Annotated in this window: 49 protein-coding genes and 1 riboswitch (2 of these 50 cut by a window edge); of the genes, 21 read left to right on the forward strand and 28 right to left on the reverse strand. The window is 55.2% G+C overall.

What is annotated here, in order from left to right; all coding sequences use genetic code 11:
* The 20 genes from lpxC to leuO form a co-directional block, all read right to left on the reverse strand.
* Positions 1-913 carry the 5' portion of a UDP-3-O-acyl-N-acetylglucosamine deacetylase gene (gene lpxC, locus VF709_RS10455; RefSeq protein ID WP_013095578.1) on the reverse strand. It extends 5 nt beyond the left edge of the window, so only the first 913 of its 918 coding nucleotides appear in the window; the start codon lies at positions 911-913; its stop codon lies off the left edge, out of view.
* Positions 914-1,014: 101 nt separating this feature from the next.
* A complete protein-coding gene (gene ftsZ, locus VF709_RS10460) occupies positions 1,015-2,166 on the reverse strand; it encodes a cell division protein FtsZ (RefSeq protein ID WP_008501978.1) in 1,152 nt (383 codons plus the stop codon).
* 63 nt (positions 2,167-2,229) lie between these two features.
* On the reverse strand, positions 2,230-3,486 hold the full coding sequence (gene ftsA / locus VF709_RS10465; RefSeq protein ID WP_006173845.1) for a cell division protein FtsA: 1,257 nt from the start codon (positions 3,484-3,486) through the stop codon (positions 2,230-2,232).
* Positions 3,483-4,325 carry a cell division protein FtsQ gene (gene ftsQ / locus VF709_RS10470; protein WP_013095577.1) on the reverse strand — a complete coding sequence of 281 codons (843 nt, stop codon included), beginning with the start codon at positions 4,323-4,325 and terminating at the stop codon, positions 3,483-3,485. The genes ftsA and ftsQ overlap by 4 nt, the downstream gene beginning before the upstream one ends.
* 1 nt (position 4,326) lies before the next feature.
* Positions 4,327-5,247: a D-alanine--D-alanine ligase gene (locus tag VF709_RS10475; RefSeq protein ID WP_038981206.1), complete on the reverse strand. Its 921-nt coding sequence runs from the start codon at positions 5,245-5,247 to the stop codon at positions 4,327-4,329.
* Positions 5,240-6,715, reverse strand: coding sequence for a UDP-N-acetylmuramate--L-alanine ligase (gene murC, locus VF709_RS10480; RefSeq protein ID WP_013095575.1), 1,476 nt, complete (start codon positions 6,713-6,715; stop codon positions 5,240-5,242). The genes VF709_RS10475 and murC overlap by 8 nt, the downstream gene beginning before the upstream one ends.
* 58 nt (positions 6,716-6,773) lie before the next feature.
* Positions 6,774-7,838 carry an undecaprenyldiphospho-muramoylpentapeptide beta-N-acetylglucosaminyltransferase gene (gene murG / locus VF709_RS10485; RefSeq protein ID WP_013095574.1) on the reverse strand — a complete coding sequence of 355 codons (1,065 nt, stop codon included), beginning with the start codon at positions 7,836-7,838 and terminating at the stop codon, positions 6,774-6,776.
* Positions 7,835-9,079 (reverse strand): cell division protein FtsW, encoded by a 1,245-nt coding sequence (gene ftsW, locus VF709_RS10490; protein WP_013095573.1) that lies wholly within the window; start codon positions 9,077-9,079, stop codon positions 7,835-7,837. The genes murG and ftsW overlap by 4 nt, the downstream gene beginning before the upstream one ends.
* On the reverse strand, positions 9,079-10,395 hold the full coding sequence (murD, locus tag VF709_RS10495; RefSeq protein WP_023620010.1) for a UDP-N-acetylmuramoyl-L-alanine--D-glutamate ligase: 1,317 nt from the start codon (positions 10,393-10,395) through the stop codon (positions 9,079-9,081). The genes ftsW and murD overlap by 1 nt, the downstream gene beginning before the upstream one ends.
* 2 nt (positions 10,396-10,397) lie before the next feature.
* Positions 10,398-11,480 carry a phospho-N-acetylmuramoyl-pentapeptide-transferase gene (gene mraY / locus VF709_RS10500; RefSeq protein WP_149896545.1) on the reverse strand — a complete coding sequence of 361 codons (1,083 nt, stop codon included), beginning with the start codon at positions 11,478-11,480 and terminating at the stop codon, positions 10,398-10,400.
* On the reverse strand, positions 11,474-12,832 hold the full coding sequence (gene murF / locus VF709_RS10505) for a UDP-N-acetylmuramoyl-tripeptide--D-alanyl-D-alanine ligase (RefSeq protein WP_047352030.1): 1,359 nt from the start codon (positions 12,830-12,832) through the stop codon (positions 11,474-11,476). Before murF ends, mraY begins: the two co-directional genes overlap by 7 nt.
* Complete coding sequence (gene murE / locus VF709_RS10510) at positions 12,829-14,316, reverse strand: UDP-N-acetylmuramoyl-L-alanyl-D-glutamate--2,6-diaminopimelate ligase (RefSeq protein ID WP_149896544.1); 1,488 nt, start codon at positions 14,314-14,316, stop codon at positions 12,829-12,831. The genes murF and murE overlap by 4 nt, the downstream gene beginning before the upstream one ends.
* Positions 14,303-16,069: a peptidoglycan glycosyltransferase FtsI gene (locus VF709_RS10515; RefSeq protein WP_023620014.1), complete on the reverse strand. Its 1,767-nt coding sequence runs from the start codon at positions 16,067-16,069 to the stop codon at positions 14,303-14,305. Before VF709_RS10515 ends, murE begins: the two co-directional genes overlap by 14 nt.
* Before the next feature lie 15 nt (positions 16,070-16,084).
* Positions 16,085-16,450, reverse strand: coding sequence for a cell division protein FtsL (gene ftsL, locus VF709_RS10520; RefSeq protein ID WP_008501989.1), 366 nt, complete (start codon positions 16,448-16,450; stop codon positions 16,085-16,087).
* Positions 16,447-17,388 carry a 16S rRNA (cytosine(1402)-N(4))-methyltransferase RsmH gene (gene rsmH, locus VF709_RS10525; protein WP_013095568.1) on the reverse strand — a complete coding sequence of 314 codons (942 nt, stop codon included), beginning with the start codon at positions 17,386-17,388 and terminating at the stop codon, positions 16,447-16,449. The genes ftsL and rsmH overlap by 4 nt, the downstream gene beginning before the upstream one ends.
* Before the next feature lie 2 nt (positions 17,389-17,390).
* Complete coding sequence (mraZ, locus tag VF709_RS10530; RefSeq protein ID WP_040022076.1) at positions 17,391-17,849, reverse strand: division/cell wall cluster transcriptional repressor MraZ; 459 nt, start codon at positions 17,847-17,849, stop codon at positions 17,391-17,393.
* A gap of 605 nt (positions 17,850-18,454) precedes the next feature.
* A complete protein-coding gene (cra, locus tag VF709_RS10535; RefSeq protein WP_013095565.1) occupies positions 18,455-19,459 on the reverse strand; it encodes a catabolite repressor/activator in 1,005 nt (334 codons plus the stop codon).
* Positions 19,460-19,638: 179 nt separating this feature from the next.
* Positions 19,639-20,130: an acetolactate synthase small subunit gene (gene ilvN / locus VF709_RS10540; RefSeq protein ID WP_008501994.1), complete on the reverse strand. Its 492-nt coding sequence runs from the start codon at positions 20,128-20,130 to the stop codon at positions 19,639-19,641.
* Position 20,131: 1 nt separating this feature from the next.
* Positions 20,132-21,856, reverse strand: coding sequence for an acetolactate synthase 3 large subunit (gene ilvI / locus VF709_RS10545; RefSeq protein WP_149896543.1), 1,725 nt, complete (start codon positions 21,854-21,856; stop codon positions 20,132-20,134).
* A gap of 379 nt (positions 21,857-22,235) precedes the next feature.
* Positions 22,236-23,180, reverse strand: a complete 945-nt coding sequence (leuO, locus tag VF709_RS10550; protein WP_013095563.1) for a transcriptional regulator LeuO — start codon at positions 23,178-23,180, stop codon at positions 22,236-22,238.
* 636 nt (positions 23,181-23,816) lie between these two features.
* On the opposite strand from leuO, the gene leuL reads away from it, so the two are divergent.
* The 5 genes from leuL (at position 23,817) to leuD (ending at position 28,676) form a co-directional block, all read left to right on the forward strand.
* Positions 23,817-23,903 (forward strand): leu operon leader peptide, encoded by an 87-nt coding sequence (gene leuL / locus VF709_RS10555; RefSeq protein WP_071830037.1) that lies wholly within the window; start codon positions 23,817-23,819, stop codon positions 23,901-23,903.
* Positions 23,904-23,994: 91 nt separating this feature from the next.
* Positions 23,995-25,566 (forward strand): 2-isopropylmalate synthase, encoded by a 1,572-nt coding sequence (leuA, locus tag VF709_RS10560; RefSeq protein WP_013095562.1) that lies wholly within the window; start codon positions 23,995-23,997, stop codon positions 25,564-25,566.
* On the forward strand, positions 25,566-26,657 hold the full coding sequence (gene leuB / locus VF709_RS10565) for a 3-isopropylmalate dehydrogenase (RefSeq protein ID WP_013095561.1): 1,092 nt from the start codon (positions 25,566-25,568) through the stop codon (positions 26,655-26,657). Before leuA ends, leuB begins: the two co-directional genes overlap by 1 nt.
* A gap of 2 nt (positions 26,658-26,659) precedes the next feature.
* A complete protein-coding gene (gene leuC, locus VF709_RS10570) occupies positions 26,660-28,060 on the forward strand; it encodes a 3-isopropylmalate dehydratase large subunit (protein WP_013095560.1) in 1,401 nt (466 codons plus the stop codon).
* Between the two features lie 10 nt (positions 28,061-28,070).
* Positions 28,071-28,676: a 3-isopropylmalate dehydratase small subunit gene (leuD, locus tag VF709_RS10575; protein WP_023620018.1), complete on the forward strand. Its 606-nt coding sequence runs from the start codon at positions 28,071-28,073 to the stop codon at positions 28,674-28,676.
* A gap of 91 nt (positions 28,677-28,767) precedes the next feature.
* Here the strand turns inward: leuD and VF709_RS10580 are convergent, their stop codons facing one another.
* The 3 genes from VF709_RS10580 to sgrT all read right to left on the reverse strand — a co-directional run bounded on the left by VF709_RS10580 (position 28,768) and on the right by sgrT (position 30,589).
* Positions 28,768-28,920 (reverse strand): Hok/Gef family protein, encoded by a 153-nt coding sequence (locus VF709_RS10580; RefSeq protein WP_010427008.1) that lies wholly within the window; start codon positions 28,918-28,920, stop codon positions 28,768-28,770.
* Between the two features lie 216 nt (positions 28,921-29,136).
* Positions 29,137-30,315 carry a sugar efflux transporter gene (locus VF709_RS10585; RefSeq protein WP_149896542.1) on the reverse strand — a complete coding sequence of 393 codons (1,179 nt, stop codon included), beginning with the start codon at positions 30,313-30,315 and terminating at the stop codon, positions 29,137-29,139.
* A 121-nt stretch (positions 30,316-30,436) separates the two neighbouring features.
* A complete protein-coding gene (sgrT, locus tag VF709_RS10590) occupies positions 30,437-30,589 on the reverse strand; it encodes a glucose uptake inhibitor SgrT (RefSeq protein ID WP_013095557.1) in 153 nt (50 codons plus the stop codon).
* An 88-nt stretch (positions 30,590-30,677) separates the two neighbouring features.
* On the opposite strand from sgrT, the gene sgrR reads away from it, so the two are divergent.
* The 4 genes from sgrR to thiQ all read left to right on the forward strand — a co-directional run bounded on the left by sgrR (position 30,678) and on the right by thiQ (position 35,756).
* Positions 30,678-32,333 carry an HTH-type transcriptional regulator SgrR gene (sgrR, locus tag VF709_RS10595; protein WP_038981191.1) on the forward strand — a complete coding sequence of 552 codons (1,656 nt, stop codon included), beginning with the start codon at positions 30,678-30,680 and terminating at the stop codon, positions 32,331-32,333.
* 36 nt (positions 32,334-32,369) lie between these two features.
* Positions 32,370-32,470, forward strand: a riboswitch (TPP riboswitch).
* Positions 32,471-32,501: 31 nt separating this feature from the next.
* Complete coding sequence (gene thiB, locus VF709_RS10600) at positions 32,502-33,485, forward strand: thiamine ABC transporter substrate binding subunit (RefSeq protein ID WP_058683664.1); 984 nt, start codon at positions 32,502-32,504, stop codon at positions 33,483-33,485.
* Positions 33,461-35,071: a thiamine/thiamine pyrophosphate ABC transporter permease ThiP gene (thiP, locus tag VF709_RS10605; protein WP_149896540.1), complete on the forward strand. Its 1,611-nt coding sequence runs from the start codon at positions 33,461-33,463 to the stop codon at positions 35,069-35,071. Before thiB ends, thiP begins: the two co-directional genes overlap by 25 nt.
* On the forward strand, positions 35,055-35,756 hold the full coding sequence (gene thiQ, locus VF709_RS10610; protein WP_038418671.1) for a thiamine ABC transporter ATP-binding protein ThiQ: 702 nt from the start codon (positions 35,055-35,057) through the stop codon (positions 35,754-35,756). The genes thiP and thiQ overlap by 17 nt, the downstream gene beginning before the upstream one ends.
* Here the strand turns inward: thiQ and VF709_RS10615 are convergent.
* Positions 35,746-36,513 carry a DedA family protein gene (locus tag VF709_RS10615; RefSeq protein ID WP_013095552.1) on the reverse strand — a complete coding sequence of 256 codons (768 nt, stop codon included), beginning with the start codon at positions 36,511-36,513 and terminating at the stop codon, positions 35,746-35,748. The genes thiQ and VF709_RS10615 overlap by 11 nt on opposite strands.
* A 128-nt stretch (positions 36,514-36,641) precedes the next feature.
* Positions 36,642-37,487, reverse strand: coding sequence for an arabinose operon transcriptional regulator AraC (araC, locus tag VF709_RS10620; RefSeq protein WP_013095551.1), 846 nt, complete (start codon positions 37,485-37,487; stop codon positions 36,642-36,644).
* A gap of 336 nt (positions 37,488-37,823) precedes the next feature.
* Between araC and araB the strand changes: the two genes are divergently transcribed.
* The 6 genes from araB (at position 37,824) to rluA (ending at position 47,967) form a co-directional block, all read left to right on the forward strand.
* A complete protein-coding gene (gene araB / locus VF709_RS10625) occupies positions 37,824-39,533 on the forward strand; it encodes a ribulokinase (protein WP_038418670.1) in 1,710 nt (569 codons plus the stop codon).
* A 10-nt stretch (positions 39,534-39,543) separates the two neighbouring features.
* A complete protein-coding gene (araA, locus tag VF709_RS10630; protein ID WP_020688483.1) occupies positions 39,544-41,046 on the forward strand; it encodes an L-arabinose isomerase in 1,503 nt (500 codons plus the stop codon).
* 86 nt (positions 41,047-41,132) lie between these two features.
* Complete coding sequence (gene araD, locus VF709_RS10635) at positions 41,133-41,828, forward strand: L-ribulose-5-phosphate 4-epimerase (RefSeq protein WP_038418669.1); 696 nt, start codon at positions 41,133-41,135, stop codon at positions 41,826-41,828.
* A gap of 74 nt (positions 41,829-41,902) precedes the next feature.
* Positions 41,903-44,260, forward strand: a complete 2,358-nt coding sequence (gene polB / locus VF709_RS10640; protein ID WP_149896539.1) for a DNA polymerase II — start codon at positions 41,903-41,905, stop codon at positions 44,258-44,260.
* A 128-nt stretch (positions 44,261-44,388) separates the two neighbouring features.
* Positions 44,389-47,295 carry an RNA polymerase-associated protein RapA gene (gene rapA / locus VF709_RS10645; RefSeq protein WP_440231531.1) on the forward strand — a complete coding sequence of 969 codons (2,907 nt, stop codon included), beginning with the start codon at positions 44,389-44,391 and terminating at the stop codon, positions 47,293-47,295.
* 12 nt (positions 47,296-47,307) lie between these two features.
* Complete coding sequence (gene rluA, locus VF709_RS10650; RefSeq protein ID WP_020688480.1) at positions 47,308-47,967, forward strand: bifunctional tRNA pseudouridine(32) synthase/23S rRNA pseudouridine(746) synthase RluA; 660 nt, start codon at positions 47,308-47,310, stop codon at positions 47,965-47,967.
* Positions 47,968-47,997: 30 nt separating this feature from the next.
* On the opposite strand, the gene djlA is transcribed toward rluA, so the two are convergent.
* A complete protein-coding gene (gene djlA, locus VF709_RS10655; RefSeq protein WP_013095544.1) occupies positions 47,998-48,816 on the reverse strand; it encodes a co-chaperone DjlA in 819 nt (272 codons plus the stop codon).
* Positions 48,817-49,055: 239 nt separating this feature from the next.
* Here djlA and lptD point away from each other — a divergent pair, with 239 nt between their 5' ends.
* From lptD to apaH, 6 genes are read left to right on the forward strand one after another with little or no spacing between them, the layout of a single operon-like run.
* Entirely contained in the window at positions 49,056-51,407 is a 2,352-nt protein-coding gene (gene lptD / locus VF709_RS10660) for an LPS assembly protein LptD (protein ID WP_040022052.1), read from the forward strand.
* Positions 51,408-51,460: 53 nt separating this feature from the next.
* Entirely contained in the window at positions 51,461-52,747 is a 1,287-nt protein-coding gene (gene surA, locus VF709_RS10665; RefSeq protein ID WP_013095542.1) for a peptidylprolyl isomerase SurA, read from the forward strand.
* The gene (gene pdxA, locus VF709_RS10670) at positions 52,747-53,733 is read left to right on the forward strand and encodes a 4-hydroxythreonine-4-phosphate dehydrogenase PdxA (protein WP_040022050.1); all 987 of its coding nucleotides are present in this window, start codon (positions 52,747-52,749) and stop codon (positions 53,731-53,733) included. The genes surA and pdxA overlap by 1 nt, the downstream gene beginning before the upstream one ends.
* Positions 53,730-54,551 carry a 16S rRNA (adenine(1518)-N(6)/adenine(1519)-N(6))-dimethyltransferase RsmA gene (gene rsmA, locus VF709_RS10675; RefSeq protein WP_013095540.1) on the forward strand — a complete coding sequence of 274 codons (822 nt, stop codon included), beginning with the start codon at positions 53,730-53,732 and terminating at the stop codon, positions 54,549-54,551. Before pdxA ends, rsmA begins: the two co-directional genes overlap by 4 nt.
* A 3-nt stretch (positions 54,552-54,554) precedes the next feature.
* Positions 54,555-54,932: a Co2+/Mg2+ efflux protein ApaG gene (apaG, locus tag VF709_RS10680; RefSeq protein ID WP_013095539.1), complete on the forward strand. Its 378-nt coding sequence runs from the start codon at positions 54,555-54,557 to the stop codon at positions 54,930-54,932.
* A gap of 4 nt (positions 54,933-54,936) precedes the next feature.
* Entirely contained in the window at positions 54,937-55,785 is an 849-nt protein-coding gene (gene apaH, locus VF709_RS10685) for a bis(5'-nucleosyl)-tetraphosphatase (symmetrical) ApaH (RefSeq protein ID WP_013095538.1), read from the forward strand.
* A gap of 39 nt (positions 55,786-55,824) precedes the next feature.
* On the opposite strand, the gene folA is transcribed toward apaH, so the two are convergent.
* Together folA and kefC are read right to left on the reverse strand one after the other, a co-directional pair.
* Positions 55,825-56,304 (reverse strand): type 3 dihydrofolate reductase, encoded by a 480-nt coding sequence (gene folA, locus VF709_RS10690; RefSeq protein WP_045902535.1) that lies wholly within the window; start codon positions 56,302-56,304, stop codon positions 55,825-55,827.
* Positions 56,305-56,418: 114 nt separating this feature from the next.
* A protein-coding gene (kefC, locus tag VF709_RS10695; RefSeq protein WP_013095537.1) for a glutathione-regulated potassium-efflux system protein KefC crosses the window boundary here: on the reverse strand, positions 56,419-57,671 show its 3' portion. 613 nt of this gene lie beyond the right edge of the window; only the last 1,253 of its 1,866 coding nucleotides appear in the window; the start codon falls outside the window, past its right edge; the stop codon is at positions 56,419-56,421.

Genomic DNA, 57,671 nt, shown 5'->3' on the forward strand with positions numbered 1-57,671 from the left:
CCAGAACCAGGCCAGGAGCTTTGAAGGCCAGCGGCAGTTCAGCTTCGTCTTCGAAGGTCACATACTCCCAAGCTTCCTGTTTTGCCAGGACGGCCTGCAAGAGTTTGTTATTCAGCGCATGACCGGATTTGAACGCGGTAAATGCACCAATAATGTTGTGACCACACATGAACAGGTCGCCAATTGCATCAAGCATTTTGTGGCGAACGAATTCATCTTCGAAACGCAGACCGTCTTCGTTCAGTACGCGATAATCGTCAACAACGATGGCACAATCGAAGCTGCCGCCCAGGCACAGGCCGCGGGACTGCAGATATTCGATATCACGCATGAAGCCGAAAGTACGAGCACGGCTGATCTGGCGCATAAACGCATCAGCAGAGAAGTTCATCGCATAGCGCTGGGTACTGGCATCAATCGCCGGATGGTTAAAATCGATGGTGAAGTCCAACGAGAAACCATTGTACGGTTTGAATTCAGCCCACTTGTCGCCATCTTCGACGCGAACGGTCTCTTTGATGCGAACAAATTTCTTCGCGCAGTTCAGTTCTTCGATGCCGGCATCCAGCAACAGATAAACGAACGGAGCAGCACTACCATCCATGATCGGGATTTCTGGCGCATCGACTTCAACAATAATGTTGTCGATACCCAGACCCGCCAGGGCGGCGTTCAGATGCTCTACGGTAGAAATCCGCACGTCATGCTCGTTCACCAGACAAGTACAGAGCATAGTATCACGCACAGATTTGGCATCGGCCGGAAAATCTACCGGTGGATTCAAGTCGGTGCGACGATAGATGACCCCGGTATTGGCCGGCGCAGGGCGTAACGTCAGGGTGACTTTCTTGCCGGTATGTAAACCGACACCTGTCGCCTGAACGATACGTTTAAGTGTCCTTTGTTTGATCATCGTATAATCTCGCCAAATTAACTATCCAACCGAGAGTGTATATCACTAACGGTGGGCCAGTTTAGCACAAAGAGCGGAAATCCCCAAATTCCAGCCAATTCTTAGTCAGCTTGCTTACGCAGGAACGCCGGGATATCCAGATAATCTGGCTCTTTCGCCGTTTGCGGCGTTGGGTCATTAACCACTTTCGCGGCCGGTTTTTGCTCCTGAGTCAGAGGAGACATACCGTGCTGCTGGTAACGATCCATTACCGGTTGCTGAGTCTGCTTGTTCGTCACCAGAGTGATTTCAGGACGCTTGTCCATACCGATACCGGTAGCAACAACCGTTACACGCAGCTCGTCGTTCATTTCCGGGTCAAGGGAGGTACCGATTACCACGGTCGCGTTGTCAGAGGCGAACGCACGGATGGTGTTACCCACGGTTTCGAACTCATCCAGACGCAGGTCAAAGCCAGCGGTGATGTTGACCAGCACGCCACGCGCACCCGACAGATCGATATCTTCCAGCAGCGGAGAAGAGATAGCCATTTCTGCTGCTTCTTCCGCACGGTCTTCACCGCTCGCCACGCCGGAGCCCATCATCGCGTAGCCCATTTCGGACATCACGGTGCGAACGTCAGCAAAGTCAACGTTCATCAGGCCAGGACGGGTAATCAGTTCAGCGATACCCTGAACCGCGCCTTTCAGCACGTCGTTTGCTGCGCCAAAGGCATCCAGCAGAGAGATACCGCGACCCAGCACTTTCAGCAGTTTGTCGTTCGGGATGGTGATCAGCGAGTCCACATGCTTGGACAGCTCGGTGATACCCTGCTCCGCGAAGGCCATACGTTTCTTGCCTTCAAAATTGAAAGGCTTGGTCACGACAGCAACGGTCAGGATACCTAAATCTTTAGCCACTTCAGCCACAACAGGTGCTGCGCCGGTACCTGTACCGCCACCCATACCTGCTGCGATGAAGACCATGTCCGCACCTTCCAGTGCAGCACGCAGCGCTTCACGATCTTCTTCAGCCGCATTGCGACCTACTTCCGGGTTAGCCCCTGCGCCCAGACCTTTGGTGATGCCACCACCGATCTGGATAGTCTGGCCGACTGCCGTCTTACGCAGTGCCTGTGCATCAGTGTTAACCGCAAAGAATTCAACACCTTCAATGCGCTCGCGCACCATATGCTCTACGGCGTTACCGCCGCCGCCACCGACGCCGATGACTTTAATCACCGCGTCGTTGGTCAGTTCCATAGGTTCAAACATAATTTCTCTCTCCGTTGTGCCTGTCGCCCGAGACCGTTAATTCTCTCCGGTCTCTTAAAAAAATTAAAACTCTTTTCGCAGCCAGTTGTTCAGTCGTTTGACCCACGACCCCACTGAGACGCGTTTTTCCACTTCTGCTTCACCACTGAGATGGGATTCTTTCCCGTAGTGGAGCAGGCCCACAGCCGTTGAATAGTAAGGCTCCTGGGCATAATCCGTTAAACCGGTAATATTCAGCGGTGCGCCAATACGCACCTGCGTATGGAACACACGCTGCGCACAGGCCGCAAGACCTTCAATTTGCGCTGCACCGCCGGTTAATACAATCCCCGCCGCAAGATGATGTTTTACGCCCTGCTGGCGAAGCTGTTCCTGTAACTGCAAAATCTCTTCGTTGACCAGGTTGAGCAGCTCGGTATAGCGTGGCTCAATCACCTCTGCCAACGTCTGGCGCTGCAGGCTACGCGGCGGACGACCGCCCACGCTTGGCACTTCAACGCTCTCATCTTTGCCAACGATAGACCCCAGCGCACAACCGTGGCGCACTTTAATCGCTTCTGCATCGCTTGGCGGCGTACCAAACGCGTAGGCAATATCGCTGGTCACCACGTTCCCCGCGTAAGGGATCACTTTGGTGTGGCGCAGGGCACCGCCGGTATACACGGCCATATCCATTGTACCACCACCAATATCGACCACACAGACGCCCAGTTCACGTTCATCTTCGGTCAGCACGGAATAGCTTGCCGCCAGACCGGCGAAAATAAGTTGGTCAACTTTCAGGCCACAACGTTCAACGGCTTTTACGATGTTCTTCGCCATATCGTTGTGACATGTGATCAGGTGCACTTTTGCCTGCATACGCACGCCAGACAGACCAACCGGGTTCTTGATCCCTTCCTGGTAGTCGATCGCATATTCCTGCGGGATCACGTGCAGCACGCGATGCTCATCGCGCACGCGCACGGACTTCGCCGTATGCACTACGTTTTCAACGTCTTCCTGCGTCACTTCTTCTTCAGAAATGGGCACCATGCCGATTTCGTTCTGGCAGCTGATATGCTTACCAGAGAGGGCCAGATAGACAGAGGAAATCTGGCAATCTGCCATTAATTCAGCCTGATCGATGGCGCGCTGCACGCATTTCACCACCGACTCAAGATCGTTTACCCCACCTTTATCCATACCACGGGACGGGCAACTGCCCACGCCAATGATATTGACCATACCGTCGGGCAGAACTTCCCCTACTAAAGCGGCAACCTTCGCGGTGCCAATCTCCAGTCCAACTACCAGTTTTCTGTCCGTCGCCTTGATCATTGTTGTTCTGCCTGTACCTGTGCCTGATTCTGTTGCTGATTAGGTTCCTCGACCGGAGCCGGTACCCAACCGACTGCTGCGCCTGAGTCATAGCGCAAATCAACGTAGCTTATCCGTTTGCCGTCAGTCTGTGCCTGCTGCTGTAAAACCGGGTAAAGTTCTACAAAACGCGCCAGACGCTTCATCGTGTCGCCGCGGCCAAGGTTGAGCTTAATGCCATTCGTTAAGGTGAGCTGCCACGAACGGCGCGCCGTCATCGCAGCTTCTTTTAACGTAAACCTGTCCTTCGCCAGCACTTGCCCCATCTCGCGAAAACCCTGTAACACTTCGTTTTCGCTGCCTTCAGGACCATACAACATCGGTAAATTTTGCTTGTTGACACGATCGGCCGGGACGCTGAAGGAATTTCCATCTACGTCAACCATGTGCTGATCATTCCAACGCGCAATGGGCACATATTCAACCAGATGAATCTTCAATTCATCAGGCCATTGCTTTCTTACACTCGCCTGTTTTATCCAGGGCAGACGTTCAATCTGACTCTGGATAATGTTGACATCCTGCGTCATAAAGGTGCCAGGCGACCCCAATGCCAGAATCGACTGGCGAATATCATCGTTACGCGTGTAGTGGCGTTCACCGGTGACCACCAACTTCGACAGCGGCAACCGCTGCGCATCTTCCATCCAGCCCAGTACCATCCAGCCGCTGATAAACACGGTGCACAGCACCCCGAGCAGGAAAATAATCCCTGCAAGACGCGTTCCATTACTCCGGCGTGAAGAAGAATATTCTTCCTCGTCATCGCGGTTGCGCGTGTTCAATGCAGCCTGAGACATATCAGCCCGCCTGGTCCAGAATACGTACGACTAACTGCGAGAAGCTCATCCCCGCCTGACGCGCGGCCATCGGCACAAGGCTGTGGCTGGTCATGCCTGGAGAAGTATTCGCTTCCAGCAAATAAAATTGCCCATCACTGTCGAGCATCACATCAATGCGTCCCCAGCCACTGCAACCAAGAATATGCCAGGCTTTAAGCACCAGGGACTGTAAATCCGCTTCACGTTCTGCTTCAAGACCTGCTGGGCAGAAATATTGCGTCTCGTCAGAGAGATACTTCGCCTCATAATCATAGAAGACGCCAGCAGGTTGGATGCGAATCGACGGTAAAATTTCTTCACCAAGCATCGCCACGGTAAATTCCGGTCCGCTGAGCCATTTTTCAATCAGAACTTCTTCATCGTGTTGAAATGCCAGCGCTAAAGCTGACGATAAATCGTCAGCTTTATCAACTTTGGACATCCCAACGCTCGACCCTTCACGGCTGGGCTTTACAATAACCGGTAAGCCCAGCTCAGCAATGCGTGCATTAACGCTATCCTGAAGGCCCATTTCAAATTCGCGGCGCGTCAACGCAACCCACGGCGCAACCGGCAAACCCGCTCCCTGCCACAGCAGCTTACTGCGCAGTTTATCCATTGAGATGGCGGAGGCCATCACGCCGCTGCCGGTGTAGGGCATACCGATGAGATCCAGCAACCCTTGCAGAGTACCGTCTTCTCCTCCACGACCGTGCAGAGCAATAAAGACTTTATCGAAGCCCATTGCTTTCAGCTGCGTTACATCGACCTCTTTCGGATCGACCAGATGTGCATTAACGCCAGCCTCACGCAGGCCCGCCAGTACCGCAGCGCCTGAATTCAGGGAAACCTCGCGCTCGGCGGAGGTGCCGCCAGACAGGACAGCAATCTTATCAGCCATGATGCTCATCCTCCTGAGTTTGCGGCTTCAGTTTGATTTCAGCTAAGGTACGGGCGATTTTGCCGATATTTCCCGCGCCCTGAATCAGAATCAAATCGTTACCTGTCAGTACCGGCGCCAGAATTTCGGCGACCTGAGCAGGATCCGAAACCAAAATAGGGTCTACTTTACCGCGTCCGCGAATGGTTCGACACAGAGAACGGCTGTCCGCGCCTGGGATCGGCGTTTCACCTGCAGAATAAACATCCAGCATCAGCAATGTGTCCACCTGGGACAGCACGCTGGCGAAATCGTCATACAGATCGCGCGTACGCGTAAAACGGTGTGGCTGGAAGATCATCACCAGGTTCTTCTCTGGCCATCCCGCACGTGCGGCCTTAATGGTCGCGTCCACTTCGGTTGGATGGTGGCCATAGTCGTCTACCAGCATGGCAGTACCCGGTTTACCGTTTACCGCATCCAGCGGGAATTCGCCAAGAAAGTCGAAACGACGCCCGGTTCCCTGGAAGCTTTCCAGAGCACGCAGGATCGCATCGTCATCAATGCCTTCTTCTGTTGCGACGGCCACCGCCGCGGCTGCGTTCAGGGCGTTATGACGGCCTGGTGCGTTCAGCGTCACGTGCAGCAGCTCTTTGTCCTGACGCGCCAGGGTGAAATGCCCCTGCGCACCAATCTGTTTGTACTCTTCCACGCGAACATCCGCGTCTTCGCTGAAGCCATAGGTGGTGATCTGACGACCAACCCGCGGCAACAACTCGCGAATGACCGGATCGTCCACACACATTACCGCGCGTCCATAGAACGGCAGGTTATGCAGGAAGTTGATAAAGGTCTGCTTTAAGTTCTCGAAGTCGCCCTGGTAGGTATCCATGTGGTCAGCTTCGATGTTAGTGACAATCGCCACCATCGGCTGCAGATGCAGGAACGACGCATCGCTCTCATCCGCTTCCGCAATCAGATAACGGCTGTGGCCCAGACGCGCATGCACACCTGCTGCTTTTACCAGACCGCCGTTGACGAACGTCGGGTCGAGCCCCGCTTCGGCATAAATACTGGAAACCATCGCCGTGGTCGTGGTTTTACCGTGCGTCCCGGCAATCGCAATCCCGTGACGAAAACGCATCAGCTCTGCCAGCATTTCCGCGCGGCGGATCACCGGAATACGCGCTTCATGCGCGGCCACAATTTCCGGGTTATCAGAGGAGATGGCGCTGGATACCACCACCACACTCGCATCGCGCACGTTTTCCGGGCGATGGTTGAAATAGATAGTCGCCCCAAGCGACGCCAGTTGCTGCGTAACAGGGTTTGGCGCCAGGTCAGACCCGCTGATCTGATAGCCTTCGTTAGCTAACACTTCGGCAATACCGCCCATGCCAGCACCACCGATGCCAACAAAGTGAATGTGCCGGACGCGACGCATCTCGGGCACGATTGAACGCAGTTTTGCCAGTTGTTGTGTATTCATTCTCTAAACGCCATCGACTACTTAAAAAATTTGTGCAGCGCAACACGCGCTGCGAGGGTTAAGCCTGGGCTGCCAGGCTCACTTCTTTTGCCACCCGTTCCGTTGCATCAGGAATGGCCGCCGCACGTGCACGTTGCGCCATCTCCATTAATGTTTCCCGGTTCCAGCCCGCCAGGGTGGTGGCGACCGCATCGGCGGTAAATTGTGGCTGCTCGAATATTTTCGCGGCACCGGCTTTTTCAAGCGGCAGCGCATTCCAGTACTGCTGACGATCTTTGTGCTGGAACGGCACAAACAGAGCCGGTAAACCCGCGGCGGCAATTTCACTCACCGTTAATGCACCGGAGCGACAGACCACGACATCGGCCCAGGCGTACGCTGCCGCCATATCGTCGATAAATTCCGTCACTTTGTGCTGCGGCTGACCTTCTGCCGCATAAGCCTGCTCAACGGTCTGCTGAGCGCCTTTTCCGCTTTGATGCCAGATGGTCACGGCATCACCCAGCTTTGCGGCAACCTGCGGCATCGTCTGGTTCAGGATGCGTGCACCCTGCGATCCGCCGACGACCAGCACGCGAACAGGGCCTTCACGGCCAGCCATGCGGGTATCCGGCAACGGTAGCGCCAGCACATCCACACGCACCGGGTTCCCGACGACGTCCGCTTTCGGGAACGCACCAGGAAATGCCTGCATCACTTTGGTGGCGATTTTCGCCAGCCACTTGTTGGTCAGTCCTGCAATACCATTCTGCTCATGCAATACAACGGGAATGCCCAACGACCACGCGGCAAGTCCGCCCGGACCGGAAACATAACCGCCCATGCCCAGCACCACATCCGGCTGAAAGCGCTTCATGATGCTGCGCGCCTGACGCCATGCGTTGAAAATACGCACCGGCGCCAGAAGCTGGGCCTTAATGCCTTTGCCACGAAGGCCAGAAATACGAATAAAGTCGATCTCAATACCGTGCTTCGGTACCAGGTCGGCCTCCATGCGGTCTGCGGTTCCCAGCCAGCGTACCTGCCAGCCCTGATCCATTAAATGGTGCGCAACCGCCAGCCCCGGGAACACATGTCCACCGGTACCGCCTGCCATCACCATTAACCGCTTCGGTTGATTCATCGTGAACCTCGTGTAAACGCCTGGGCTTTTTCCAGACGCGTTTCATAATCTATACGTAACAACATCATGATGGCCGTCGACATGATCAACAGACTGGAACCACCATAACTGATCAACGGCAACGTCAGGCCCTTGGTCGGCAGCATACCCGCTGCGGCCCCGACGTTAACCAATGCCTGGAAGCTAAACCAGATACCAATTGAACAGGCTAAGAAACCTGAGAAGCGGTGATCGATCTCCAGCGCTTTCCGCCCAATCGACATGGCGCGGAAAGCGACGAAGAATACCATTAATAGCGCTAATACCACACCGATATAACCCAGTTCTTCCGCAATAATGGAGAAGATGAAGTCAGTATGCGCTTCGGGTAAATACTCCAGTTTCTGAACAGAGTTGCCCAGGCCTTGTCCCCAGACTTCACCGCGGCCAAACGCCATGAGTGACTGCGTCAGCTGATAGCCACTGCCAAACGGGTCTTCCCACGGGTTCCAGAACGAGGTCACACGGCGGATACGGTATGGTTCAGCAAGGATCAACAGGACAACCGCTGAAATACCCATCCCGATAATGGCGATGAACTGCCACAGTTTCGCCCCCGCCAGGAACAGCATCGCCAGCGTTGTCACAAACAGAACCACCACGGTACCGAGGTCAGGCTGCGCCAGCAGCAAGACCGCCAGCACCAGAATCACGCCCATCGGTTTCAGGAAGCCGCGAAGGTTGTTACGCACTTCATCTACTTTGCGCACCAGGTAGTTCGCCAGGTAGCAGAACAGGGACAGTTTGGTAAATTCTGCAGGCTGAATACGCAGCGGACCAAAGGCGATCCAGCGCGATGCCCCGTTTACGGAACTCCCCACCACCAGCACGATCAGCAGCATGATGATCGAGGCGATCAGCATCGCGGTACTGTGTCGCTGCCAGAACGCCATTGGCAGACGTAAGGTTATCAGCGCAAGACAGAACGCCAGGATGATGTACAGACCATCTCGCTTGGCAAACAGGAAAGGATCGTTCGCCAGTCGCTGCCCGACGGGCATTGATGCTGACGTCACCATAATAAAGCCGACCGCCGCCAGCCCCAGGGTGAGCCAGAAGAGCGTGCGATCGTACATGATCAGGCTGTCGTTATCTTTCTGACGAGAGCCCATCACCCAGCCTTTCAGTGCCGCAAACAACCACACCAGGACACCAAATCCTGGGAAGCGCGGCATTTTCAGGCGAGGGAGAGATAAACGCATCAGCCTAACTCCTTCGCCAGGCGGGTAAAGAGATCACCACGCTGTTCGAAATTCTTGAATTGATCAAGGCTGGCGCATGCCGGAGAGAGCAGCACCATATCGCCCGGCTTCACGCGAGGAGCAATCAGGCGCATTGCCTGTTCCATGGTTTCGGTCTGCTCGGCGATCTCAGGACGCAGTTCCGCCAGTTCCCTGCCATCACGACCAAAGCAGTAGAGACGGATGTTATCGCCGGAGAGATACTGCTTCAGGGAGGTGAAATCGGCGGATTTACCGTCGCCACCCAGCAGCAGATGCAGAGTACCTTCCACCTGCAAACCATTCAGCGCGGCCTCTGTACTGCCTACGTTGGTGGCTTTGGAATCATTGATCCAGCGTACGCCGTTATGCTCCAGCGCCAGCTGGAAACGGTGCGCCAGACCCGTAAAGGTGGTCAGCGCCTGCAGGCTGGAGGAGCGTGGCAGACCGACGGCATCCGCCAGCGCCAGCGCCGCCAGCGCATTGGTGTAGTTATGCTGACCGGAAAGCTTCATCTCCTTCACGTTCAGCACTTTCTCACCTTTGACCCGCAGCCAGGTTTCACCCAACTGACGGTTCAGATGATAATCACCCATGGTGATACCAAAGCTGATGCAGCGGTCATCGGCACCGCGTACCGGCATGGTCAGGGCATCATCGGCGTTAACGACGCAGACTTTGGCATTTTCATAAATACGCAGTTTGGCTGCGCGATACTGCTGTAGACCAAATGGATACCTGTCCATATGATCTTCGGTCACGTTCAGGATTGTGGCCGCGGCCGCATGCAGGCTGGAGGTGGTTTCCAGCTGGAAGCTGGAGAGTTCCAGTACGTACAGCTCGCAGCCTTTGTCCAGCAGCATCAGCGCGGGCAAACCAATGTTGCCGCCAACGCCGACATTTTTGCCCGCCGCTTTCGCCATCTCACCCACCAGGGTAGTGACGGTGCTTTTTCCGTTCGAGCCGGTAATGGCGATAACTGGCGCCTGCGCTTCGCGACAGAACAGCTCGATATCACCGACAATCTCAACGCCCGCATCGGCTGCGGCGCTCAGTGAAGGGTGCGCCAGCGCCATACCGGGGCTGGCCACAATCAGATCGGCTGCCAGCAGCCAGTCATCATTCAGACCACCAAGGTGGCGTTCAACCTGTTCCGGCAGTTTGTCCAGACCCGGCGGAGAAACACGCGTATCCATCACCCGCGGCGTCACGCCGCGCGCAAGGAAAAAGTCCACGCAGGACAGGCCAGTAAGGCCCAACCCGATGATAACGACTTTTTTGCCCTGGTAATCTGCCATGATTAACGTACCTTCAGCGTTGCCAGGCCAATCAGCACCAGCATCAGCGAAATAATCCAGAAGCGCACGATGACACGCGGCTCTGGCCAGCCTTTCAGTTCATAGTGATGGTGAATCGGTGCCATACGGAAGATGCGCTGGCCGCGCAGCTTAAAGGAACCGACCTGCAGGATCACCGACAGGGTCTCAACCACAAATACCCCGCCCATGATCACCAGCAGGAACTCCTGGCGCAGCAGCACGGCAATAATACCCAGTGCGCCGCCCAGAGCCAGTGAACCGACGTCACCCATAAAGACCTGGGCCGGATAGGTGTTGAACCACAGGAAGCCCAGCCCCGCCCCGACAATGGCCGTACAGACGATCACCAGCTCGCCCGCGTGACGCAGATAAGGAATGTGCAGATAGTTGGCAAAGTTCATGTTGCCGGTCGCCCACGCCACCAGCGCGAAACCTGCGGCCACGAACACCGTCGGCATAATGGCCAGACCATCCAGACCATCGGTCAGGTTCACCGCGTTACCGGTGCCCACAATCACGAAGTACGCCAGCAGAATGTAGAACAGCCCCAGTTGCGGCATGACGTCTTTAAAGAACGGCACCACCAGCTCGGTAGCGGGAGTGTCTTTTCCGGCCAGATACAGCGCGAAGGCCACGCCCAGCGCAATCACCGACATCCAGAAATATTTCCAGCGGGCGATCAGACCTTTCGTGTCTTTACGTACCACTTTGCGGTAATCATCAACAAGCCCAATGATTCCGTAGCCCACCAGCACAGTCAGCACACACCAGACGTACGGGTTGGATGGATAGGCCCACAGCAGCACGGAAACCACGATCGCGGTCAGGATCATAATCCCGCCCATGGTTGGCGTACCGCGCTTGCTGAAGTGCGATTCCGGACCATCGTTACGCACAACCTGGCCGAAAGAGAGTTTTTGCAGACGGGCAATCATGCGCGGGCCCATCCACAACGAGATGAACAGCGCAGTCAGCAGGCTGACGATGGCGCGAAACGTCAGATAAGAAAAGACGTTAAAGCCTGAGTAATATTTGACCAAATGTTCGGCCAGCCAAACTAACATGTCCCGTTCTCCTGTAATGCGTGCACTACCTCTTCCATGGCGGCACTACGTGAACCTTTCACTAACACAGTCACAATTTGTTTTTCAGCAATCAACGTCTTCAGACGTTCAATCAGTGCGGCTTTATCGGCAAAATGTTCGCCAACCCCGCTGGCATGGCTAATCGCCTGGCTCAGTTTTCCTGCGCTCAGTACGCAATCCAGCCCGGCCGCTTTCGCGGCTTCACCCACCTGGATATGACAGGCTTCGCTCTCATCGCCCAACTCGGCCATATCGCCAACCACCATCACGCGATAGCCTGGCATTTCGGACAACACCTGTACGGCTGCCGTCATCGAACCGACGTTCGCGTTGTAGGAGTCATCCAGCAGCAGTTTGTTTTCTGCAAGCTGGACTGGGAACAGACGTCCCGGTACGGCTTTTAAATTCGCAAGGCCAGTTTTGATCGCGTCATGTGTTGCGCCGACGGCCATCGACAGCGCCGCGGCAGCAAGCGCATTAGCGATGTTATGGCGGCCCGGCAGCGGCAGCAGAACCTCAATGCCTCCCGTTGGGGTATTGAGCGTGAATTCCGTGCCATGCGAAGTCACATGGATCTGGGTCGCGGTAAAATCACTGTCTGCCGCATTAGGCGAGAAGCGCCACGTCTTACGTGAACCGATGATGCTCTGCCAGTTCAACCAGTCGTTATTATCGGCATTCATAATGGCGATACCGTTATCCGGCAGGCCGGTATAGATCTCACCTTTGGCTTTCGCCACGCCTTCAAGTGAACCGAAACCTTCCAGATGCGCGGCGGCCAGGTTGTTCACCAGCGCAGCCTCCGGACGCGTCAGGCTGACCGTCCAGGCAATTTCACCCTGGTGGTTTGCCCCTAATTCAATCACCGCAAAGTCATGCTCTTTGGTGAGGCGAAGCAATGTCATCGGCACGCCGATGTCATTATTTAGATTGCCTGCGGTGTAAAGTGTATTACCGCACTGACTGAGGATCGCCGCCGTCATCTCTTTTACTGACGTTTTGCCCGAAGACCCCGTCAGAGCAACAACGCGAGCCGGCACCTGCTGACGAACCCATGCCGCCAGCTCACCGAAGGCAAGGCGCGTATCCTTCACCACAATCTGCGGTAAATCGATATCGAGTTTGCGGTTCACCAGCAGCGCACCCGCACCATTCTCTTTCGCCTGTTCAGCAAAATCGTGGGCGTCAAAACGTTCGCCCTTCAGCGCCACAAACAGGCACCCGGCGGTCACTTTGCGGGTATCTGTCGTCACGGCGTCGATGGTCAGATCCTGACCATGCAACGTACCCTGCAGGAGGGTTGCCGCCTTGCCGAGCGTTAAGCTGATCATGCCACCACTCCCAACAGACGCGCTGCCGTTACACGGTCCGAATAGTCCAGACGACGATTGCCAACAATCTGATAATCTTCATGGCCTTTACCCGCCAGGAGCACGACGTCGTTCTCCTGCGCCTGCATGATGGCGTTGGTCACGGCTTCCGCACGGCCTTCCACCACGCGGGCACGTCCTGCATCCAGCATACCGGCCAGGATATCGTTGATAATGGCGCGCGGCTCTTCAGTACGCGGGTTGTCATCGGTCACAACCGGAATATCCGCGAACTGTTCGGCGATGGCCCCCATCAACGGACGCTTGCCCTTGTCGCGATCGCCCCCACAACCAAACACACACCAGAGCTTACCGGCGCAGTGCAGACGTGCCGCTTCAAGCGCTTTTTCCAGCGCATCCGGCGTGTGGGCATAATCGACTACAACGGTCGGTTTACCGGGTGCACTGAACACTTCCATACGGCCACAGACGGGCTGCAGACGCTCTGCGGTGTTGAGCAGTTCGGCCATCGGATAGCCCAACGCCAGCAGCGTTGCCAGCGCCAGCAGGAGGTTGCTGACGTTAAACGCCCCCATCAGGCGGCTTTCAATTTCGCCTTCACCCCAGGAAGAGGCAAAGCGAATCGTCGCGCCGCTGTCGTGATAATTAACCTCAACCGCCTTCAGCCAGCGGCCATGGCAGTTCGGATTGATATGGTCTTCCATCGACACCGCAACCGCATCCGGCAGCTTCGCAAGCCAGCGGCGCCCCACTTCGTCATCAGCGTTGATGATGGCCTGTCCATAGTGATGCGTGGAGAAGAGCAGCCATTTCGCGGCCTCGTAATGCTCCATATCACCATGATAATCAAGATGATCGCGACTCAGGTTCGTGAACACGGAGGCGGCAAATTTCAGCGCCGCCACACGATGCTGAACCAGACCATGAGAGGAGACTTCCATCGCGGCAAAGGTCGCCCCCTGCCTTGCCAGACCAGCAATTACATGTTGTACGTCAACCGCGGAGCCGGTGGTGTTTTCCGTCGGGCTCACTTTACCCAGCAGCCCATTCCCCACGGTGCCCATTACGGCGCCGGTTTCTCCCAGCAGTTGCGCCCATTGCGCCATCAATTGGGTGGTCGTGGTTTTACCGTTAGTGCCCGTCACACCCACCAGACGCAGTTGGTCTGAAGGCTCGTTATAAAAACGTCCCGCCAGTGCGGAGAGTCGCTCATTCAACTGGCTAAGGTAGATAACCGGCACACCGTGCATTTCACGGATTTCACCGTCGGTTGCCTCATCTTTTGCCTCAGCAATAATGGCAGCTACACCTTGCGCAATCGCCTGCGGGATATATCGACGCCCGTCCGCCTGATGACCAACTACAGCCACAAAAAGATCGCCGGAAGCAGCCACACGGCTGTCCAGTACCATCTCCCGTAGCGCTCGCTCAGGTGCGTTTGGCACCCACGGAACGAGAAGGTCGCGCAAATTACGATCTGCCACCTGTACCCTCGCCTTGATTAATTACAAATTCACTTTTTTCGCCCGTTGCCAGCGCGTCCGGTTCAACGTTCATGGTGCGTAATACGCCGCCCATGATGGCGCCGAACACAGGCGCTGAAACGGCGCCGCCGTAGTATTTACCCGCCTGTGGATCGTTAATGACGACCACCAGCGCAAAACGCGGATTGCTTGCAGGCGCAACGCCTGCGGTATAGGCAATGTATTTGTTGATGTAGCGGCCGTCTGGCCCCACTTTTTTCGCCGTACCGGTTTTAATGGCGATGCGATAGCCTTTGATCGCCGCCTTCACGCCGCCACCGCCAGGTAGCGCCACGCTTTCCATCATATGCACAACGGTACGAACGATAGATTCCGGGAAGATACGCTCGCCCGGAACCGGTGGATCAACTTTGGTAATCGACAGCGGGCGATAGACGCCATAGCTGCCAATCGTTGCGTAGACTCGCGCTAACTGTAACGGGGTTACCATTAGCCCGTAGCCGAAAGAGAAGGTGGCCCTCTCTATGTCAGACCACCGTTGTTTTTGAGGATATAAGCCACTGCGTTCTCCGACCAACCCCAAATTGGTCGCCTTTCCTAGCCCAAAACGTGAGTAAGTCTCTACTAACGCTGAGGACGGCATCGCTAACGCCAGCTTTGAAACACCGACGTTACTCGACTTCTGTAATACCCCGGTCAGGGTCAATTCGCTGTAGCGCGCCACGTCTTTAATCTCGTGGCCGTTGATTCGGTAAGGGATCGTGTTCAGAACCGTGTTCTCATTGACGATGCCGCGTTGCAGCGCCGTCATCACCACCATCGGCTTCACCGTGGAGCCAGGTTCGAACACGTCGGTAATGGCACGGTTACGCATTGCATCTTTGGCGGTACCGGTAAAGTTGTTCGGGTTGTAGGACGGGCTGTTGGCCATCGCCAGCACTTCGCCAGTGCTGACATCCACCAGCACGGCGCTGCCCGACTCCGCCTTGTTAAAGGCCACGGCATTGTTCAGCTCGCGATACACCAGCGCCTGCAGGCGTTCATCAATGCTCAACGCCAGGTTATGCGCGGCCTGGCTGTCTGTGGAAGAGATATCTTCAATGACGCGACCATAGCGGTCTTTACGCACGATTCGCTCACCCGGCTGACCGGTAAGCCACTTATCGAAGCTTTTTTCAACCCCTTCAATCCCCTGGCTGTCGACGTTGGTAAAACCAATGAGGTGAGCGGTTACTTCGCCGGAAGGATAGTAACGGCGAGACTCTTCTCGCAGATGGATACCCGGGAGCTTCAGTTTTCTGATGTAATCGGCCATGTCAGGGTTAACCTGACGCGCCAGATAGATAAAGCGCCCTTTCGGGTTGGCATTAACGCGGGACGCAAGCTGATCCAACGGCATTTTCAGGGCGTCAGACAGCGCTTTCCAGCGGTTGTCGAGCGTGATACCACCGGCATCGTGCAGCTCTTTCGGATCGGCCCAGATCGCCTTCACCGGTACGCTCACCGCCAGCGGACGACCGGAACGATCGGTGATCATCCCGCGAGATGTGGAGACTTCCTGTACGCGCAGAGAGCGCATATCGCCCTGGCGCACCAGCATGTCAGGCGCGATGATTTGTAGCCACGCCACACGTCCCAGCAGGAAGCCCAGCGCGAGTAAAATGCAGCCGCAAAGCAACGCAAAACGCCAACTGATAAAGTTGGCCTGTTCTTCCTGACGTTTTGGTTTTAGCGTTTTTGCCGCTGCTCTCATGCGTCGCGTTTTCCCTTATTTTTGTACTACGATATTTTCCTGGGAAGGATCAACATGCTGCAATTGCAGCTTTTCTGTTGCGATCCGCTCGACCCGGCTGTGATCGCCGAGGGCGTTTTCTTCAAGGATCAGGTTTCGCCATTCAATATCCAGCGCATCGCGTTCCAGTACCATCTGCTCGCGTTGCGCAGTCAATAAACGTGTGTGGTGGGCTGTCGTCACCACCGTTACTGCCGTCACAATGATGCAAATGAACAAGCAGAGTGGCAGCTTCCCAAACCGCAAAAGATCGTCGCCGATCACGCCAGGCAAGGCATGGCGCTCGTTGCTTCCTAACGAATCCTTAACTTTGCTTAGGGTCTCTGTCACTCTGCCGATCATGCGTTCGTCCTCTCTGCAATACGCAGCACTGAACTACGGGCGCGTGGATTCTCTGCCACCTCTTCTTCGCCCGGCATCAACTTGCCTAATGCTCGCAACTGACGGCCACCCAGCTTCCTGAGTTGTTCTTCCGTCATCGGCAGCCCTGCTGGCACCTGTGGACCGCGGCTTTGTTCGCGCATAAAGCGTTTCACAATACGGTCCTCCAGCGAATGGAAGCTGATGATGGACAACCGCCCTCCCGGGGCCAGCACGTCGAGCGAGCTTTTTAGCGCCAGCTCTATTTCCTCCAGTTCACTGTTTACCCAGATGCGAACCGCCTGGAAGGTACGGGTCGCGGGGTGTTTGTGTTTATCCTTCACCGGTGTTGCCGCCGCAATCACCTCGGCCAGCTCTTTCGTGCGGGTCATCGGCTCAATACGATTGCGCTCAACAATGGCGCGCGCGATGCGCTTGCCAAAACGTTCTTCGCCAAAGGTTTTGATCACCCAGGCGATATCGGCTTCATCTGCGGTCTGTAACCACTCGGCGGCAGACTGACCGCGCGTGGGATCCATGCGCATGTCCAGCGGGCCGTCGCGCATAAAGGAGAAGCCGCGTTCAGCATCATCAAGTTGGGGTGAAGAGACGCCAAGATCGAGAAGAATCCCGTCGATCTTGCCTGTCAGGCCGCGCTCAGCAACGTAATCCGCCAGCGCAGAGAAAGGTCCATGCACGATGGAAAAGCGTGGGTCATCGATGGTTTGCGCAACAGCAATCGCCTGCGGATCGCGATCAATTGCCAGCAGACGTCCTTCCGCTCCAAGCTGGGAGAGGATCAAACGCGAGTGGCCACCGCGACCAAAAGTGCCATCAATGTAGATGCCGTCCGGACGAATATTCAGGCCGTTGACGGCCTCATCCAGCAACACCGTTGTATGTTTATAATTTTCCATCATATTTATAGAGACAAGTCCTGCAGCCGTTCCGACAAGGTTGCGGAATCAGACTGCTCAGCGTCGATATCTTCCTTGACCTGTTGATACCAGGTCGTTTCGTCCCACAGTTCAAACTTGTTGAACTGACCGACCAGCATCACTTCTTTGGTCAGACCGGCATGCTGCCGCAGCACGGGCGCAATCAGTAATCGCCCTGCACTATCCATCTGACACTCACTGGCATGCCCCAATAACAACCGCTGCACGCGGCGTTCCTGTGGGTTCATGCTCGACAGTCGCGACAGCTTTTGCTCAATAATTTCCCATTCAGGTAAAGGGTAAAGCAGCAGGCAGGGGGAGTTGATGTCAATGGTGCAAACCAGTTGACCCGTAGCGTTCTCGATCAGCTGGTCGCGGTATCGGGTTGGTACCGATAAACGCCCCTTACTGTCGAGATTGACTAACGTTGCTCCACGGAACATGCCAGTCTCACCCCTCCTCACCACTTTAACCCACAAATTCCCACCTAAAGGAGTTTACGGAGCGAGGGAAAAGCTTGTCAAGCCAGGACTCTCTCTATACGAACCCGAAAGGGCTCTATTTACAGAGATAAACAGTCCTGGTTAATAACTGCACAACTGGCGAGGCAAAATTAACGTTATGAATATTTGTAAGAAAAAAACCGAATATGCACACTAGCGTTAAGGCTCACTCAATATCATCGCATCGAAATATAAAGTGTCAGTTTGCGACGCGGGCAGCATTTTAAGACATATTCACAGGGGATAACAGCGCCACATTCACCACAATGCGCAATGAACGAACCGGCTGGCAGGCAAGCACGCTGGAGCAGGGGAAAAACGTCTGAATATTCATCGACCGGGCAGCTTTGTAACAAAACAATACAAAGACAGGCTTTATAAATCGTATAAATGTTCTTTCAAAGGCATTTTAAAACGCCTGAAAGAATAAAAAAAATAGCAGGTTCTGATTCCTAAGGAATCGTCCTAATTTTTCTCCGGGAATTATTTGACAGAATTATCCAGAAAAAAGAGGGGGCAGTTTTCGCTGCCCCCGTCTCATTTCATTAATGGCGGCTTAAAATTCCGCGACGGTAGAGATTACGTTTGATGCGCGTCAGCCCCGGCTTCGGTTTACGTGGTTCATCAAGGCTCGCGAGAACGATCTCCAGCACGCGCTCCGCCACATCACGATGGCGCTGCGCGACGGCCAGGACCGGACATTGCAGGAAGTCGAGCAGTTCGTTATCACCGAAGGTGGCGATAGCGAGATCGGAAGGCAGCTTACCATCCCGACGCAAAGTGACATCCATCACCCCCTGCAGCAACGCAAATGAAGTGGTGAACAGCGCCTGAGGCATCGGGTGCGTCTCCAGCCATTTCTCGAACAGCTGCGCAGCGGCTTCGCGTTCATAACTGTTGGCATAAAGGTAGTGAACCTCGCGCGGGTCGTCTTTCCATGCCGTTCTGAAGCCTTGCTCACGCAGGAAACTCACAGAGAGCTCAGGCAACGCCCCAAGATAGAGTACGGTTTCAGCCGGAAAGGTTCTCAGCTCCGCGGCCAGCATTTCCGCGTCATCCTGATCGGCACCGACGACACTGGTAAAATGCTCTCTGTCCAGGGCGCGATCCAGTGCAACGATTGGGAACGGATCGTTCGCCCAGCGTTGATAGAAGGGATGCTCGGGTGGCAAGGAGGTCGAAACGATGATCGCATCAACCTGACGCTGGAGCAGATGCTCAATACAGCGCATTTCGTTATCAGGCTGATCTTCAGAGCAGGCAATCAGGAGCTGATAGCCACGCTGGCGAGCCTGACGTTCAAGATAGTTAGCGATGCGGGTGTAGCTGGTGTTTTCCAGATCGGGGATCACCAGACCAATCGATCGGGTGCGCCCGGCACGTAAGCCCGCTGCGACAGCATTCGGGTGGTAGTTGTGCTCACGAACCACCGCCATGACTTTCTCAACGGTTTTGTCGCTGACACGGTACTGCTTTGCTTTACCGTTAATCACATAGCTGGCCGTAGTTCGTGACACGCCGGCTAGCCGGGCGATTTCATCCAGTTTCACAATTGCCCCTTAAAAAAAGAAAAGAGTCCATGGCCCTGTCAAGGTTATGGTTAAATCTTTTAACATCTAAACGCAGAATAGCTTTCGCGGCAACCGCTTTTATCTGTGTTATCGGCGTATTACGCAAAAAAAAGCCCGGCTTTGGTGACCGGGCTGAAAGAGGCGAACCTTATTGCCTGCTAACGCATGATTTTCTCGCCGCGCGAAAGGCCGACAACGCCCGACCGCGCAACTTCAACAATTTTTGCTACATCCCTTACGGACGCCAGGAATGCGTCCAGCTTGTCACTCGTTCCCACCAGCTGAACCGTATATAAAGAAGGGGTAACGTCAATAATCTGCCCACGGAAGATATCCGCGTTGCGTTTAACCTCTTCACGGCCGTAACCGCTGGCCTGAATTTTCACCAGCATGACCTCACGTTCTACATAGGCCCCCTGCCCCAGTTCGCTCACGCGCAGAACATCGACAAGTTTGTGTAACTGTTTCTCGATCTGCTCAAGCACCTTGGCGTCGCCGACGGTCTGAATCGTCATGCGCGACAGCGTAGGATCCTCGGTAGGGGCAACGGTCAGACTCTCAATGTTGTAGCCGCGTTGTGCAAAGAGTCCAATAACGCGTGACAGTGCGCCAGACTCGTTTTCCAGTAATACAGATAATATCCGGCGCATATCAGGTTCTCTCCGTTTTACTTAACCACATTTCGTCCATACCACCACCGCGAATATGCATCGGATAAACGTGCTCTGTGCCATCGACAATGACATCCATGAAAACAAGGCGGTTATTTTTGACGTGTTCAAGCGCTTCAGCAAGTTTCGCTTCCAGCTCTGCCGGCTCAGTCACCCGCATCCCGACATGACCATAGGCTTCGGCCAGACGAACAAAATCCGGCAGCGATTTCATGTAGGAGTGAGAATGGCGGCCAGAGTAGATCATATCCTGCCACTGCTTCACCATACCGAGATAACCGTTATTCAGGTTCAGAACCAGAACCGGCAGTTCATATTGCAACGCGGTGGAGAGTTCCTGGATATTCATCTGAATGCTGCCGTCTCCCGTCACGCAAACGACGGTTTCATTCGGCAGCGCAAGCTTCACCCCCAGCGCGGCAGGTAACCCAAAACCCATTGTCCCCAGACCACCAGAGTTGATCCAGTGACGTGGTTTATCAAACGGATAATAAAGCGCGGCAAACATCTGATGCTGACCTACATCAGAGGTGACATAGGCTTCACCTTTCGTCAGACGCCAGAGGGTTTCGATCACCGCCTGCGGCTTAATGTTTTCGCTTTGGGTATCGTATTTCAGACACTGACGTGCTCGCCACAACTCGATCTGTTGCCACCAGTCGCGGATCTCATCCAACGGTTGTGAAGGGGTTTCCTGCGATAGCAGATCCAGCATTTGCTCCAGAACCTGTCGCGCATCCCCAACGATCGGCACATCCGCCGGTACCGTTTTCGAAATAGACGTAGGATCGATATCAATATGCAGCACGGTGGCGTTCGGGCAGTACTTCGCCAGATTGTTGGTCGTGCGATCGTCAAAGCGCACGCCAACGGCAAAGATCACATCCGAATGATGCATCGTCATGTTGGCTTCATAGGTACCGTGCATCCCCAACATACCCAGAGCCTGGCGGTGCGTTGCCGGGAAGGCGCCCAGTCCCATCAGTGACGAGGCGACAGGAAGGTTTAGTTTTTCGGTCAGCTCACGCAGTTGCGCTTCACAGGCTGAGTTAACCGCGCCGCCGCCGACATAGACCACCGGTTTTTTCGCAGCCAGAAGCGTGTGTAACGCACGTTTGATCTGACCTTTGTGGCCCTGTGTCGTTGGGTTGTAGGAGCGCATGCTTACCGTTTCCGGCCAGACATACTGCAGCTTGTTTGCCGGGTTAAGTATATCTTTAGGCAGATCGACCACCACAGGACCAGGCCGCCCACTGGCTGCCAGCCAGAAGGCTTTTTTCAGTACGCCGGGAATGTCTTCAGTTTGCTTCACCAGGAAACTGTGCTTCACAACGGGGCGTGAAATCCCCACCATGTCGCACTCCTGAAATGCATCGTAGCCAATCAGTGACGTTGCGACCTGCCCGGATAGAATGACCAGCGGGATGGAGTCCATATAGGCTGTCGCAATACCGGTAATTGCGTTCGTCGCGCCGGGGCCGGAGGTGACCAATACCACGCCCACTTCACCCGTCGCACGCGCCAGCCCGTCAGCCATGTGCACCGCCGCCTGCTCGTGGCGCACCAAAACATGGTCAATGCCGCCTACCGTATGAAGCGCATCATAAATATCCAGAACTGCGCCTCCAGGGTAGCCGAACACCTGCTTAACGCCCTGATCGATTAACGATCGGACGACCATTTCCGCGCCAGACAACATCTCCATGCTTTGCCTCCAGGCATTTTGTTATAGACGAACTGCAGAATTCATTTCCACACCGTCTTACGATCGTGATGAACCAATCTTATATATTGCAGAGTGATCGTTACCTTAACCGCTCGTTTTGAGGCAGGCAATTAGCAAACAGGACGCGGCAAACGGGGTCAGAAGCACAAAAAGCAGCGTTACAGGGAGGATATGGTTAATTCCACTGTGATTCGTTCGTGAGGTGATAAATCATCGCTGAAAAGCGCAACCTTTCAGGAAATCATCTATTTTTGCGAGGCTGGCAGCAGCCAGAAAAAATAACAACAGCACAAAATACCGAAAATGAAAAAATATGCAGGATAAACCACACGCGCCGATGTGATTTATCCTGACGCGCTTATCGGCGGCAAATGCTAATAAGCAATTCTTCCATCCACTGATGGCCTTTATCCCGGCCTGCGGCTTCATGCCAGGAAAGATAACAGGTACGGCTATTGAGCTTGAGCGGCAACGGCAGAATTTGCAGATTTAAGGGTTCCGAAAACTCCTCCGCCAGCCAACGCGGGGCAATAGCGACCAGATGGGTCTGGGAAACCACATTTAAGACGCTGACCATGGCCATTCCCTGATAAGCCACGCTCGCCTGTTTATCCGCAGTGTCATACCACGGCAAACTAAATGAGGCGTATCGGTCGAGGGCAACAACAGCGTGCTGCTCGTTATAAACATCACTTTCGCGCAGCGGCATATTCATTCGTGGATGTTTTTTGCTGGCGACCAGTACCATTTCATCTTTAAACAGAGGCACACAGGAAAATTCCGGACGACGGAACTCTTCGTATCCCAGAACGAATTCTGTTTCCTGATACCGAAGCTGATGTTCTGTGTTCTGATTAAGAGAAGATTTAAATACCAGTTGAATATTGGGCGCAATTTCTTCCACTTTATTGTAGATCACGGACGTCAAATAATTATCTAACGGGCTACATACACAAAGATGGAAAACACGCTCACTGCTTAAGGGCTCAAAACCCGATCCCGGCAGCTCATTTTGCACCAACTGTAACGCCTGGCGGATAGAGCCAAACAGCTGAAATGCACGCGCCGTGGGTTGAATCCCTCTGCCATAACGAACAAACAATTCGTCATTAAACATCACTTTAAGCCGGGATACCGCATTGCTGACGGCAGGCTGCGACATCCCCAGAGACTGCGCTGCCCGCGTGATATTCTGTTCCTGCATCACCGCGTCAAACACGGTCAACAGATTGAGATCCACGGTGCGTAACTGAGGTTTAACCCCATTATAACCCTGAGGTTGATTAATATTATTTTCTGGCACTCCTGGCTCCACTGTCACGCTAAACTCCCTTTGCCAAATTACAGTAATAATTTCGAAAAATATGATTTACCATGCAGATACAACCAGCGAAAGAGAATTGTTTAAAATTCGGAAAATATAAAGAGCGCATCATCAAAAGGGTGACTTCGCCCAGGTCATTGATGGTGAGATGAAATTCCGCATAAATGATATCAATGACATTATGGTTTGCATGAAACCATAATCAAGACAAATACACAATCGCCCTTCGGTTAATGATAACTTAAGTATTATTAAACTATTCACGTGAGCCATGCCAAACAATTAACAAACTCGCATCATTGCTCACGCTTTATTTACTGCATTTTTATTTGCAGCACTAATAACTCAATGAAATTAAAAACAATTCTTCTCAGGGCTAATCCATTACAGACGTATGTTGAATTGATACTAATTATATTTAAATCGTTCCGGAGATGAATCTCCAGTCCAAAAATAGACTTTTCAAAAGGCATGAAAGATAAAAACCAGCACAATTAGCTAAATAAAATTCTCTGGAACATCGTGCGATCGGGGTCGTTTTTGTTGTCAGGGGTTGACATCAACCCCCATATCCAGTACCACTAAAAGCATATTGAATTTAACGGAGCACGATTCATGATTCGCACCATTCGTTTCACCGGTCTACTACTACTAAACGCATCCTCTGTGCGCGGTAGACTGGCGGGCGAAATTCAGCGTTGAATCGTCACCAGTAAGACTAAAAACCCGCGCCACTGCGCGGGTTTTTTTATGCTCGTAGCAAGGCGCCCTAAGACTGACAAGGACCTAACCCATGAGCCAGCAAGTCATTATTTTTGATACCACTTTACGTGACGGTGAACAGGCATTACAGGCGAGCCTGAGTGTGAAAGAGAAGCTGCAGATTGCGCTGGCTCTCGAACGTATGGGTGTCGACGTGATGGAGGTGGGTTTCCCGGTCTCTTCTCCGGGTGATTTCGAATCGGTACAGACCATCGCCCGTACCATCAAAAACAGCCGCGTCTGTGGTCTGGCACGTTGCGTTGAGAAAGACATCGACGTTGCCGCCGAGTCACTGAAAGTGGCTGAAGCATTCCGTATTCATACTTTTATTGCCACCTCCCCCATGCACATTGCCACCAAGTTGCGCAGCACCCTCGACGAGGTGATTGAGCGCGCGGTCTACATGGTCAAACGCGCGCGCAACTACACGGATGATGTTGAATTCTCATGTGAAGACGCTGGCCGCACGCCAATTGAGGATCTGGCGCGCGTGGTAGAAGCCGCCATTAATGCCGGAGCCAAAACCATCAACATCCCGGACACCGTCGGCTACACCATGCCGTTTGAGTTCTCCAACATCATTACTGGCTTGTATGATCGTGTGCCAAACATTGATAAGGCAATTATCTCAGTTCATACCCACGACGATTTAGGCCTGGCCGTCGGCAACGCCATCGCCGCTGTTCACGCCGGTGCCCGTCAGGTAGAAGGTGCGATGAACGGTATCGGGGAACGCGCAGGCAACTGTTCCCTGGAAGAAGTGATCATGGCGATCAAAGTGCGCAAAGACATCATGAACGTGCACACCCGCATCAATCACAATGAAATCTGGCGTACCAGCCAGACCGTCAGCCAGATTTGCAACATGCCGATCCCCGCCAACAAGGCGATTGTCGGTACCGGCGCATTCGCGCACTCTTCCGGTATCCACCAGGATGGCGTACTGAAAAACCGCGAAAACTACGAAATCATGACCCCGGAATCAATCGGTCTGAACCAGGTTCAGTTGAATCTGACCTCCCGCTCCGGCCGTGCGGCAGTGAAACATCGTATGGAAGAGATGGGTTACAAGGACAGCGATTACAACATGGATCAGCTGTACGACGCGTTCCTGAAGCTGGCCGACAAAAAAGGTCAGGTGTTCGACTATGACCTGGAAGCACTGGCCTTCATTAATAAGCAGCAGGAAGAGCCAGAGCATTTCCGTCTGGATTACTTCAGCGTGCAGTCCGGCTCCAGCGATATCGCCACGGCATCCATCAAGCTGGCCTGCGGGGATGAGATAAAAGCGGAAGCGGCAAACGGCAATGGTCCTGTCGATGCTATCTACCAGGCGATTAACCGCGTCACCGAATACGACGTGGAGCTGGTCAAATATGACCTGACGGCCAAAGGCCATGGCAAAGATGCACTCGGTCAGGTGGATATCGTGGTCAATTATAACGGCCGTCGCTTCCACGGCGTGGGTCTGGCGACCGATATCGTCGAATCCTCTGCGAAAGCGATGGTGCATGTCCTGAACAATATCTGGCGCGCCGCTGAAGTCGAAAAAGAGTTGCAACGCAAAGCTCAGAATAAAGAGAACAACAAGGAAACCGTGTAATGTCGAAGAATTACCATATTGCTGTGTTGCCGGGTGACGGTATTGGCCCGGAAGTGATGGCACAGGCGCTGAAAGTACTGGAAGCCGTTCGCTCGCGTTTTGCGATGAAAATTACCACCAGCCACTACGACGTGGGCGGCATTGCTATCGATAATCACGGTACGCCGCTGCCAAAAGCAACGGTAGAGGGTTGCGAGAACGCCGATGCCGTCCTGTTTGGTTCCGTGGGTGGCCCGAAATGGGAACACCTGCCACCCGCAGAGCAGCCAGAGCGCGGCGCGTTGCTGCCGCTGCGTAAACATTTCAAGCTGTTCAGTAATCTGCGTCCGGCAAAGCTGTATCAGGGTCTGGAAGAGTTCTGCCCGCTGCGCGCGGATATCGCCGCTAACGGCTTCGACATTCTGTGCGTGCGTGAGCTGACTGGCGGGATCTATTTCGGTCAGCCAAAAGGCCGTGAAGGCAGCGGCCAGCATGAAAAAGCGTTCGACACCGAGGTCTATCACCGTTTCGAAATTGAACGTATCGCCCATATCGCTTTTGAGTCTGCACGCAAACGCCGCCATAAAGTGACCTCTATCGATAAAGCGAATGTGCTGCAGTCCTCCATCTTATGGCGTGAGATCGTCAGCGAAGTTGCTAAGCATTATCCTGACGTTGAGCTGTCGCATATGTACATCGATAACGCGACAATGCAGCTGATTAAAGATCCGTCCCAGTTTGACGTGCTGCTGTGCTCCAACCTGTTCGGCGATATCCTCTCGGATGAGTGCGCGATGATCACCGGCTCCATGGGCATGCTGCCATCAGCGAGCCTGAACGAAGAAGGCTTTGGCCTGTACGAGCCTGCTGGCGGCTCCGCGCCGGATATCGCAGGTAAAAACATTGCTAACCCGATTGCGCAGATCCTCTCCCTGGCTCTGCTGCTGCGTTACAGCCTGGATGCAGGCGATGCGGCAACCGCAATTGAAAACGCCATTAATCGCGCGTTAGAAGAAGGCGTCCGTACCGGTGATTTAGCACGCGGCACGGCGGCAGTCAGTACCGATGAAATGGGCGACATCATTGCCCGCTATGTCGCTGAAGGGGTGTAATCATGGCGAAGACGTTATATGAAAAATTGTTTGATGCACACGTTGTCTACGAAGCACCAAACGAAACCCCGCTGCTCTATATCGACAGGCATCTGGTACACGAAGTGACCTCCCCACAGGCATTTGATGGTCTGCGTGCGCACAAACGCCCGGTACGTCAGCCGGGTAAAACCTTCGCGACAATGGATCACAACGTTTCCACCCAGACCAAAGATATCAATGCGTCGGGCGAAATGGCGCGTATCCAGATGCAGGAGTTGATCAAGAACTGTAACGAGTTTGGCGTCGAGCTCTACGATCTGAACCATCCGTATCAGGGTATCGTTCACGTGATGGGACCTGAGCAAGGGATCACCCTGCCCGGCATGACCATCGTCTGCGGAGACTCCCATACCGCAACGCACGGCGCGTTTGGTGCACTGGCGTTCGGTATTGGCACCTCTGAAGTTGAGCATGTTCTGGCTACGCAGACCCTTAAACAGGGCCGAGCCAAAACCATGAAGATTGAAGTGAAAGGCAAAGCCGCGCCGGGGATCACCGCGAAAGACATCGTGCTGGCCATCATCGGTAAAACGGGCAGTGCCGGCGGCACCGGGCACGTTGTTGAGTTCTGCGGTGACGCTATTCAGGCGCTGAGCATGGAAGGTCGTATGACTCTGTGCAATATGGCCATCGAGATGGGGGCCAAAGCAGGCCTGGTGGCACCGGATGAAACCACCTTCAACTATGTAAAAGGGCGTCTGCACGCGCCAAAAGGTCAGGATTACGCTGACGCCGTCGCGTACTGGAAAACCCTGAAAACCGATGATGACGCGGTTTTTGACACCGTTGTTACCCTGCAGGCGGAGGAGATTGCCCCGCAGGTGACCTGGGGAACCAATCCGGGTCAGGTCATTTCCGTGAATGACACTATTCCCGATCCGGCCTCATTTACCGATCCGGTCGAACGCGCCAGTGCCGAAAAAGCGCTGGCGTATATGGGTCTCAAACCCGGTGTGCCGTTGACCGATGTGACCATCGACAAAGTCTTTATTGGCTCCTGCACCAACTCGCGTATCGAAGATTTACGCGCTGCGGCGGAGATCGCCAAAGGCCGTAAAGTGGCACCCGGCGTACAGGCGCTGGTTGTGCCAGGCTCTGGTCCGGTAAAAGCGCAGGCGGAAGCCGAAGGCCTGGATAAGATCTTTATCGAAGCAGGCTTCGAGTGGCGCTTGCCTGGCTGCTCCATGTGTCTGGCCATGAACAATGACCGCCTGAATCCGGGCGAACGTTGTGCCTCCACCAGTAACCGTAACTTTGAAGGTCGTCAGGGCCGCGGTGGACGCACCCACCTGGTCAGCCCGGCGATGGCCGCCGCTGCGGCAGTTACCGGCCATTTCGCCGATATTCGCAGCCTGAAATAAGGAGACAATCATGGCAGAGAAATTTACCCAACATACAGGCCGGGTTGTCCCTCTGGACGCCGCTAACGTCGATACCGATGCGATCATCCCGAAGCAATTTTTGCAGAAGGTCACCCGCACCGGATTTGGTGCTCATCTGTTTAACGACTGGCGTTTTCTGGATGATAAAGGCCAGGTACCTGACCCGGAATTTGTGCTAAATTTCCCGGAATATAAAGGCGCCTCCATTCTGCTGGCACGGGAAAACTTTGGCTGCGGCTCCTCACGTGAGCACGCACCATGGGCGCTGACCGACTACGGCTTTAAAGTGGTGATCGCCCCGAGCTTTGCGGATATCTTCTACGGCAACAGCTTCAACAACCAGCTGCTGCCGGTGACGCTGAGTGACGAGCAAGTGGATGAAATGTTCGCGCTGGTTAAGGCAAATCCGGGCATGTCGTTTGAAGTGGATCTGGAAGCGGAAGTGGTGAAAGCCGGAGATAAGACCTACAGCTTCAGCATCGATGCCTTTCGTCGCCACTGCATGCTGAACGGTCTGGACAGCATTGGCCTGACGCTTCAGCATGAAGACGCCATCTCCGCATACGAGAAAAAACAGCCTGCGTTTATGGGCTAAAGGCAATGGCCCGCACGATGCGGGCCATTGATAAGGGTGCGTTGAGGCTCAACCACTCTGGAGAGGCGGGGAACTTTCCCCGCCCATACCGCTAACGTTTTGCTTCGTAAGCCAACACTGCTGCCAGCTCTGTTTTCTCCTGTCTGAAATGCAGTTCACACAGTGAATCACGCACCATCCAGGTGAAGATCAACAGCGTTGTACAGATCAGAAACAAACCTAACAGCAGAGTACGTTTTGGCATTCCAGCCTCCTTATTGCTTTTCGGCAATGAAGAGACTAACCTCGCAATGTTGGTTGTGAAGTTGGTCTCCCCATCAGTTTTTTGATGTGGGACTCTCCACTGTTTGCCTCTTGCGAAAGCCTGAGGCAAACAGCCTCAAGCACCCGCCACGCACTCTATTTGTCTTCTTAAACTCTGTCAGAAAATCGTTTCATTTCGTGAAGGCGCCTTCCAGAATCAGACGTCTTTTACGCGCCAGGTCAGCATCAGCGTAACAATCGACGTTAGTGCAATCATCCAGTAGACCGACCCATGTCCATAGCCTTGCGACAACGCCCCCTGAATCACCCCCGCCAGAATTACCCCCGTAGAGATACTGTTGGTAAAGAGTGTGGTCGCCGAACCCGCCCGCCCGGGCATTAAATCCTGGAACCAGAGCATCCCTATCCCGGCCACGATCCCGATAAACACGGCATTAAACAGCTGCAGCGCCAGCAACGCCTCTCGTGTATGGAAGAAAATCAGCCCCAGGTAGAAAAGCACTCCGGCCGCTACGGCTATCAGCATCATCCGGCGTTTCCCGAGATGTTTCACATAGTATCCCGCTAGAATCATCGCCGGAATTTCCAGCCCGGCGGCCGTCCCCATTAAGATCCCCGCGAGCTTATCCGGCAGCCCCAGATCGCTGCTGATCCACAGCGGCATATCGATGATATACATGGTGTTGCAGGTCCACATCAGCGTGGAGGCGATAAACAGCATACGGACGTTTTTATCCTGCCAGCCGCTCACCTGAGTAATGGGTTTATCCGCTGTCTGTTCGACACGCGCCACTGACGGCAGCACGAAGGCAATCAGTGCCAGGCTAATGGCAAAAATCCCCGCAGCGATGGAAAACATGGCGGTAAAACCGTAATTCAACGCCAGCATAAAGGCCAACGGCGGACCAATGACCCATGCAAGAGAGAGTTGCGCACGCATCACCGAGCTAAACATCACCACTTCCCGCGCCGAGTTGTCGGCATATTCCCGGGCAAGCGCGAACAGCTGCGGCATGGCGGTGTTCGCCAGTGAAGCCAGCAGCACGCCGCAGGTGATCAGCGTCAGGTAGTGACGATTAAAGGCAAACAGCAGCGCGTTACCCACAGCCATGGCGCAACAAAAAAGGATCAACTTGCGGCGATCGCCCTGGCTGTCGGATCGTTTCGCCAGCCCCAGGCTCACCAGGATCCCGGCGATGGCGTTCACGGTATAAAACAGGCCGACCCAAAACGGCTGCGCCCCCACCTCCCGGCTGAGAAAAAGACTCAGCGTCGGTGCCTGCAGCGCCCCCGCCACGCCCATCATAAAGGCCACCAGCATAAAAGCGGCATACACGCCGTTCAGGCGTCGCCCCATCGTCATTAACCAGAGCATCTGCAAGTCCTTGTGAAAGCGAATCGAAATTGGGTGAAAGAATAAACGAAAAAAGCCAGCAAAAAACATTTTGCTGGCGGGTGATAAGCACCAATACTCAGTCACACATGATCGAGGCGAGTTAGCGAGAAGAGGTCGGTTTCGTAACGTCCCACTGCATCAGTTCTTCTAACATTTTCAGCCGTTGCTCAGCACACTGACGGGCCAGCCAGGACGTTCCTTTTGTCGCTGAAAAGTACTGCTGATAAAACTGACGTGCGGTAGACCTCTTCATAATGTACCTCCTCACTTCATCGGGAATCATTATTGGCTTAATATAGGGATTAATAAATTGCTGATTTTTTGTCAGGAGTTCCCCTTTTATGCCTTCTGGTCGTCTGCAACAACAATTCATCCGCCTCTGGCAGTGCTGCGAAGGGCAATCGCAGGAGACCACGCTTAACGAACTGGCTGAACTCCTTAACTGCTCCCGACGTCATATGCGCACGCTGCTTAACACCATGCAGCAACAGGGCTGGTTAAACTGGGAAGCCGAAGCGGGACGCGGCAAACGCTCACGTCTGACCTTTCTCTATACCGGGCTGGCCTTGCAGCAACAGCGAGCGGAAGACCTGCTGGAACAGGACCGAATCGATCAGCTGGTGCAACTGGTAGGCGATAAAGCCGCGGTACGTCAGATGCTGGTCTCCCATCTAGGGCGGAGTTTTCGTCAGGGCCGCCACATTCTGCGGGTGCTCTACTATCGCCCGATGAAGAATCTGCTCCCCGGCACGGCCTTGCGCCGCTCAGAAACCCATATGGCGCGACAAATATTCAGCGGCCTGACGCGAATAAATGAGGAAAACGGGGAACTTGAAGCTGATATTGCGCACCACTGGCAGCAACTCTCCCCACGTCACTGGCGCTTCTTCTTACGTCCCGGCATCCACTTTCACCACGGCCGCGAGCTGGAAATGCGCGATGTCATCGCCTCACTGGAACGTGCCCGCAAGCTTCCGCTTTTTTCGCATATTTCGCGCGTTCACTCCCCCACCGCCTGGACGCTGGATATAGAACTGTCTCAGCCGGATAAATGGCTCCCCTGGCTGCTGGGGTATGTCCCATCAATGATTTTGCCAGGAGAGTGGGAATCGCTGCACAATTTTGCCAGCCAGCCCATTGGCACCGGGCCCTATGCCGTGTCGCGTAACACCAATAACCAGCTGAAAATTCGCGCGTTTGATGACTATTTTGGCTACCGGGCGCTGATCGACGAAGTGAACGTCTGGGTATTACCGGATCTCAACGAAGAGCTCAGCGCCGGGCTGACGCTTGAAGGCCCCACAACGGGCGAAAAGGCGGTGGAAAGCCGCCTTGAGGAGGGCTGCTACTACCTGCTGTTTGACAGCCGCACCCACCGCGGGGCCAATCAGGCGGTACGCAAATGGATCAGCCACGTCTTATCTCCCTCCAATCTGATTTACCACGCGGAAGAACAGTATCAGACGTACTGGTTCCCGGCGTACGGGTTGCTTCCTCGCTGGCATCATGCCCGACCTGCCCACTGTGACAAACCGGCAGGGCTGGAGTCTGTCACCCTGACCTACTACCGCGAGCACGTGGAACACCGTTTTATTGCCAGGATCATGACCAGACTGCTGGCTGCAGAAGGCGTCCGGCTGGACATCAGGGAAGTGGACTATGACGAATGGCACCAGGGGGAACTGACCAGCGATATCTGGCTGAACAGCGCCAACTTCACCCTGCCGCTCGATTTCTCGCTCTTCTCACACCTGTATGAAGTCCCGCTGATCCAGCACTGTATCGATCGGGACTGGCAGCAGGATGCGGCGCAATGGCGTGCGGGCGAGATGAACCTGGCCACCTGGTGTCAGGCGCTGCTGGCCGAACAGGCAATCGTGCCGCTGATCCACCACTGGCTGATGATCCAGGGCCAGCGCAGTATGCGGGGGTTACGGATGAATACGCTGGGCTGGTTTGATTTTAAATCCGCCTGGTTTGCACCACCAGAGCCATAACACTTTCGTAATATTCGCCAAATCATTACAATAGCGCCGTTCTCAACGGGGTGCTGCATCACTGATGTGCGCTGAGATAATACCCGTCGAACCTGATCCGGATAACGCCGGCGAAGGGATTTGAGGCTGTCGCTCAAAATCCTTTGCCACTCAACCTTGAGGTGCAAAGTGTTAAAAAAAGTGCTTCCCCTGCTGGCGCTGTTTGCGCTACCTGCTTTCGCAAAACCCGTCCTGACGGTCTACACCTACGACTCCTTTTCAGCCGACTGGGGCCCAGGCCCGGTCGTCAAAAAAGCCTTTGAAGCCGACTGCAACTGCGAACTGAAATTCGTGGCGCTGGAAGATGGCGTCTCGCTGCTTAACCGTCTGCGTATGGAAGGTAAAAACAGCAAGGCCGACGTTGTACTCGGCCTGGATAACAACCTGCTGGATGCGGCCTCGCAAACGAAACTGTTCGCCAAAAGCGGCGTAGCGACAGATGCGGTTAACGTGCCGGGCGGCTGGAAAAACGACACCTTTGTGCCGTTCGATTACGGATATTTTGCGTTTGTTTATGACAAAAACAAGCTGAAGAACCCGCCGAAAAGCCTGAAGGAGCTGGTGGAAAGTGACCAGAAATGGCGCGTGATTTATGAAGATCCGCGCACCAGCACACCGGGTCTGGGCCTGCTGCTGTGGATGCAGAAGGTATACGGTGATAAAACGCCGGAGGCGTGGCAGAAGCTGGCCGCCAAAACCGTGACCGTCACCAAAGGCTGGAGCGAAGCCTATGGCCTGTTCCTGAAAGGGGAGAGCGACCTGGTGCTGAGCTACACCACCTCCCCGGCTTATCACATTATCGCCGAGAAGAAAGACAACTACGCCGCCGCTGATTTCGCTGAAGGTCATTATCTGCAGGTGGAAGTGGCTGCCCGCACTGCCGCCAGCAAGCAGCCGGAACTGGCCGAGAAGTTCCTGAAATTCATGGTCTCCCCGGCGTTCCAGAATGCGATCCCAACGGGTAACTGGATGTATCCGGTGACCAACGTGACGCTACCTGCGGGCTTTGAGCAACTGACCAAACCGCAAACCTCGCTGGAGTTTACGCCGCAGCAGGTCGCCACGCAGCGAGCAGCATGGGTAAGTGAATGGCAACGCGCCGTCAGCCGCTAATTCCCGGCTGGTTATTTCCCGGACTGCTCGCCGCGGTAGTGATGGTGGCGGTCAGTCTGGGTGCTTTTCTGGCATTGTGGTTTAACGCGCCGGAGAGTGATCTGCTCTCTCTCTGGCACGACAGCTATCTCTGGCACGTCATCCGGTTCTCTTTCTGGCAGGCGTTTCTCTCTGCCCTGCTGTCGGTAATCCCGGCCATTTTTCTCGCGCGGGCGCTCTACCGCAGACGCTTCCCCGGCAGGGAGGCGCTGTTGAGACTGTGCGCTATGACGCTGATCCTGCCCGTCCTGGTGGCGGTATTTGGGATCCTGAGCGTGTATGGTCGTCAGGGCTGGCTGGCCGCTCTCTTTAACCTGCTTGGTCTGGAGTGGACCTTCTCCCCTTACGGACTCAAAGGTATTCTGCTGGCGCACATCTTTTTCAACATGCCCATGGCGACCCGGCTTTTTTTACAGGCGCTGGAGGCTATCCCCGGCGAGCAGCGTCAGCTTGCGGCACAGCTGGATATGCGCGGCTGGTCATTCTTCCGCTTTGTCGAATGGCCGTGGCTGCGCCGTCAAATCCCTCCGGTTGCGGCGCTGATCTTCATGCTCTGTTTTGCCAGTTTCGCCACCGTGCTTTCTCTTGGTGGTGGACCACAGGCGACCACCATCGAACTGGCGATTTACCAGGCGCTGAGTTACGACTACGACCCCGGCCGCGCTGCGCTTCTGGCTCTGGTGCAGATGCTGTGCTGTCTTGTGCTGGTCCTGCTGAGTCAGCGTCTGAGCAAAGCCATTCCACCGGGCAGTCATCAGATTACAGGCTGGCGCGATCCACAGGACAGCCTGCACAGCCGAATCGCGGATGTGATGTTGATCGTACTGGCCCTGCTGTTGCTTCTGCCACCGCTGATGGCCGTCATCGTCGATGGCGTTAACCTTAACCTCGTCTCCGTGTTGCAACAGCCCGTCCTCTGGCAGGCGACCTGGACATCCTTGCGCATCGCACTGGCTGCCGGGCTATTGTGTGTCATGCTGACCATGATGCTGCTGTGGAGCAGTCGCGAACTTTATGCGCGCCAGGCGCGCAAAGCCGGACAAGCGCTGGAACTGACGGGGATGTTAATCCTCGCAATGCCGGGCATCGTCCTGGCAACCGGCTTCTTTTTATTGTTCAACAGTACGGTTGGTCTGCCGGAAAGCGCCGACGGAATCGTGATTTTTACCAACGCCCTGATGGCCATTCCCTATGCGCTGAAGGTGCTGGAAAACCCCATGCGCGACGTCAACAGCCGTTACACTTTGCTGTGTCAGTCGCTTGGTATACAGGGCTGGCGCCGGTTAAAGGTGGTTGAACTGCGTGCGCTGAAACGCCCGCTTGCTCAGGCGCTGGCCTTCGCTTGTGTGCTCTCCATTGGAGATTTTGGTGTGGTGGCGCTCTTCGGCAATGAAGATTTCCGCACGCTGCCATACTGGTTGTATCAGCAGATCGGCTCCTATCGCAGCCAGGAGGGGGCCGTCACGGCGCTGTTGCTGCTGTTGCTGTGCTTTGCCTTATTTACCGTTATCGAAAAACTTCCGGGGCGCAATGTTAAAACTGACTGATGTCACCTGGCTCTACCAACACCTGCCTATGCGTTTCAGCCTGTCGGTAAGCCCGGGTGAGATGATTGCCGTGCTTGGCCCAAGCGGGGCAGGGAAAAGTACCTTACTCAATCTGATTGCCGGTTTTCTGCAACCGGCAAGCGGGTCGATAATGATTGAAAACAACGACCATACCTACACCCCGCCCGCCAGGCGTCCGGTCTCGATGCTATTCCAGGAAAATAACCTGTTCACCCATCTGACGGTGCGGCAAAACATCGCGCTGGGTATGGATCCGGGGCTGAAACTGAACGACGCGCAGCGCCAGAAGCTGGAGCATATTGCCGGGCAGATGGGCATTACCACGTTTATTGACCGGCTCCCCGGAGAGCTCTCTGGCGGACAACGTCAGCGCGTGGCGCTGGCTCGCTGTCTGGTTCGCGAGCAGCCGATACTGCTGCTGGATGAGCCCTTCTCTGCACTCGATCCCGCGCTGCGCCAGGAGATGCTCGCCCTGGTACAGGAGGTCTGCCAGCGTCAGCAACTGACGATGCTGATGGTGTCACACAGTATTGAAGATGCCGCACGCATCGCCCCGCGATCGGTGGTGATCGCGGAGGGTCGGATCGTGTGGGATGGTGAAACCGAAGAGTTGATGAGTGGTAAAGCAAGCGCGTCGCACCTGCTGGGGATCCTTAACGGCTGACCACCTTCAACAGGATCTCACCGTACACCGGCATCAGCGGATGGCGAATCAGCGCGATCAGCGCCACGACGGCAACGCCCAGCGTCAGCGGCGCCAGCCACAGCAAGCGCGAACGAGGCAGATAGCGCGTCAGACGATCGACATTTGCTTTCGCGCTGCGCCATAGCCGCCAGCACAACCATGCAGCGAGCCATAACAGCAGCGCTGTTGCCAGCAATAACCATTTAAAGCCACCGCTCTGCACATCATCAGGAATATCAATTGCCGCCCCCGCCAGGATCCCCGGCAGGAAGTAGAACGGCGGCCAGAAGACGCAGCCGATAATGTTCGGCAAAACGAATTTTGCGACGGGCAGATCCAGCATCCCGGCGACCATCGGCACCAGCGGACGCGTTGGCCCGACAAAGCGTCCGACGAGGATCGTAAACATGCTGTGCTGATGCAGTGCATGCTCGGTTTTATCCAGCAACGCTTTGTTCTTCTTCATGAATGACCAGCGGTGCAGCGGTTTCTTGAAACGCCAGCCCAGCCAGAAGGAGATCCAGTCGCCCAGTAAGCAACCGATCATACCGGCCAGCCACGCCTGCCAGAAATTGACCTCACCGCTGCCAATCAACGCGCCCAACGCTGCCATCATCACCGTACCAGGCAGGATCAGCCCAACCAGCGCCAGCGATTCCAGAAACGCCACCAGCGCAACGGCGATAAGCGAATACATAACGGACTGGGTAATAAAATGTTCCAGCAATGCCTGCATAACTATTCCGGTCAGAAAACGAATCAGGGATTCTGCTTAGCGCCCTGCACCGCGTCAAGACAACAATTGTCTGAATAGTTTACAGGTTGCTTCCGTTGTTCACCTGCTTGTTTATCTTTTTTTACCGTTTATTCACATCCCGCCCGGAATTCACTGGGGCTGGCGCCAGTGCATTTTTTAAATACGCGGGAAAAATAGAGCTGATCTTCAAAGCCCACATTGCGCCCTACGGTGGCAATGGGCATCCGGGTGGTGCTGAGCAGCAGTTTCGCCTGGCTGATGCGCTGATCTTCGCGCCAGCTCAGCACGCTAACACCCAACTGCTGCCGGAACAGATGCGATAGCCGCGACGGCGACAGGCAGACATGCTGGGCCACGCTGGCGATATCAAACTGGCTGTCGGCCAGGTGGTCGCTGATGTACTGGCAGGCATCACGCACACGGTTATCCAGCGGCGGATTAAGCGACGCGTTAATCGCCTCCATCCGGCGCAGTAACACCTGTTCAAGCAAATTAATTGCCAGTAGCTCAGCGTAGCGCCCACCGGCCTGTCCTGCCTCTATGATCTGAGCAAACAGCTCGCGGAACTGGGCCAGATGAGCGTCGTCCGGGCGGTAAAAACCGGTGTGCGCAAAAATGGCTGGCCACGAAAGCCACTCCTGCCAGTAGGCGCGGGGGCGGAAGTAGACCCACTGGTGATACCACTCTTTGGCATCCGGATGACGCCCGTAATGGTGGATCTCACCAGGTGGAAACAGCAGCATATCGCCGGGACGACAGACGAACTGCTGATCGTTGTTTTTGATTATCCCTTCCCCACGCACGGTCAGGTTCAGAATGTACCCTTTCATCCCAAGCGGACGGTCAACGTAAAAATCGAGATATCCCTCAGCCTCGATAGGGGTCAGCCCCGCCACCAGGTGGGCGTTAAACGAATAACCCGGCAGTAAGGGATCGTTTTGCGTTTCGGCCATAGATTCAGTTCTCCCAACGGTACTGAAGGAAACCAATTGTCCATATCGTTAAAAGCCGTATAAAAATGGCCTGCGACGAGATCCAAAAAGCATCACGTCTCTTTTACGTCCGCCATGTTTCAGCCTTTCCCCCTGATTTCTCCGCCAGAGTGGGCAGATAAGCAGTAACAAAAGTGTCTATAAGTGCGGCAGAAATGTCCACATTGAATATTTGCACGGCGTCACACTTTCCATCTCAACAGCAATTTAGTCCATAAGATTAGCGGATCCTGCCTGACGATTTTCGCCCCCAGTCTCTAATGTTCTCTCATACCTGTTTTCTGATGGAGCAACACCATGGCAATTGCGATTGGCCTCGATTTTGGCAGCGACTCGGTTCGCGCCCTGGCAGTGGACTGTACGTCCGGCCAGGAGATAGCAACCAGCGTTGAGTGGTACCCACGCTGGCAAGAGGGGCGCTACTGCGATGCGCCAAACAACCAGTTCCGTCACCATCCACGCGACTACATTGAGTCGATGGAAGCGGCAATCAAAACCGTGCTGGCAGAGCTGACTGACGCCCAGCGTGCAGAGGTGGTTGGGATCGGCGTAGACAGCACCGGTTCTACCCCCGCACCAGTGGATGCGGAAGGCCGGGTGCTGGCGCTGCGTCCTGAATTCGCCGACAACCCGAACGCCATGTTTGTGCTGTGGAAAGACCATACCGCCGTCGAAGAGGCCGAAGCCATCACCCGGTTGTGCCACCAGCCAGGTAAAACCGACTATTCGCGCTACATCGGCGGAATTTATTCCAGTGAATGGTTCTGGGCCAAGATCCTGCATGTCACCCGCGCTGACGCAGCGGTTGCACAGGCAGCCGCATCGTGGATTGAACTGTGTGACTGGGTTCCTGCCCTGCTCTCGGGTACCACCCGCCCGCAGGATATTCGCCGCGGCCGCTGCAGCGCCGGGCATAAATCCCTATGGCATGAAAGCTGGGGCGGTCTGCCACCGGCAGCCTTCTTCGATGAACTCGATCCGATTATCAACAAGAGCCTGAAGTACCCGCTTTTTACCGACACCTTTACCGCCGATATTCCGGTGGGCACGCTCTGCGAAGAGTGGGCAACACGTCTGGGCCTGCCGCAAAACGTGGCAATCTCCGGCGGTGCGTTTGACTGCCATATGGGCGCGGTGGGCGCTGGTGCCCAGCCCAATACGCTGGTGAAAGTGATCGGCACCTCCACCTGCGACATCCTGACGGCGGATAAGGCCAGCGTCGGTGACCGCGCAGTGAAAGGTATCTGCGGACAGGTCGACGGCAGCGTGGTACCGGACTTTATCGGTCTGGAAGCCGGGCAGTCTGCGTTTGGTGATATTTACGCCTGGTTTGGTCGGGTACTGGGCTGGCCGCTGGACCAGCTGGCGACCGCGCACCCGGAACTGAAAACCCAGATTGCCGAGAGTAAGAAACAGCTGCTGCCCCAGCTCACCGCCGCGTGGGCGAATAATCCGTCTCTTGAACACCTGCCGGTGGTGCTCGACTGGTTCAACGGCCGCCGTACGCCATTTGCCAACCAGCGTCTTAAAGGCGTTATCACCGATCTCAATCTGGCGACCGATGCCCCGGCCCTGTTTGGCGGCCTGATTGCAGCCACCGCCTTTGGTGCCCGCGCGATTATGGAGTGCTTCACCGAACAGGGCATCGACGTCAATAACGTCATGGCGCTGGGCGGTATCGCCCGTAAAAACCCGGTGATCATGCAGGCCTGCTGCGACGTGCTGAACCGTCCGCTGCAGATTGTCGCGTCCGATCAATGCTGCGCGCTGGGTGCGGCTATTTTCGCCGCCGTTGCCGCGGGCGTACACGCCGATATCCCGACTGCACAGCAGCATATGGCAAGCGCGGTCGAAAATACCCTTCAGCCGCGTGCTCAACAGGCGCAACGCTTTGAACAGCTTTATCAGCGCTACCAGCAATGGGCAAAAAGCGCCGAACTTCACTATCTCCCTGTCGCCGCCCCGTCAAAACACACCGCGGATACGACGGCAACCCTGACCCATTAAGGACACGACGATGACCATTTTTGATAATTATGAAGTGTGGTTTGTGATTGGCAGCCAGCATTTGTACGGACCGCAAGCGTTGCAACAGGTGACGAAACATGCGGAACACGTCGTGAACGCGCTGAACGCGGAAGCCAAACTGCCATGTAAACTGGTGCTGAAGCCGCTGGGCACGACGCCGGATGAGATCACCCATATCTGCCGTGACGCAAACTACGACGATAAATGCGCGGGTCTGGTAGTGTGGCTGCACACCTTCTCACCCGCCAAAATGTGGATCAACGGTCTGTCAATCCTCAACAAACCGCTGCTGCAATTCCATACCCAGTTCAACGCCTCCCTGCCATGGGACAGCATTGATATGGACTTTATGAACCTGAACCAGACCGCGCACGGCGGCCGTGAGTTCGGCTTCATCGGCGCCCGTATGCGTCAGCAGCACGCCGTAGTGACCGGACACTGGCAGGATCAACATGCGCAGAAACGCATCGGCTCCTGGATGCGTCAGGCCGTTTCCAAACAGGATACCCGCCATCTGAAAGTGGTGCGATTTGGCGACAACATGCGTGAAGTGGCAGTCACCGACGGTGATAAAGTTGCCGCGCAGATCAAGTTTGGTTTTTCCGTGAACACCTGGGCCGTGGGTGACCTGGTGCAGGTCGTCAATGAGATCGGCGATGGCGACGTGAGCGCGCTGGTTGACGAATACGAAAGCAGCTACCGCCTCACCGCAGCGGCGCAGGTGAAGGGTGACAAACGCCAGAACGTGCTGGACGCGGCGCGCATTGAACTGGGGATGAAACGCTTCCTGGAACAGGGTGGCTTCCACGCCTTTACCACGACATTTGAAGATCTCCATGGTCTGAAACAACTGCCGGGTCTGGCAGTACAACGTCTGATGCAGCAGGGCTACGGCTTCGCGGGCGAAGGCGACTGGAAAACTGCCGCTCTGCTTCGCATCATGAAAGTGATGTCAACCGGTCTGCAGGGCGGCACCTCCTTTATGGAGGACTACACCTACCATTTCGAAAATGGCAACGACCTGGTACTCGGTTCACACATGCTGGAAGTGTGCCCGTCCATTGCCGTTGAAGAGAAACCGATCCTCGACGTGCAGCACCTCGGCATTGGTGGTAAAGCGGATCCGGCACGTTTGATCTTCAACACCCGTACCGGCCCGGCCATCAACGCCAGCCTGATTGACCTGGGCGATCGTTTCCGCCTGCTGGTGAACTGTGTGGATGCGGTTGAAACGCCACACGCGCTGCCAAAACTGCCGGTCGCCAACGCCCTGTGGAAAGCGCAGCCCGATCTGCCAACCGCCTCCGAAGCCTGGATCGTCGCCGGTGGCGCGCACCATACCGTCTTCAGTCACGCGCTGGATCTCAACGATATGCGTCAGTTCGCTGAACTGCACGACATCGAACTGACCGTGATCGATAACGATACCCGCCTGCCCGCGTTTAAAGACGCGCTGCGCTGGAATGAAGTCTATTACGGTTCGAAACGTTAAGTACGACGTGCCCGGTGGCACTGCGTTTATCGGGCCTACGATTGTGTAGGCCAGATAAGCAAAGCGCCATCCGGCGGGAGACAACAATGCTAGAAGATCTCAAACGCCAGGTACTCGAAGCCAACCTGGCGCTGCCTAAACATAATCTGGTGACCCTGACCTGGGGCAACGTCAGCGCCGTCGACCGCGAAAAAGGGGTGTTCGTCATCAAGCCTTCCGGCGTGGATTATACGGTGATGACCGCTGACGATATGGTTGTGGTCAGCATTGCAACCGGTGAAGTGGTGGAAGGGAAGAAAAAACCCTCCTCCGATACCCCCACCCATCGCCTGCTGTATCAGGCATTTCCGACCATCGGCGGCATTGTGCATACCCACTCGCGTCATGCGACTATCTGGGCGCAGGCAGGCCAGTCCATCCCGGCTACCGGTACCACGCACGCAGACTACTTTTACGGCACCATCCCCTGCACCCGCCTGATGACCGATGCGGAAATCAACGGCGAGTACGAGTGGGAAACCGGCAATGTGATTGTCGAAACCTTTGAAAAACAGGGAATCGACGCAGCACAGATGCCTGGGGTGCTGGTGCATTCTCACGGCCCGTTTGCGTGGGGCAAAAATGCGGAGGATGCAGTGCATAACGCGATTGTGCTGGAAGAGGTGGCCTATATGGGCATCTTCTGTCGTCAACTGGCACCAGAGTTGCCGGATATGCAACAGACGCTGCTGGACAAACACTACCTGCGCAAGCACGGTGCAAAAGCTTATTACGGGCAATAAACTGTATATAAACCCAGCATAAAACCGCTAACCAGGCTATAATCAGGCCTGGTTTTGTTTTATGGGATAACGGCGTGACGCAGGCGCAAGAAGGTTTTTTACTGACCCGACACTGGCGGGATACGCCTCAGGGAACAGAGGTGGAGTTCTGGCTGGCGACGGACAACGGCCCGCTGCGCGTTACCCTGCCGCCACAGGAGTCCGTGGCATTTATTCCTGAAGCCCACGTCGACAAAGCAAAGCAGCTACTGCGCGGTGAAAACAACTGGCGCATCACGCCACTTGAGCTGAAGGATTTCCATCGCCAGCCGGTTTCTGGCCTCTATTGTCGCGCCCATCGCCAGCTGATGCGCTATGAAAAACTGCTGCGCGAGGCTGGCGTCACCCTGTACGAAGCCGATATTCGTCCCCCGGAACGTTTCTTGATGGAGCGGTTTATTACCGCCCCTGTCTGGGTTGATGGCACAGCGCACAACGGCGGGCTGATTAACGCCCGTCTGAAACCTAACCCGCACTACCGTCCGCCGCTGAAATGGGTCTCACTGGACATCGAAACCACCCGTCACGGTGAACTGTACTGTATTGGTCTTGAAGGCTGCGGCGACCGGGTTGTCTATATGCTCGGGCCACCGAATGGCGATGCCTCCGAGCTGGACTTCCGGCTGGAGTACGTCAACAGTCGGCCACAGCTGCTGGAAAAACTGAACCAGTGGTTTGCCGATCGCGATCCCGATGTCCTGATCGGCTGGAACGTGGTGCAGTTCGACCTGCGGGTACTGCAAAAACACGCCGAGCGTTACCGCATCCCGCTCATGCTTGGGCGGGGTCATAGCGAACTGGAATGGCGCGAGCACGGTTTCAAAAACGGCGTCTTCTTCGCACAGGCCAACGGTCGCCTGATTATCGACGGCATCGAGGCGCTGAAATCCGCATTCTGGAATTTCTCTTCCTTCTCGCTGGAGGCAGTGGCGCAGGAGCTGCTGGGGGAAGGGAAATCCATCGATAACCCGTGGGACCGAATGGATGAGATCGACCGCCGCTTCAACGAAGACAAACCGGCACTTGCCACCTATAACCTGAAAGATTGTGAGCTGGTTACGCAGATTTTCCACAAAACCGAGATCATGCCTTTTCTGCTGGAACGCGCCACAGTGAACGGTCTTGCCGCTGATCGGCACGGCGGTTCCGTGGCGGCATTCAGCCATCTGTACTTTCCCCGCATGCACCGGGCAGGCTACGTCGCACCGAACCTGGGGGACGTGCCGCCGCAGGCAAGCCCTGGCGGCTACGTGATGGATTCCCGGCCGGGACTGTATGACTCCGTGCTGGTACTGGACTACAAAAGCCTCTACCCCTCGATTATCCGCACCTTTCTGATTGATCCGGTGGGGCTGGTAGAGGGGATGGCGCAGCCGGACGATATGCACAGCACCGACGGGTTTCTGGGGGCGCGTTTCTCACGGGAGAAACACTGCCTGCCGGAGATCGTGGGACAGATCTGGCACGGGCGCGACGAGGCCAAGCGCCACGGCAACAAGCCGCTTTCTCAGGCGCTGAAAATTATCATGAATGCCTTTTACGGTGTGCTGGGCACCAGCGCCTGTCGCTTCTTCGACCCGCGTCTCGCCTCGTCTATCACCATGCGCGGGCATGAGATCATGCGCCAGACAAAGGCGCTGATCGAATCCCAGGGCTATGAAGTGATCTATGGCGATACCGACTCCACCTTCGTCTGGTTGAAGGGCGCGCACGCCGAAGAGGAAGCCGCGCGAATTGGCAAACAGCTGGTGGCCTTCGTGAACGACTGGTGGCAAGCGCATTTGCAAAAAGAGCGGTTAACCAGTGCGTTAGAGCTGGAGTATGAAACCCATTTCAGCCGCTTTTTAATGCCCACTATCCGTGGAACCGATCAGGGCAGCAAGAAACGCTACGCCGGACTGATTCAGGAAGGTGAAAAGCAACGCATGGTGTTTAAAGGGCTGGAGACGGTACGCACAGACTGGACTCCGCTGGCGCAGCAGTTCCAGCAAACGCTCTATTTGCGGATCTTTCGTAATGAGCCTTATCAGGACTACGTCCGCGAGACGATAGCCAGCCTGATGGCTGGCGAGCTCGACAACCAGCTGGTGTATCGCAAACGCCTGCGCCGCCCGCTGGCCGAGTATCAGCGTAACGTTCCGCCGCACGTCCGCGCCGCGCGTCTGGCGGATGAAGAGAACGTCCGTCGGGGGCGCGCCCCGCAGTATCAGAACCGGGGCACCATTAAGTATGTCTGGACGACAAACGGGCCAGAGCCCGTGGATTATCAACACTCTGCGCTGGACTACGACCACTACCTGACGCGCCAGCTTCAGCCCGTCGCGGATGGAATTTTGCCTTTCATTGACGACGATTTTGCTACACTAGTGACAGGGCAGCTTGGCCTATTTTGACACGTGACGAAATCGCTGCCATCCAGTACCATAGCGCCCTTTCCACTCCCGGACCCATTTTTCGATGACCGTCTTTTTTGACGGTGGTTGAACTATTGCCTGCAATTAAAGATTAGAGCCGAACACATATGCCTTTTACACTTGGTCAACGCTGGATCAGCGATACAGAAAGCGAACTTGGATTGGGAACCGTGGTTGCAGTCGATGCACGCATGGTCACCCTCCTTTTCCCTGCTACCGGTGAAAACCGCCTGTACGCTCGCAATGACTCCCCTGTTACCCGCGTGATGTTCAATCCAGGTGACACCGTGACCAGCCACGACGGCTGGCAGCTAAAGGTTGAAGACGTAAAAGAAGAGAATGGTCTGCTCGCCTACATTGGGACTCGCCTCGACACTGACGAGAGCAATGTCATCCTGCGTGAAGTGCTGCTCGACAGCAAACTGGTTTTCAGCAAGCCGCAGGATCGCCTGTTTGCCGGGCAAATCGACCGTATGGATCGCTTCTCCCTGCGCTATCGCGCACGTAAATTCCAGAGTGAACAGTACCGCATGCCGTGGAGCGGCCTGCGTGGTCAACGCACCAGCCTGATCCCTCATCAGTTGAATATCGCCCATGACGTTGGTCGTCGTCATGCGCCTCGCGTACTGCTGGCAGACGAAGTGGGCCTCGGTAAAACCATTGAAGCCGGTATGATCCTGCATCAACAGCTGCTTTCTGGCGCCGCCGAGCGCGTGCTGATCGTGGTACCGGAAACGCTGCAACATCAGTGGCTGGTTGAGATGCTGCGCCGCTTTAACCTCCGTTTCTCGCTGTTTGACGACGAGCGCTACGCCGAAGCCCAGCATGACGCGGACAACCCGTTTGAAACCGAACAGCTGGTCATCTGCTCCCTGGACTTCGTGCGCCGCAGCAAGCAGCGTCTTGAGCATCTGTGCGACGCAGAGTGGGATCTGCTGGTGGTCGACGAAGCGCACCACCTGGTCTGGAGCGAAGAGGCACCGAGCCGTGAATACATGGCGATTGAACAGCTTGCCGAGCGCGTGCCGGGCGTCCTGCTGCTGACCGCAACGCCGGAGCAGCTGGGGCTGGAGAGCCACTTCGCCCGTCTGCGCCTGCTCGATCCAAACCGCTTCCATGACTTTGAGCAGTTTGTCGAAGAACAGAATAATTACCGCCCGGTTGCCGATGCTGTCGCCATGCTGCTGGCGGGCAAACGCCTCTCGAATGACGAACTCAACACCCTGAGCGATCTGATTGGCGAACAGGATATTGAGCCGCTGCTGCAGGCAGCCAACAGTGACAGCGACAACGCGGGTTCCGCGCGTAAAGAGCTGATCGATATGTTGATGGACCGCCACGGCACCAGCCGCGTGCTGTTCCGTAACACCCGTAACGGCGTGAAGGGCTTCCCGAAACGCGAACTGCATACCATCAAGCTGCCGCTGCCGACGCAGTATCAGACGGCGATAAAAGTCTCCGGCATTATGGGGGCGCGCAAAAGCCAGGAAGAACGTGCGCGCGACATGCTCTACCCGGAGCAGATTTATCAGGAATTTGAAGGCGATACCGGAACCTGGTGGAACTTCGACCCGCGTGTTGAATGGCTGATGGGGTACTTAACGGCTCATCGTTCACAGAAAGTGCTGGTGATCTGCGCCAAGGCGGCCACCGCGCTGCAGCTGGAGCAGGTTCTGCGCGAGCGCGAAGGTATTCGAGCCGCCGTGTTCCACGAGGGGATGTCCATTGTCGAGCGTGACCGCGCCGCGGCCTGGTTCAGTGAAGAAGACAGCGGCGCACAGGTTCTGCTGTGCTCTGAAATCGGTTCTGAAGGGCGTAACTTCCAGTTCGCCAGCAACCTGGTGATGTTCGATCTGCCGTTCAACCCCGACCTGCTGGAACAGCGTATCGGCCGTCTGGACCGTATCGGTCAGGCGCATGATATTCAGATCCACGTCCCTTACCTGGAAAAAACCGCTCAGTCGGTGCTGGTACGCTGGTTCCACGAAGGTCTGGACGCGTTCGAACATACCTGTCCGACGGGACGCACCATTTACGATCAGGTGCATACGGATCTGATCGGTTACCTGGCAGCGCCGGAAAATACGGACGGTTTTGATGAGCTGATCAAATCCTGTCGCGAAAAGCATGAGGCTCTGAAAGCGCAGCTGGAGCAGGGACGTGACCGCCTGCTGGAAATCCACTCCAACGGTGGCGAAAAAGCGCAGGCGCTTGCCGAAAGCATTGAAGAGCAGGATGACGACACCAGCCTGATCAGCTTCGCCATGAACCTGTTCGACATCGTCGGGATCAACCAGGACGATCGCGGCGAGAACATGATCGTGCTGACCCCATCCGATCATATGCTGGTTCCGGATTTCCCGGGCCTGCCGGAGGATGGTTGCACCATCACCTTTGAGCGTGACGTGGCGCTGTCTCGCGAAGACGCGCAGTTCATCACCTGGGAACACCCGTTGATCCGCAACGGCCTCGACCTGATCCTTTCCGGCGACACGGGTAGCAGCACGATTTCCTTGTTGAAAAACAAAGCATTACCCGTTGGTACGCTGCTGGTTGAGCTGATCTATGTTGTGGAAGCGCAAGCGCCGAAACAGCTGCAGCTCACCCGCTTCCTGCCGCCAACGCCAGTGCGTCTGCTGCTGGATAAAAACGGTACCAACCTGGCTGCACAGGTTGAATTCGAGAGTTTCAACCGCCAGCTGAGCGCAGTAAACCGCCACACGGGCAGCAAACTGGTCAACGCCGTACAACAGGACGTGCACGCCATTCTGCAGTTGGGTGAAACGCAGATCGAAAAAGCGGCCAGGACGCTAATTGATGCCGCGCGCGAGGAAGCCGATGAGAAACTGTCTGCAGAGCAGTCTCGTCTGGAAGCGTTAAAAGCGGTGAACCCAAACATCCGTGATGACGAACTGACCGCGATTGAGAGCAACCGTCAGCAGGTGCTGGAAAGCCTGAATCAGGCAAGCTGGCGTCTGGATGCCCTGCGTCTTATTGTTGTGACGCATCAGTAAACGGAGCACAAGATGGTGATGGAGCCTTACAATCCGCCGCAAGACCCGTGGCTGGTTATCCTTTATCAGGATGAACACATTATGGTGGTCAACAAGCCAAGCGGCCTGTTGTCCGTGCCGGGGCGTCTGGATGAGCACAAAGACAGCGTGATGACACGTATTCAGCGTGATTATCCCCAGGCGGAGTCCGTTCATCGCCTGGACATGGCAACCAGCGGTGTGATTGTGGTGGCGCTGAACAAAGCGGCTGAACGTGAACTCAAACGCCAGTTCCGCGAGCGTGAACCGAAAAAGCAGTATGTCGCACGCGTCTGGGGCCATCCCGCGCAGGCGGAAGGGCTGGTGGATCTGCCGCTGATTTGCGACTGGCCAAATCGACCAAAGCAGAAGGTGTGCTATGAGACGGGCAAGGCCGCGCAAACCGAGTATGAAGTGCTGGAGTACGCGCCGGATAACACCGCGCGCGTGCTGCTAAAGCCCATTACCGGGCGTTCACATCAGTTGCGTGTGCATATGCTCGCGCTGGGGCACCCGATTCTGGGAGACCGTTTTTACGCACCACCGGAGGCGCTGGCTTCAGCGCCGCGTTTGCAGCTTCATGCCCAGACACTCACCATCACCCACCCGGCGTTTGGCAACGCAATGACGTTTAAAGCCCCGGTGGACTTCTAAAAAAATGGCCCGACTGTGTCGGGCCATTTTTTATTTGAAATTTTTCTGCTCTTTTATCAGCTCGTACGCTTTCTGGATTTCCTGCGCTTTTTGCTTCGCCATCTCCATCATCTCTGGCGGTAAGCCCTTCGCGACCAGTTTATCCGGGTGATGTTCACTCATCAGCTTACGATAGGCGCGCTTGATGGTTGTCGCATCATCCGAAGGTTTCACGCCAAGCACGTTACAGGCATCTTCCAGCGTCGGGCCTCGCTGCGCCTGCTGCCAGCCGCCGCCAGAGGATTGATGCTGTTGATAGCCGCCACCAAAGTGTGCGCCGCCCTGCATCATGCGCAAGAACTGGTCGAACTGCATGCGGGAGATCCCCAGCTCTTCGGCAATCACGTATAACACATCGCGTTCATTCGGATGAAGAGACCCGTCGGCAAACGCCGCCTGAATCTGGATCTCCAGAAACATCCGAATTAAATCAAAACGGCCGAAACAGATACTGCGGAACTGACGCATTTTTTCGCGCAGCGGATAGTTATCCGATTTACCGATGCGAAATGCATTTTGCGCCGCCACACGAGATTCCCCATGCAGATTCATGCGGTCCATAAATACGCTGGCAATCTGGATATCGGCTTCCGTTACCCGCCCTTTTGATTTGGTTAAGTGCCCCATCACCTCAAAGGTGGTGGAGAAAAAGAGGGACTGACGCTCGCGCTGGTTGGCGAACCACGCCATTTTGCGGCTGCGTGCCTTATCGAACATATGGCCAATAATCAGGCCAAGTACGATGCCCCAAAACCCGGCACCCATGATGATGGCGAACGCAACGCCGATGATTTTACCCCAATACTGCATATACTCCCCGGATAGTCATGTCCCTTGTCGACGCAACGCCATCATTACAGTGGTCGAGCCACGGTCAATTGAGGGACATCGCCTATAATTTGCATTATCATACTCGTCATTCGATAGCGAGCCTAACACTCTGGCACGCAAACGGGCAGGATTAACGCTGGTACTGCGCTGATGAGTAAGATAGTCTCTGAGCGTTTGTAAGCCGTAGCCACTGATGACGGAACACTAAAATATAACGTATGAAAAAACGTATCCCCACCCTCCTGGCCACAATGATTGGCACCGCCCTGTACAGTCAACAGGGGCTGGCGGCCGATCTTGCCTCGCAGTGTATGCTTGGCGTCCCAAGTTATAATCGCCCACTGGTGAGTGGCGATACCAATAGCTTGCCGGTAACCATTACTGCCGACAGTTCTAAAGGAACTTATCCTGACAATGCCACTTTTACGGGCAGTGTGGATATTAATCAGGGCAATAGCCGCCTGCAGGCAGATGAAGTGCAGTTGCACCAGAAGCAGCCGGAAGGTGCGGCCGAACCGGTACGAACGGTGGATGCGCTGGGTAATGTGCACTATGACGACAATCAGGTCATCCTGAAAGGTCCGAAAGCATGGTCAAACCTGAACACCAAAGATACGAACGTCTGGGAAGGTGATTACCAGATGGTAGGTCGTCAGGGGCGTGGTAAAGCAGATCTGATGAAACAGCGCGGTGAAAACCGCTATACGATTCTGGAAAACGGTTCCTTCACCTCTTGTCTGCCGGGTTCGAATACCTGGAGCGTGGTTGGAAGTGAGGTAATTCACGACCGTGAAGAACAGGTCGCAGAAATCTGGAACGCCCGGTTTAAACTCGGCCCGGTGCCGGTTTTCTATAGCCCGTACCTGCAACTTCCCGTGGGCGACAAACGTCGTTCAGGCTTCCTGATCCCAAATGCCAAATACAGCACCTCGAACTATTTTGAGTTCTATCTGCCGTATTACTGGAACATCGCGCCCAACATGGACGCCACGATCACGCCGCACTATATCCATAAGCGCGGCAACGTCATGTGGGAAAACGAGTTCCGCTATCTGACCCAGGCGGGTACCGGTTTGATGGAACTGGATTATCTGCCATCAGATAAGGTCTTCCAGGATGAGCACCCAACAGAAGGTGATAAACACCGTTGGATGTACTACTGGCGCCACGCTGGTGTCATGGATCAGGTCTGGCGTTTTAACGTCGACTACACCAAAGTCAGCGATCCTTACTACTTCAACGACTTCGATTCCAAGTACGGTTCCAGTACCGATGGCTACGCCACGCAGAAATTTAGCGTTGGCTATGCCATCGAGAACTTCAACGCCACGGTGTCGACGAAGCAGTTCCAGGTTTTTAGCAGTCAGAATACCAGCACATACGGTGCAGAACCGCAGCTGGATGTGAACTGGTATCAGAACGATGTTGGTCCATTCGATACCCGCGTCTACGCGCAGGCAGTGCATTTCGTCAATACCAACTCGGACATGCCGGAAGCCACGCGTGTTCATTTAGAACCGACGATCAATTTACCGCTGTCGAACAACTGGTCGAGTCTCAATACCGAAGCCAAGCTGATGGCGACCCATTACCAGCAGAAAAATGTGGACTGGTATAACAACCGTTATGGCACCGACCTTGACGAATCCGTGAACCGCGTTCTTCCGCAATTCAAAATGGACGGTAAGTTGATCTTCGAGCGCGATATGGGTCTGCTGGCGGATGGGTATACGCAGACGCTTGAGCCACGTATGCAATATTTGTACGTGCCTTATCGCGATCAGAGCAAAATCCAGAACTATGACTCCTCTTTCCTGCAGTCTGACTACAGCGGCCTGTTCCGTGACCGTACCTACGGCGGTCTCGACCGTATTGCTTCCGCAAACCAGTTAACGACCGGCGTCACAACGCGCGTTTATGATGAATCTGCCGTTGAACGTTTTAACGTTTCTGTTGGTCAAATCTACTATTTCACCGAGTCTCGTACCGGTGATGACAATATCAACTGGGAGAAAGACAACAAAACAGGTTCGCTGGTGTGGGCGGGCGATACCTACTGGCGCATGACCGATCGCTGGGGCTTACGCGGGGGTCTGCAGTACGACACGCGTCTCGACAATATTGCGACCAGCAGTGCAGCCGTCGAGTACCGTCGCGATGAAGATCGTATGGTGCAGTTGACCTATCGTTACGCCAGCCCGGAATATATTCAGGTAACTCTGCCGAACTATGCCACCAGTGAACAGTATAAAGACGGGATTTCGCAGGTGGGTGGTGCAGCCAGTTGGCCAATCGCTGACCGCTGGTCAATTGTTGGCGCTTACTACTTTGACACTAACGCCAACAAGCCTGCTGACCAGATGGTTGGTCTGCAATATAACTCCTGCTGTTACGCGCTGCGTGTCGGCTACGAACGCAAGCTTAACGGCTGGGATACTCAAAACAATCAGAGCAAATACGATAACGTGATTGGCTTTAATGTCGAATTGCGCGGCCTGAGCTCCAACTACGGCCTGGGCACGCAGCAGATGCTGCGCTCGAACATTCTGCCGTACCGCAGTTCCTTGTAATGTGCTTGTTTTGCAACGTAATCCGCTTTGCGGTTAATTGAAATGGAAAAAGTATGAAGAACTGGAAAACGCTGCTGCTCGGTGTCGCTATGGTTGCGAATACCAGCTTCGCGGCCCCCCAGGTTGTTGATAAGGTCGCCGCTGTGGTTAACAACGGTGTCGTGCTCGAAAGTGACGTTGACGGTTTGATGAAATCTGTGAAGCTCAATTCGGGCCAGGCGGGTCAGCAACTTCCGGATGACGCAACGCTGCGCCATCAGATCCTGGAACGTCTGATCATGGATCAGATTGTCCTGCAAATGGGTCAGAAAATGGGCGTGAAGATCACTGACGAGCAGCTCGATCAGGCGATCGCTAACATCGCTAAGCAGAACAATATGACCCTGGATCAGATGCGTAGTCGTCTGGCCTATGATGGCATCAGTTATTCAACCTACCGTAATCAGATCCGTAAAGAGATGCTGATTTCAGAAGTGCGTAACAATGAAGTTCGTCGCCGCGTCACCATCCTGCCGCAGGAAGTCGACGCGCTGGCAAAACAGGTGGGCAACCAGAACGATGCCAGCACCGAGCTGAACCTGAGCCATATTCTGATCCCGCTGCCTGAGAACCCAACGTCTGACCAGGCCGCAGAAGCGGAAAGCCAGGCGCGCGCTATCGTTGAGCAGGCACGTAACGGCAGTGACTTTGGCAAGCTGGCCATTACCTACTCTGCAGACCAACAGGCGCTGAAAGGCGGCCAGATGGGCTGGGGACGTATTCAGGAACTGCCATCCATCTTTGCCCAGGCGCTGAGCACGGCGAAGAAAGGCGACATCGTGGGTCCAATCCGTTCAGGTGTTGGCTTCCACATCCTGAAAGTCAACGACCTGCGTGGTCAGAGCCAGAACATCTCCGTCACCGAAGTTCATGCTCGCCACATTCTGCTGAAACCGTCACCGATCATGACGGACGATCAGGCGCGTGCGAAGCTGCAACAGATTGCTGCGGACATTAAGAGCGGAAAAACGTCGTTTGCGAATGCCGCAAAAGAGTTCTCTCAGGATCCTGGCTCTGCTAACCAGGGCGGCGACCTGGGCTGGGCGGCTGCGGATATCTACGATCCGGCATTCCGCGATGCGCTGATGAAGCTGAACAAAGGCCAGATGAGTGCACCGGTACACTCCTCCTTTGGCTGGCATCTGATCGAACTGCTGGATACCCGCAACGTTGATAAAACCGACGCAGCGCAGAAAGACAGAGCCTATCGTATGCTGTTCAACCGTAAGTTCTCTGAAGAAGCGGCAACCTGGATGCAGGAACAACGCGCCAGCGCTTACGTGAAAGTTCTGAGCAACTAATGAAACAGCATCGTGTTGTGATCACCCCCGGCGAACCCGCCGGGATTGGGCCTGACCTCGTGGTCCAGCTTGCCCAACGTAGCTGGCCGGTGGAACTGGTCGTCTGTGCTGATGCAACACTGTTACAAGACCGGGCTTCACTGCTCGGTCTGCCTTTAACGCTTATCCCCTACGTTGAAGGCCAGCAGCCTACACCGCAGCAAGCCGGAACGCTCACGCTTCTTCCCGTCCCTCTTCGTACTCCTGTTATTCCGGGTCAGCTCAGCACTGAAAACGGCCACTATGTTGTCGAAACCCTGGCGCGCGCCTGCGATGGTTGCATACAGGGAGAATTTGCTGCCCTGATTACAGGCCCTGTCCACAAAGGGGTGATTAACGAAGCCGGTATTCCGTTCACCGGACATACCGAGTTTTTTGAAGAGCGATCGCACAGCCCGAAAGTGGTGATGATGCTGGCGACGGAAGCGATGCGGGTGGCTCTGGTAACAACCCATCTGCCGATTAAGGCCATTCCTGACGCCATCACCCCTGAACTGCTGCGGGAGATCATCGGGATACTGCATCACGATCTGCAGACCAAATTCGGCATTAAACAGCCGCACGTTCTGGTCTGTGGCCTGAACCCACACGCCGGGGAAGGCGGGCATATGGGGACTGAAGAGATCGACACCATCATTCCGGTGCTGAATGAAATGCGGGCGAAAGGGATGAACCTGAGCGGGCCATTGCCTGCCGATACCCTTTTCCAGCCCAAATACCTGGATAATGCCGATGCCGTGCTCGCGATGTACCACGATCAGGGCCTGCCCGTGCTAAAATACCAGGGCTTTGGCCGCGGTGTGAATATCACCCTCGGTTTACCTTTTATTCGAACGTCCGTTGACCACGGTACTGCGCTGGATCTGGCAGGCCAGGGAAAAGCGGATGTCGGCAGTTTTATTACGGCGCTTAATCTCGCCATCAAAATGATTGTTAATACTCAATGACTAATCGAGTCCATCAGGGCCACTTAGCCCGTAAACGCTTCGGGCAAAACTTCCTCAACGATCAGTTCGTGATCGACAGTATTGTTTCGGCCATTAATCCGCAAAAAGGCCAGGCGATGGTTGAAATCGGCCCCGGTCTGGCAGCACTGACTGAACCCGTCGGCGAACGTCTGGACGAACTGACCGTTATCGAACTCGACCGCGATCTCGCTGCTCGTCTGCAAACGCACCCGTTCCTTGGGCCGAAGCTGACGATTTATCAGCAAGATGCCATGACCATGAATTTTGGCGAGCTGTCGGAAAAAATGGGTCAGCCGCTGCGCGTATTCGGTAACTTGCCCTATAACATCTCCACGCCGCTGATGTTCCATCTCTTTAGCTATACTGATGCCATTGCCGACATGCACTTCATGTTGCAAAAAGAGGTGGTAAACCGTCTGGTTGCAGGGCCGAACAGTAAAGCGTATGGTCGTTTAAGCGTGATGGCACAATATTTCTGCAATGTGATCCCGGTACTCGAAGTGCCGCCGTCTGCCTTCACGCCGCCGCCAAAAGTCGACTCTGCGGTTGTGCGCCTTGTGCCGCATAAAACGATGCCATACCCGGTCAAAGACCTGCGCGTACTGAGCCGCATCACCACAGAAGCCTTTAACCAGCGCCGTAAAACGATCCGTAATAGCCTCGGCAATCTGTTCACTGTTGACGTGCTGGCCGAGCTGGGCATTGACCCGGCAATGCGAGCAGAAAACATCTCTGTTGAGCAGTACTGTAAACTGGCTAATTACATTAGCGAAAATGCGCCGCCGAAGGAGAGTTAAGCCATGATTGATTCGCCCCGCGTCTGTGTCCAGGTACAAAGCGTTTACGTTGAGTCGCAGTCCTCACCCGACGAAGAACGTTTTGTTTTCGCCTACACCGTGACCATTCGCAACCTGGGGCGGATGCCTGTGCAACTGCTCGGGCGTTACTGGCTTATCACTAACGGCAATGGCCGTGAAATCGAAGTTCAGGGTGAAGGTGTGGTTGGTGAACAGCCCCACATCGCCCCTGGCGAAGAGTATCAGTACACCAGCGGTGCAGTGATCGAAACGCCGCTGGGTACCATGCAAGGCCACTATGAAATGGTCGACGTCGATGGCAATGTGTTCCGCGTTGCTATTCCTGTGTTCCGTCTCGCCGTTACAACACTCATTCATTAATCTAATGTCTACATATCTGATTGGCGACGTTCACGGTTGCTACGATGAACTGATCGCATTATTAAAACAGGTCGACTTTACGCCAGGACGGGATATTCTCTGGCTGACGGGCGATTTAGTGGCGCGTGGGCCAGGCTCTCTGGAGGTTTTACGCTTCGTAAAATCGCTGGGCGACAGCGTTCGCATGGTGCTGGGCAACCATGATTTGCATCTGCTCGCCGTCTTTGCCGGCATCAGCCGCAATAAGCCGAAAGATCGCCTCACCCCGCTGCTGGAGGCGCCAGACGCCGACGAACTGATCAACTGGCTGCGTCGTCAGCCCCTGTTGCAGATCGATGAAGAGAAAAAACTGGTCATGGCACACGCCGGGATCACCCCACAGTGGGATCTTGAGACGGCAAAAACCTGCGCGCGTGATGTAGAAGCCGTGCTGGCGAGCGATTCCTATCCCTTCTTCCTTGATGCCATGTACGGCGACATGCCAAATCACTGGAGTGAAGATCTGAGCGGTCTGGCGCGCCTGCGTTTTATCACGAACGCGTTCACACGGATGCGTTTCTGCTTCCCGAACGGGCAACTGGATATGTATTCCAAAGAGACGCCGGAAAGCGCACCTGCACCGCTTAAACCGTGGTTTGCGATTCCCGGACCGGTCACCAGTGAGTACAGCGTGGTGTTTGGCCACTGGGCCGCGCTAGAAGGGAAAGGCACGCCGGAAGGGATCTACGGTCTTGATACCGGTTGTTGCTGGGGCGGGGATTTAACCTGCTTACGCTGGGAAGATAAAACGTACTTCGTGCAGCCGTCCAACCGACAGCTGGACCTGGGGGAAGGCGAGGCGGTCGCCTCCTGAGAGTGAATTCCCTCTCCCGCCCGGGAGAGGGTCTATCAACTAGCGGCGTTCCAGAATCTCGAAGCAGTAGCTGTGTGAGTTCTGCTCATCCGCGTCGTGAAATTCGCTGAATACCGATTCCCACTCGTCCGGATCGTAGTCCGGGAAATGGGTATCGCCTTCCACTTCCGCATCAATATGCGTCAGATAGAGCTTTTGCGCTTTTGGCAGGAACTGCTCATACACACGCCCACCACCAATCACCATGATCTCTTCGGCGTTACCGCACGCGGCAATCGCCTCGTCCACGGATTTCACCCATTCGACGCGATCGTCAGTGCCTGGCTGGCTACTGATCACGATATTCTTACGGCCCGGCAATGGGCGACCAATCGACTCCCAGGTCAGGCGGCCCATCACTACCGGCTTGTTTAACGTCGTACGTTTAAACCATGCGAGATCGGCAGGCAGGTTCCACGGCATGGCATTTTCCATACCGATAACACGGTCCACCGCCAGCGCTGCAATCAGACTGATCATTGAAAATTTCCCGGATGCAAAAAATTGCCGCCACTATACGGAAAGCTTAATCTTTCGTCGACTGGCGGCATGGTAAAGAGCGAGAAATTTTTTAATATTGCTGGCAACTCCACTTCACGCGGAAGGTTTACTCTCCGGTTCGTCCGCCGGATCGCCGGTATGCTTGCCCTCCTCCGTTCCCTGCCAGCCATGACGCTGCACCAGCGACAGATGATTACGATCCTCGTTAATGATCTCTGTCAGCATCGCACTGGTGCGTTTAAACACCGCCGCACGCTCTGTGGCCGTACTGCCCGCCATTGCCACCATCTCTTCCACCATATCGGTATTGAAGCGACGGAACAGATCCGCACGCTCGCGCGCTTCATACGCGCCCAGGCCCAGACTTTCCAGCGCCATGCGGCCAGACTTAAGCGCCCCTTCGAAGGTTTCACGCTCGGGTGCGTCCACCCCCGCCTGTCGCAGCTGGATATAGTGATCCACATCGCGCGCGCGGGAGATAATGGTCAGGTTCGGGAAATGCTCCTTCACCAGTTCAACCAGCTGCATACTGGTCTGGGGATCGTCAATCGCGTTGATGAGGACTTCCGCTTTCGCTGCCCCGGCTGATTCCAGCAGATCGACACGCGTTGCATCGCCGTAGAAGACTTTCATATCGAACTTACGCAGGGTATCCACATGGTCCGGATCGTGATCGAGGATGACCATTTTTACCCCGCTTGAGAGCAGTAAACGACCGGTGATCTGCCCAAAGCGACCGAATCCGGCGATGATGACCCGCGGCTGTTCCTCATCGATCTCATCGGCCTCACGTTCCTGTTCGCTGCCGGTTTTTTCCAGACGCGTCAGCAGCACCAGCAGGATCGGCGTTGCAGCCATCGACAGCGCAACCGCCAGCGTCAGCGCTTTCGCCCACTCGGGATCGAGCACATTGGCCATTTGCGCCGCGCCGAAAACCACAAACGCGAATTCGCTTCCCTGTCCGAGCAGCACGGCGAACCAAAGACGCTGTCTGCCAGGCACGTTCAGCGGACGGGCGATCAGCCACAGCATCACCATTTTGATGACCAGGAAACCGACCAGCAGGATGAGGATCCGCAGTGGATGCGTGACCAGCGTGCCAAAGTCGATAGACATCCCGACCCCGATGAAAAACAGCCCCAGCAGCAGTCCTTTAAATGGCTCGATATCACTTTCAAGCGCGTGTCGGTACTCTGAGCTGGCCAGCAGAACGCCCGCGAGGAAGGCTCCCATCGCCATCGACAGCCCGGCTTCCTCCAGCAGCAGACCAAAACCAAACACCAGGAACAGCGCCACGGCACTGAACACTTCCCGCAGCCCGGAGCGGGCGACGAATCGAAGCAGCG

It is taken from the genome of Enterobacter sp. Lyrl_3 (assembly GCF_051948675.1).
Taxonomy (GTDB): Bacteria; Pseudomonadota; Gammaproteobacteria; order Enterobacterales; family Enterobacteriaceae; genus Enterobacter; species Enterobacter cloacae.

Bases quoted from the DNA above. Each gene is read 5' to 3' on its own strand.
- VF709_RS10585 (WP_149896542.1), bottom strand. From the start codon at position 30,315: ATGCTCTGGTTAATGACGATGGGGCGACGCCTGAACGGCGTGTATGCC.
- thiP (WP_149896540.1), top strand. From the start codon at position 33,461: ATGGCAACGCGCCGTCAGCCGCTAATTCCCGGCTGGTTATTTCCCGGA.
- djlA (WP_013095544.1), bottom strand. From the start codon at position 48,816: ATGCAGTATTGGGGTAAAATCATCGGCGTTGCGTTCGCCATCATCATG.
- apaH (WP_013095538.1), top strand. From the start codon at position 54,937: ATGTCTACATATCTGATTGGCGACGTTCACGGTTGCTACGATGAACTG.
- apaG (WP_013095539.1), top strand. From the start codon at position 54,555: ATGATTGATTCGCCCCGCGTCTGTGTCCAGGTACAAAGCGTTTACGTT.
- VF709_RS10580 (WP_010427008.1), bottom strand. From the start codon at position 28,920: ATGCCAAAACGTACTCTGCTGTTAGGTTTGTTTCTGATCTGTACAACG.
- ftsA (WP_006173845.1), bottom strand. From the start codon at position 3,486: ATGATCAAGGCGACGGACAGAAAACTGGTAGTTGGACTGGAGATTGGC.
- ftsW (WP_013095573.1), bottom strand. From the start codon at position 9,079: ATGCGTTTATCTCTCCCTCGCCTGAAAATGCCGCGCTTCCCAGGATTT.
- murD (WP_023620010.1), bottom strand. From the start codon at position 10,395: ATGGCAGATTACCAGGGCAAAAAAGTCGTTATCATCGGGTTGGGCCTT.
- folA (WP_045902535.1), bottom strand. From the start codon at position 56,304: ATGATCAGTCTGATTGCAGCGCTGGCGGTGGACCGTGTTATCGGTATG.
- araB (WP_038418670.1), top strand. From the start codon at position 37,824: ATGGCAATTGCGATTGGCCTCGATTTTGGCAGCGACTCGGTTCGCGCC.
- lptD (WP_040022052.1), top strand. From the start codon at position 49,056: ATGAAAAAACGTATCCCCACCCTCCTGGCCACAATGATTGGCACCGCC.
- leuD (WP_023620018.1), top strand. From the start codon at position 28,071: ATGGCAGAGAAATTTACCCAACATACAGGCCGGGTTGTCCCTCTGGAC.
- rluA (WP_020688480.1), top strand. From the start codon at position 47,308: ATGGTGATGGAGCCTTACAATCCGCCGCAAGACCCGTGGCTGGTTATC.
- murG (WP_013095574.1), bottom strand. From the start codon at position 7,838: ATGAATCAACCGAAGCGGTTAATGGTGATGGCAGGCGGTACCGGTGGA.
- araC (WP_013095551.1), bottom strand. From the start codon at position 37,487: ATGGCCGAAACGCAAAACGATCCCTTACTGCCGGGTTATTCGTTTAAC.
- murF (WP_047352030.1), bottom strand. From the start codon at position 12,832: ATGATCAGCTTAACGCTCGGCAAGGCGGCAACCCTCCTGCAGGGTACG.
- ftsQ (WP_013095577.1), bottom strand. From the start codon at position 4,325: ATGTCTCAGGCTGCATTGAACACGCGCAACCGCGATGACGAGGAAGAA.
- araA (WP_020688483.1), top strand. From the start codon at position 39,544: ATGACCATTTTTGATAATTATGAAGTGTGGTTTGTGATTGGCAGCCAG.
- ilvN (WP_008501994.1), bottom strand. From the start codon at position 20,130: ATGCGCCGGATATTATCTGTATTACTGGAAAACGAGTCTGGCGCACTG.
- sgrT (WP_013095557.1), bottom strand. From the start codon at position 30,589: ATGAAGAGGTCTACCGCACGTCAGTTTTATCAGCAGTACTTTTCAGCG.
- rsmH (WP_013095568.1), bottom strand. From the start codon at position 17,388: ATGATGGAAAATTATAAACATACAACGGTGTTGCTGGATGAGGCCGTC.
- surA (WP_013095542.1), top strand. From the start codon at position 51,461: ATGAAGAACTGGAAAACGCTGCTGCTCGGTGTCGCTATGGTTGCGAAT.
- leuL (WP_071830037.1), top strand. From the start codon at position 23,817: ATGATTCGCACCATTCGTTTCACCGGTCTACTACTACTAAACGCATCC.
- sgrR (WP_038981191.1), top strand. From the start codon at position 30,678: ATGCCTTCTGGTCGTCTGCAACAACAATTCATCCGCCTCTGGCAGTGC.
- leuB (WP_013095561.1), top strand. From the start codon at position 25,566: ATGTCGAAGAATTACCATATTGCTGTGTTGCCGGGTGACGGTATTGGC.
- VF709_RS10515 (WP_023620014.1), bottom strand. From the start codon at position 16,069: ATGAGAGCAGCGGCAAAAACGCTAAAACCAAAACGTCAGGAAGAACAG.
- rsmA (WP_013095540.1), top strand. From the start codon at position 53,730: ATGACTAATCGAGTCCATCAGGGCCACTTAGCCCGTAAACGCTTCGGG.
- mraZ (WP_040022076.1), bottom strand. From the start codon at position 17,849: ATGTTCCGTGGAGCAACGTTAGTCAATCTCGACAGTAAGGGGCGTTTA.
- VF709_RS10475 (WP_038981206.1), bottom strand. From the start codon at position 5,247: ATGGCTGATAAGATTGCTGTCCTGTCTGGCGGCACCTCCGCCGAGCGC.
- ftsL (WP_008501989.1), bottom strand. From the start codon at position 16,450: ATGATCGGCAGAGTGACAGAGACCCTAAGCAAAGTTAAGGATTCGTTA.
- araD (WP_038418669.1), top strand. From the start codon at position 41,133: ATGCTAGAAGATCTCAAACGCCAGGTACTCGAAGCCAACCTGGCGCTG.
- murC (WP_013095575.1), bottom strand. From the start codon at position 6,715: ATGAATACACAACAACTGGCAAAACTGCGTTCAATCGTGCCCGAGATG.
- leuA (WP_013095562.1), top strand. From the start codon at position 23,995: ATGAGCCAGCAAGTCATTATTTTTGATACCACTTTACGTGACGGTGAA.
- thiQ (WP_038418671.1), top strand. From the start codon at position 35,055: ATGTTAAAACTGACTGATGTCACCTGGCTCTACCAACACCTGCCTATG.
- rapA (WP_440231531.1), top strand. From the start codon at position 44,389: ATGCCTTTTACACTTGGTCAACGCTGGATCAGCGATACAGAAAGCGAA.
- pdxA (WP_040022050.1), top strand. From the start codon at position 52,747: ATGAAACAGCATCGTGTTGTGATCACCCCCGGCGAACCCGCCGGGATT.
- ftsZ (WP_008501978.1), bottom strand. From the start codon at position 2,166: ATGTTTGAACCTATGGAACTGACCAACGACGCGGTGATTAAAGTCATC.
- ilvI (WP_149896543.1), bottom strand. From the start codon at position 21,856: ATGGAGATGTTGTCTGGCGCGGAAATGGTCGTCCGATCGTTAATCGAT.
- mraY (WP_149896545.1), bottom strand. From the start codon at position 11,480: ATGTTAGTTTGGCTGGCCGAACATTTGGTCAAATATTACTCAGGCTTT.
- leuC (WP_013095560.1), top strand. From the start codon at position 26,660: ATGGCGAAGACGTTATATGAAAAATTGTTTGATGCACACGTTGTCTAC.
- VF709_RS10615 (WP_013095552.1), bottom strand. From the start codon at position 36,513: ATGCAGGCATTGCTGGAACATTTTATTACCCAGTCCGTTATGTATTCG.